The 47,563-nt window shown below is 64.3% G+C and carries 40 protein-coding genes and 1 riboswitch (1 of these 41 cut by a window edge); of the genes, 23 read left to right on the plus strand and 17 right to left on the minus strand.

Annotated features, from left to right (window positions below):
- From ggt to KW845_RS07625, 5 genes are all read left to right on the plus strand, one after another.
- Positions 1-370, plus strand: the final stretch of a protein-coding gene (ggt, locus tag KW845_RS07605) for a gamma-glutamyltransferase (RefSeq protein ID WP_218368520.1). The gene continues 1,259 nt to the left of window position 1, outside the view; 370 of the gene's 1,629 nt are visible here — the last part of the coding sequence; its start codon lies off the left edge, out of view; it ends in the stop codon at positions 368-370.
- Positions 371-453: 83 nt separating this feature from the next.
- Positions 454-1,968 (plus strand): ABC transporter substrate-binding protein, encoded by a 1,515-nt coding sequence (locus KW845_RS07610; protein WP_218368521.1) that lies wholly within the window; start codon positions 454-456, stop codon positions 1,966-1,968.
- A 103-nt stretch (positions 1,969-2,071) separates the two neighbouring features.
- Positions 2,072-3,016, plus strand: coding sequence for an ABC transporter permease (locus KW845_RS07615; RefSeq protein WP_218368522.1), 945 nt, complete (start codon positions 2,072-2,074; stop codon positions 3,014-3,016).
- On the plus strand, positions 3,013-3,897 hold the full coding sequence (locus KW845_RS07620) for an ABC transporter permease (RefSeq protein ID WP_218368523.1): 885 nt from the start codon (positions 3,013-3,015) through the stop codon (positions 3,895-3,897). Before KW845_RS07615 ends, KW845_RS07620 begins: the two co-directional genes overlap by 4 nt.
- Before the next feature lie 14 nt (positions 3,898-3,911).
- Complete coding sequence (locus tag KW845_RS07625; protein ID WP_218368524.1) at positions 3,912-5,783, plus strand: dipeptide ABC transporter ATP-binding protein; 1,872 nt, start codon at positions 3,912-3,914, stop codon at positions 5,781-5,783.
- A gap of 42 nt (positions 5,784-5,825) precedes the next feature.
- Here KW845_RS07625 and KW845_RS07630 read toward each other — a convergent pair whose 3' ends face one another.
- Positions 5,826-6,476, minus strand: a complete 651-nt coding sequence (locus tag KW845_RS07630) for a LysE family translocator (protein WP_218368525.1) — start codon at positions 6,474-6,476, stop codon at positions 5,826-5,828.
- 88 nt (positions 6,477-6,564) lie between these two features.
- On the opposite strand from KW845_RS07630, the gene KW845_RS07635 reads away from it, so the two are divergent.
- Positions 6,565-7,101 carry a YaeQ family protein gene (locus KW845_RS07635; RefSeq protein WP_218368526.1) on the plus strand — a complete coding sequence of 179 codons (537 nt, stop codon included), beginning with the start codon at positions 6,565-6,567 and terminating at the stop codon, positions 7,099-7,101.
- Between the two features lie 21 nt (positions 7,102-7,122).
- Here KW845_RS07635 and KW845_RS07640 read toward each other — a convergent pair whose 3' ends face one another.
- The 3 genes from KW845_RS07640 to mntP form a co-directional block, all read right to left on the minus strand.
- Positions 7,123-8,325 carry an MFS transporter gene (locus KW845_RS07640; protein ID WP_218368527.1) on the minus strand — a complete coding sequence of 401 codons (1,203 nt, stop codon included), beginning with the start codon at positions 8,323-8,325 and terminating at the stop codon, positions 7,123-7,125.
- An 83-nt stretch (positions 8,326-8,408) separates the two neighbouring features.
- On the minus strand, positions 8,409-8,975 hold the full coding sequence (locus tag KW845_RS07645; RefSeq protein ID WP_218368528.1) for a chorismate lyase: 567 nt from the start codon (positions 8,973-8,975) through the stop codon (positions 8,409-8,411).
- Between the two features lie 83 nt (positions 8,976-9,058).
- A complete protein-coding gene (gene mntP / locus KW845_RS07650; protein WP_218368657.1) occupies positions 9,059-9,625 on the minus strand; it encodes a manganese efflux pump MntP in 567 nt (188 codons plus the stop codon).
- A riboswitch (yybP-ykoY riboswitch) is annotated at positions 9,613-9,797 on the minus strand. It overlaps the preceding gene by 13 nt.
- A 137-nt stretch (positions 9,798-9,934) precedes the next feature.
- On the opposite strand from mntP, the gene KW845_RS07655 reads away from it, so the two are divergent.
- Together KW845_RS07655 and KW845_RS07660 are read left to right on the plus strand one after the other, a co-directional pair.
- Positions 9,935-10,666 carry a pseudouridine synthase gene (locus tag KW845_RS07655; protein ID WP_218368529.1) on the plus strand — a complete coding sequence of 244 codons (732 nt, stop codon included), beginning with the start codon at positions 9,935-9,937 and terminating at the stop codon, positions 10,664-10,666.
- 97 nt (positions 10,667-10,763) lie between these two features.
- Complete coding sequence (locus tag KW845_RS07660; RefSeq protein ID WP_255592426.1) at positions 10,764-11,669, plus strand: LysR family transcriptional regulator; 906 nt, start codon at positions 10,764-10,766, stop codon at positions 11,667-11,669.
- Here KW845_RS07660 and KW845_RS07665 read toward each other — a convergent pair.
- From KW845_RS07665 to KW845_RS07675, 3 genes are all read right to left on the minus strand, one after another.
- Positions 11,666-12,466, minus strand: a complete 801-nt coding sequence (locus tag KW845_RS07665) for an SDR family NAD(P)-dependent oxidoreductase (protein ID WP_370628189.1) — start codon at positions 12,464-12,466, stop codon at positions 11,666-11,668. The genes KW845_RS07660 and KW845_RS07665 overlap by 4 nt on opposite strands.
- A gap of 44 nt (positions 12,467-12,510) precedes the next feature.
- The gene (locus tag KW845_RS07670) at positions 12,511-13,500 is read right to left on the minus strand and encodes a tripartite tricarboxylate transporter substrate binding protein (protein ID WP_255592427.1); all 990 of its coding nucleotides are present in this window, start codon (positions 13,498-13,500) and stop codon (positions 12,511-12,513) included.
- 204 nt (positions 13,501-13,704) lie between these two features.
- Positions 13,705-14,634 carry a LysR family transcriptional regulator gene (locus KW845_RS07675; RefSeq protein ID WP_255592428.1) on the minus strand — a complete coding sequence of 310 codons (930 nt, stop codon included), beginning with the start codon at positions 14,632-14,634 and terminating at the stop codon, positions 13,705-13,707.
- A gap of 215 nt (positions 14,635-14,849) precedes the next feature.
- On the opposite strand from KW845_RS07675, the gene KW845_RS07680 reads away from it, so the two are divergent.
- Genes KW845_RS07680 through adeC form a run of 3 tightly spaced genes read left to right on the plus strand, consistent with a single transcriptional unit; the run spans position 14,850 to position 20,710 of the window.
- Complete coding sequence (locus tag KW845_RS07680; protein ID WP_218368530.1) at positions 14,850-16,037, plus strand: efflux RND transporter periplasmic adaptor subunit; 1,188 nt, start codon at positions 14,850-14,852, stop codon at positions 16,035-16,037.
- Between the two features lie 9 nt (positions 16,038-16,046).
- A complete protein-coding gene (locus KW845_RS07685; RefSeq protein WP_218368531.1) occupies positions 16,047-19,256 on the plus strand; it encodes an efflux RND transporter permease subunit in 3,210 nt (1,069 codons plus the stop codon).
- Complete coding sequence (gene adeC, locus KW845_RS07690) at positions 19,253-20,710, plus strand: AdeC/AdeK/OprM family multidrug efflux complex outer membrane factor (protein WP_304502398.1); 1,458 nt, start codon at positions 19,253-19,255, stop codon at positions 20,708-20,710. The genes KW845_RS07685 and adeC overlap by 4 nt, the downstream gene beginning before the upstream one ends.
- Before the next feature lie 89 nt (positions 20,711-20,799).
- On the opposite strand, the gene KW845_RS07695 is transcribed toward adeC, so the two are convergent.
- The 6 genes from KW845_RS07695 to KW845_RS07720 form a co-directional block, all read right to left on the minus strand.
- Positions 20,800-21,051 (minus strand): GlsB/YeaQ/YmgE family stress response membrane protein, encoded by a 252-nt coding sequence (locus KW845_RS07695; RefSeq protein WP_218368533.1) that lies wholly within the window; start codon positions 21,049-21,051, stop codon positions 20,800-20,802.
- 161 nt (positions 21,052-21,212) lie between these two features.
- Positions 21,213-21,827, minus strand: a complete 615-nt coding sequence (locus KW845_RS07700) for an SCO family protein (protein ID WP_218368534.1) — start codon at positions 21,825-21,827, stop codon at positions 21,213-21,215.
- Between the two features lie 443 nt (positions 21,828-22,270).
- The gene (locus KW845_RS07705; RefSeq protein WP_218368535.1) at positions 22,271-24,331 is read right to left on the minus strand and encodes a M3 family metallopeptidase; all 2,061 of its coding nucleotides are present in this window, start codon (positions 24,329-24,331) and stop codon (positions 22,271-22,273) included.
- 114 nt (positions 24,332-24,445) lie between these two features.
- On the minus strand, positions 24,446-25,330 hold the full coding sequence (gene folD, locus KW845_RS07710; protein WP_218368536.1) for a bifunctional methylenetetrahydrofolate dehydrogenase/methenyltetrahydrofolate cyclohydrolase FolD: 885 nt from the start codon (positions 25,328-25,330) through the stop codon (positions 24,446-24,448).
- Positions 25,327-25,953, minus strand: coding sequence for a response regulator transcription factor (locus KW845_RS07715; RefSeq protein WP_207404664.1), 627 nt, complete (start codon positions 25,951-25,953; stop codon positions 25,327-25,329). Before KW845_RS07715 ends, folD begins: the two co-directional genes overlap by 4 nt.
- Positions 25,950-27,704: a PAS domain S-box protein gene (locus KW845_RS07720; protein ID WP_218368537.1), complete on the minus strand. Its 1,755-nt coding sequence runs from the start codon at positions 27,702-27,704 to the stop codon at positions 25,950-25,952. Before KW845_RS07720 ends, KW845_RS07715 begins: the two co-directional genes overlap by 4 nt.
- A 313-nt stretch (positions 27,705-28,017) precedes the next feature.
- Between KW845_RS07720 and aceE the strand changes: the two genes are divergently transcribed.
- Genes aceE through lpdA form a run of 3 tightly spaced genes read left to right on the plus strand, consistent with a single transcriptional unit; the run spans position 28,018 to position 34,262 of the window.
- Entirely contained in the window at positions 28,018-30,726 is a 2,709-nt protein-coding gene (gene aceE / locus KW845_RS07725; RefSeq protein WP_218368538.1) for a pyruvate dehydrogenase (acetyl-transferring), homodimeric type, read from the plus strand.
- A 12-nt stretch (positions 30,727-30,738) separates the two neighbouring features.
- Positions 30,739-32,445, plus strand: a complete 1,707-nt coding sequence (gene aceF / locus KW845_RS07730) for a dihydrolipoyllysine-residue acetyltransferase (RefSeq protein ID WP_218368539.1) — start codon at positions 30,739-30,741, stop codon at positions 32,443-32,445.
- Positions 32,446-32,456: 11 nt separating this feature from the next.
- The gene (gene lpdA, locus KW845_RS07735) at positions 32,457-34,262 is read left to right on the plus strand and encodes a dihydrolipoyl dehydrogenase (protein ID WP_218368540.1); all 1,806 of its coding nucleotides are present in this window, start codon (positions 32,457-32,459) and stop codon (positions 34,260-34,262) included.
- 63 nt (positions 34,263-34,325) lie between these two features.
- Here lpdA and KW845_RS07740 read toward each other — a convergent pair whose 3' ends face one another.
- Positions 34,326-34,547 carry a BrnA antitoxin family protein gene (locus tag KW845_RS07740; RefSeq protein ID WP_218368662.1) on the minus strand — a complete coding sequence of 74 codons (222 nt, stop codon included), beginning with the start codon at positions 34,545-34,547 and terminating at the stop codon, positions 34,326-34,328.
- A 175-nt stretch (positions 34,548-34,722) separates the two neighbouring features.
- Positions 34,723-37,455 carry a hypothetical protein gene (locus tag KW845_RS07745; RefSeq protein WP_218368541.1) on the minus strand — a complete coding sequence of 911 codons (2,733 nt, stop codon included), beginning with the start codon at positions 37,453-37,455 and terminating at the stop codon, positions 34,723-34,725.
- 153 nt (positions 37,456-37,608) lie between these two features.
- Between KW845_RS07745 and KW845_RS07750 the strand changes: the two genes are divergently transcribed.
- Entirely contained in the window at positions 37,609-38,064 is a 456-nt protein-coding gene (locus KW845_RS07750) for a hypothetical protein (RefSeq protein WP_218368542.1), read from the plus strand.
- A 334-nt stretch (positions 38,065-38,398) separates the two neighbouring features.
- Here KW845_RS07750 and KW845_RS07755 read toward each other — a convergent pair whose 3' ends face one another.
- Together KW845_RS07755 and KW845_RS07760 are read right to left on the minus strand one after the other, a co-directional pair.
- On the minus strand, positions 38,399-39,532 hold the full coding sequence (locus KW845_RS07755) for a FliC/FljB family flagellin (RefSeq protein WP_218368543.1): 1,134 nt from the start codon (positions 39,530-39,532) through the stop codon (positions 38,399-38,401).
- Positions 39,533-39,686: 154 nt separating this feature from the next.
- Positions 39,687-40,427, minus strand: a complete 741-nt coding sequence (locus KW845_RS07760) for an RNA polymerase sigma factor FliA (protein ID WP_218368544.1) — start codon at positions 40,425-40,427, stop codon at positions 39,687-39,689.
- A 336-nt stretch (positions 40,428-40,763) separates the two neighbouring features.
- On the opposite strand from KW845_RS07760, the gene flhD reads away from it, so the two are divergent.
- From flhD to KW845_RS07800, 8 genes are all read left to right on the plus strand, one after another.
- Complete coding sequence (gene flhD, locus KW845_RS07765) at positions 40,764-41,087, plus strand: flagellar transcriptional regulator FlhD (protein WP_041862855.1); 324 nt, start codon at positions 40,764-40,766, stop codon at positions 41,085-41,087.
- Positions 41,088-41,101: 14 nt separating this feature from the next.
- Positions 41,102-41,689 carry a flagellar transcriptional regulator FlhC gene (gene flhC / locus KW845_RS07770; RefSeq protein WP_218368663.1) on the plus strand — a complete coding sequence of 196 codons (588 nt, stop codon included), beginning with the start codon at positions 41,102-41,104 and terminating at the stop codon, positions 41,687-41,689.
- Positions 41,690-41,805: 116 nt separating this feature from the next.
- Positions 41,806-42,681, plus strand: coding sequence for a flagellar motor stator protein MotA (motA, locus tag KW845_RS07775; protein ID WP_218368545.1), 876 nt, complete (start codon positions 41,806-41,808; stop codon positions 42,679-42,681).
- A gap of 11 nt (positions 42,682-42,692) precedes the next feature.
- Positions 42,693-43,631, plus strand: a complete 939-nt coding sequence (gene motB, locus KW845_RS07780; RefSeq protein WP_218368546.1) for a flagellar motor protein MotB — start codon at positions 42,693-42,695, stop codon at positions 43,629-43,631.
- A gap of 2 nt (positions 43,632-43,633) precedes the next feature.
- Positions 43,634-44,014: a response regulator gene (locus KW845_RS07785; RefSeq protein WP_218368547.1), complete on the plus strand. Its 381-nt coding sequence runs from the start codon at positions 43,634-43,636 to the stop codon at positions 44,012-44,014.
- A gap of 28 nt (positions 44,015-44,042) precedes the next feature.
- Complete coding sequence (gene cheA, locus KW845_RS07790; RefSeq protein WP_218368548.1) at positions 44,043-46,118, plus strand: chemotaxis protein CheA; 2,076 nt, start codon at positions 44,043-44,045, stop codon at positions 46,116-46,118.
- Between the two features lie 13 nt (positions 46,119-46,131).
- Positions 46,132-46,632 (plus strand): chemotaxis protein CheW, encoded by a 501-nt coding sequence (cheW, locus tag KW845_RS07795; RefSeq protein WP_218368549.1) that lies wholly within the window; start codon positions 46,132-46,134, stop codon positions 46,630-46,632.
- 63 nt (positions 46,633-46,695) lie between these two features.
- The coding region (locus KW845_RS07800; protein ID WP_218368550.1) for a Tar ligand binding domain-containing protein at positions 46,696-47,563 on the plus strand (868 nt) is incomplete at its 3' end.

Genomic DNA, 47,563 nt, shown 5'->3' on the forward strand with positions numbered 1-47,563 from the left:
CATTCCGGGCTTCCTGACGCGCGGCGGCAAGCCCGTCATGAGCTTCGGCGTCATGGGGGGCGACATGCAGCCGCAGGGCCATCTGCAAACTGTCGTGCGCATGCTCGACTACAACCAGCAGCCCCAGGCGGCTTGCTGCGCGCCGCGCTGGAAGGTCAACCGCGACTTCACGCTGGATATCGAATCCACCATGAGCCGCGCCACGGTAGACGGCCTGCGCGCGCTCGGGCATTCCATGAAGTCGGTGGACGACCCCTATATGGACTTCGGCGCCGGGCAGTTCATCTGGCGCTTGCATGAAAGCGACAACGAACACGGCTATGTCGCCGCCAGCGACGGCCGCCGCGACGGCCAGGCAGTTGGTTTCTAGGCCGAACCATGGCATGCTGGACCGGCGCCAGGGCTCCTGGCGCCGGTTCGATGCCCACAACACTAATACAAGGGAAAACACCTATGAAGCTCACGCACTTCAAGCTGGGGTTGTGCGCCGCGCTGCTGGCGGCGGCCTCGGGGGCGGCGGTGGCGCAGGAATTGCGCATCGGCCTGCAAGAAGACCCCGACGTCCTCGACCCGCATCGTGCCCGCACTTATGTCGGCCGCATTGTCTTCACCTCGCTGTGCGACAAGCTGGTCGACGTCAACGAGAAACTTCAGTTCGTGCCGCAGCTGGCCCAGTCGTGGTCGTGGAACGACGACAATACCGTGCTGACCTTCAAGCTGCGCACCGATGCCATGTTCCATGATGGCAGCAAGTTCGACGCGGCGGCCGCCAAGGCCAACCTCGAACGCGCCATGACGCTGCAAGACAGCATGCGCAAGGGTGAGCTCGCCTCGGTGGCCAAGATCGACGCGCCGGATGCGCAAACCCTGGTGCTGACCCTGAAACAGCCCGACGCCACCTTGCTGGCTGCGCTGTCCGACCGCGCCGGCATGATGCTGTCGCCCAAGATCTTCGGCGACGACACTGCCGCGGTGGGGCGCAACCCCGTGTGTTCCGGCCCCTACAAGTTCGTGCAGCGGGTGCAGAACGACCGCATCGTGCTCGACAAGTTCGACCAGTACTACGACGCCAAGAATTATGCCTTCAAGCGCGTGACCTTCCTGCCGATCCCCGACACCACGGTGCGCTTGTCGAACCTGCGCGCCGGCGGCCTGGATATCCTCGAGCGCATGAACCCGTCCGATGCCCAGCAGGTCAAGAGCGACGCCAGCCTGCAATTCGCCACGGTCTCGGGCCTGGGCTACCAGCAGTTCTACTTCAACCTGGCCAACGGCAAGCGCGCCGAGACCAACCCGTTCAAAGACGAGCGCGTGCGCCGGGCGTTCGAGCTGACCCTGGACCGCAACATCATCAACGAAGTGGTCGGCGGCGGTATCTTCGATCCGGCCAACCAGCCGTTCCCGCCCGCGAGCCCCTACCACAGCGACAAGTTCCCCATGCCCGCGCGCGATATCGCCAAGGCCAAGGCGCTGCTGAAAGAAGCCGGCATGGAGCAGGTCAAGGCCGAACTGGCCTTCGGCAACAACACCACGACCTCGGCCATTGCCGAGATGGTGCAGGCCATGTCGGCCGAAGCCGGATTCCAGCTCAGCCTGCGGCCCACCGAATATGCCGCACTGCTCAATGAAGCGCAAAGCGGCAATTTCGAGTTGCTGATGCGCGGGTGGTCGGGCCGGGTCGACCCGGACGGCAATATCTACCAGTTCGTCACCTGCAAGGGCGCCCTCAACGACGGCCGCTACTGCAACCCCGAAGTCGACAAGCTGCTGGCCGAGGCCCGTACCGTGCCCGACGAGGCCAAGCGCAAGGCCATCTACGACAAGGCGCAGGCAATCCTGCAAGAAGATGCCCAGGCGGTGTATATCTATTACCAACCCTGGCCTTTCGTGCTGGCCAAGAAGGTCACGGGCTTCAAGCCCTATCCCGACGGCATGATCCGCCTCAAGGGCGTGGCATTCGCCCAATAGCGGGCAGGGGTTGACGCGCGCCTGACCGCCGGGCCGTGCCGCAATGCACGGCCCGCGCACTTGGCGCCTTGTCGTCTGCAACCCAGCGTTTCAGGTTCCACCTATGTTCAAAATTATCTTGCGCCGCGTGCTGGTGGCGATCCCGACCCTGATCCTGGTGTCGCTGATCGTCTTCATGCTGCAGAAAATCCTGCCCGGAGACCCGGTGCTGACGATGGCAGGAGAAGAGCGCGACCCCGCCGTGCTCGATTACCTGCGCGACAAGTACCACTTGAACGATCCCTTGCCCGTGCAGTACGGCGCCTGGGTGATGCAGGTGCTGCAGGGCGACCTGGGCAAATCCCTGCGCACCGACGTGCCGGTCACCCAGCTGATCGCCCAGAAACTGCCCGTGACGCTGCAACTGGCCGCCATGGCCATGTTCTTCGCCCTGATCGTGGGGGTGCCCATGGGCATCGTGGCGGCGGTGCGCAAGGGCACCGCCACCGAAATGGGTGCCAACGTGGCGGCCCTGTCGGGCATGTCCATCCCCAACTTCTGGCTGGGCATCCTGCTCATCATGCTGGTGTCGGTGAAATGGCGGCTGCTGCCGGCCTCCGGCTATGTGTCGCCATTCGACGATTTCTGGCTGTCGATGAAAACCATGCTGATGCCGGCGCTGGTGCTATCCACCGCCATCGCGGCCTACCTGATGCGGCATACGCGTTCGGCCATGCTCGAGGCCCTTAGCGCCGACTACGTGCGCACCGCCCGTGCCAAGGGCGTGTCGCCTCGTCGCGTGGTGTTGCGCCATGCGCTGCGCAACGCGCTGATGCCCATCGTGACCCTGGTCACGCTGCTGTTCGGCGAATTGCTGGCTGGCGCCGTCCTGACCGAGCAGGTGTTCACCATTCCGGGCTTTGGCAAGCTGATCGTCGATGCGGTCTTCACGCGCGACTACGCCGTGGTGCAGGGCGTGGTGCTGTGCGTGGCCGTCGGCTTCATCATCATGAACCTGCTGGCCGATATCCTGTATATCCTGGTCAATCCTCGCTTGAGGCACGCATGAGCGCACATACTGCCACGGCCGCCGCCGCCGCCGTCACGCCGCCCCGCAGCCGCAACCGCGCCTGGGGAAAATTCAAACGCAACCGCGTCGCGCTGCTGGGTGCCTTCATTGTGCTGGCGGTCGTGCTGCTGGCGCTGCTCGCGCCATTGCTGGCCACGCACGACCCGCTGCAAACCAGCTTCATGTCCATCCGCAAAGCGCCGTCGGCCACCTTCTGGCTTGGCTCGGACGAACTGGGCCGCGACATCTACAGCCGCATGCTGTATGGCGCCCGCGCCTCGCTGATGGCCGGCCTGGTGTCGGTGCTGATCGCACTGATCGTCGGCGTGCCGTTCGGCCTGGTGTCGGGCTATTTCGGCGGCTGGATCGACAGCGTGGTGTCGCGCTGCACCGAGGCGCTGCTGGCCATTCCGTTCCTGATCCTGGCCATCGCGCTGGCCGCCTTCCTGGGCCCCAGCCTGACCAACGCCATGATTGCCATCGGCGTATCGGCCGCGCCCAAGTTCATCCGGCTGGCGCGCGGGCAGGTGCTGGCGGTAAAGAACGAAGACTACGTGCAAAGCTCGCGCGCGCTGGGGGCCTCGGATACCCGCATCATCGCGCGCCATATCCTGCCCAACATCATGCCGCCGCTGATCGTGCAGGCCACCATCACGATTGCCACCGCCATCATTGCCGAGGCCAGCCTGTCGTTCCTGGGCCTGGGCCTGCAGCCGCCCAATCCGTCTTGGGGTTCGATGCTGAACACTGCCAAGAATTTCATGACGCAAGCGCCCTGGATGTCGATCTTCCCGGGCTCGGCGATCTTCCTGGCGGTGCTGGGCTTCAACCTGCTGGGCGACGGCCTGCGCGACGCGCTCGACCCGAGGCAAGAGAAGTGAACACGATGACAAGCATGGATGCCAAAAGGGTGGTGCAGGTCGAAGGCCTGACCGTCAATTTCAAGACGCCCGACCGAGTGGTCGAGGCAGTGCGCGACGTATCGTTCCACGTCGACCGCGGCGAGACGCTGGCCATCGTGGGCGAGTCCGGCTCGGGCAAGTCGGTCACGTCGCTGGCGCTGATGCGGCTGGTCGAGTATGGCGGCGGCCGCATCGTGGGCGGCGACATGCGGCTGCGGCGGCGCAACGGCGATGTCCTGGACCTGGGCCGGGCAGGTGAGTCGGTGCTGCAGCGCGTGCGGGGCGCCGACGTGGCCATGATCTTCCAAGAGCCCATGACCTCGCTCAACCCCAGCTTCACGGCGGGTTCGCAGATTGCCGAGGCGCTGCAACTGCACCAGGGGCTGGACGCGTCGGCGGCACGCGCGGAAACCCTGCGCATGCTCGAGCGCGTGCGCATTCCCGAGGCGGGCGCCATCCTGGACCGCTACCCGCACCAGTTGTCGGGCGGCATGCGCCAGCGCGTCATGATCGCCATGGCGCTGTCGTGCAAGCCGCAACTGCTGATCGCCGACGAGCCCACCACCGCGCTGGATGTCACCATCCAGGCGCAGATCCTGCAGCTGATCCGCCAGTTGCAGGAAGAAATGGACATGGGCGTGATCTTCATCACGCACGACATGGGCGTGGTGGCCGAAGTGGCCGACCGGGTGCTGGTCATGTACCGTGGCGACAAGGTCGAAGAGGGCGGTTCCGACGATATCTTCGCCTCGCCGCGGCATGCCTATACCCAAGCGCTGCTGTCGGCAGTGCCGCGCCTGGGCGCCATGCGTGGCACCGACGAGCCTGCGCCGTTCCCGCTGCTGCGCGTGGACGAGGCCGCGGCCGGTGCCCGGCCCGACCCCGTGCCGGCCGGTCCCGCCAGCACGGTGCGCCGCGAGGGCGGGCCGGTGCTGCGCGTCAAAGACCTGGTCACCCGTTTCGATATCTCGGGCGGCATCCTGGGCCGCGTGCACAGGCGCGTGCATGCGGTCGAGCGGGTCAGCTTCGATCTTTATCCCGGCGAGACTCTGGCCCTGGTGGGCGAATCGGGCTGCGGCAAGACCACGACCGGCCGTTCGCTGCTGCAGCTGGTCAAGAGCCAGGGCGGTCGCATCGAATTCGACGGCCAGGACATCGGCACGCTGCGCGGCTCGGCCATGCAGTCGCTGCGGCGCCATATCCAGTTCATTTTCCAGGATCCGTTCGCTTCGCTCGACCCTCGCATGACGGTCGGCTATTCCATCATGGAGCCGCTGCTGATCCACGGCGTGGCCAAGGGCAAGGCTGCCCAGGAACGCGTGCGGTGGCTGATGGACAAGTGCGGCCTGGTTCCCGACATGATCGACCGCTATCCGCACGAATTCTCGGGCGGACAGCGCCAGCGCATCTGCATCGCGCGGGCATTGGCACTCAACCCCAAGGTCATCGTGGCCGACGAATCGGTCTCGGCGCTGGATGTCTCTATCCAGGCGCAGATCGTGAACCTGCTGCTCGACCTGCAGCGCGAGCTGGGCGTGTCGCTGCTGTTCATCTCGCACGACATGGCGGTGGTCGAACGTATCAGCCACCGGGTGGCGGTGATGTACCTGGGGCAGATCGTCGAAATCGGCCCGCGCCGCGCCATCTTCGAAAACCCCCAGCATCCGTACACGCGCAAGCTGATGGACGCCGTACCGATCGCCGACCCCCAGCGCCGCCACCGCAAGCGTTCGCTATTGGTCGACGAAATTCCCAGCCCGGTGCGCAACGTGGGCGACGAGCCAGTGGTGGCGCCCTTGGTGGAAGTGGCGGACGGCCATTATGTGGCGCGCCATGCCGTGGGGGTTTATGCGCAGGCGGCGTGAATCCGGCATGTCCCGGCGGTGCAGCGTATTGCTCTCTGGCTTTCAGCGCCGTTCCAGCGCCAGTTTCAATCCGAACGCCAGGAACACGGTGCCGGTCAAGCCGTCCAGCGAACGCAATACGGTCGGGTGTTGCAGCCAGCGTGACAGGGGCCGGGTGGCCGCGACCAGCATGGCGAACCACAGCACCCCCATCAGGGCATGCAGGCCGGCCAGCAGCAGGCTGAAGCCCAGCACGCTGACGCCGGCCGGGATGAATTGCGGCAGGAATGTCACGTAGAACACGCCCACCTTGGGGTTCAGGACATTGGTCAGGCAGCCGCGCGCAAACCATTGGGCGCCCGTGCCTGATACGGGGGCCGCGAGTCCGGCGGCACGGGCCCGCACGTCGCCGCCGCCATGGCGGCGCAGGGTGCGCCACAGCAGCTTGATACCCAGGTAGAACAAATACGCCGCACCGCAGATGCGCAGGACATCGTAGGCCGTCTGCGAGGCCGCCAGCAGCGACCCCAGCCCCAGGGCCACCACCACGCCCCAGACTAGGCAGCCGGCACAGATGCCCAGCCCGGCCAGCAAGGCGCGCCGGCCGCCTTCCACTGCCGAGGTGCGCAGCACCAGCGCGGTATCCAGGCCCGGGGTCAGGGTAAGAATGCCTGCGGCAACGCAGAAGGCGAGCAGGGCGGCGGTGGGCGTCATGGCGGTCTCCGGCGGCAAGATGCCAGCATAACGCCTGCCGAGTATCATTACCGCTTTTTGCGGCTTCCCGCCGCCGGATCCTGCCCTCATGGCCTTGCGCGCAACCATTTACAAAGCCGATCTGCATGTTGCCGATACCGATCGCCACTACTACGGCAGCCATGCGCTGACGGTGGCCCGGCATCCGTCGGAAACCGACGAACGCATGATGGTGCGCCTGCTTGCGTACGCCCTGCACGCGCAAGAGGGCCTGGCGTTCACCAAGGGCCTGAGCGACACCGATGAGCCCGACCTGTGGCTCAAGGACCTGACCGGCGCCATCGAGCTCTGGATCGAGGTCGGCCAGCCTGACGAACGCCGTATCCTGAAGGCATGCGGCCGCGCCGGGCAAGTGGTGGTGTATTGCTACGGCGGCCATGCCAGCACGATCTGGTGGGAAAGCGTGCGCGGCAAGCTGGCGCGCGCGCGCAACCTGCGGGTGGTGAACCTGCCTACCGGACAGGCGCGCGAACTGGGCCTGCTGGCCGAGCGCACCATGGACATGCACGTCAACGTACAGGACGGCACGGCCTTTGTGTCGGCTGCCCTGGGCCAGGTGACGCTGGAACCCGAGGCCTGGCGCTGAGCCGGCCGCGGCAGGCCCGGTTCAGGCCTTGGCCTTGGCCTTGTGCCAGGCAAGGCGCTGCCACAGCAGCAGCGCCAGCACCACGGCCACGATGGGGTACACCAACTGGTTGATGGTGTCCCAGCCGCTGACTGTCAGCAGGCGGCCCGACGAGAACGACGCCACGGCCACCGAACCGAACACCAGGAAATCATTCAATGCCTGGGCGCGGGTACGCTCTTCGGCACGATAGCAGTCGGTCAGCAAGGCGGTGGCGCCGATGAAACCGAAATTCCAGCCCAGGCCCAGCAATACCAGCATGCCCCAGAAATGGGCAATGCTCAGGCCCGACAGCGCCACGGCCGCCGCGCTGGCTGTCAGCAGCAGGCCCAGCCCCGTGATGCGTGCCTTGCCGAAGCGCTCGATCAGCCGGCCGGTGAAGAAGCTGGGCATGTACATGGCCAGCACATGCCACTGGATGCCCAGCGCTGCTTCGCCCACGGTGTGCCCGCATCCCACCATGGCAATGGGCGCGGCCGTCATCACCAGGCTCATCAGCCCGTACGACACCATGCCGGCCACCACGGCCACGATGAAACGCGGCTGGCGCGCGATCTGGCCCAGCGGCCGGCCGCTGCCATGCTGTGGGTCGGCCACCGCCACGGGCATCGGGCGCAGGCGGCTCAGCACGGCGATTGCCAGCAGCGCCAATACGGCCTGCGACAGGAAACTGCCGGCGAAAGGCGCCGCGGGCAGGGCATCGCGGGTCCAGATGACGGCTTGCGTGCCGATCACCGCGGCGAACAGGCCTGCGGTCATGATCCAGGATATGGCGCGCGCACGCCGCTCGGGCGCCACGCCATCGATGACGGCAAAGCGGTAGCTTTGCACATAAGAAGCGTAAAGCCCGGCCAGCGCGGTGCCCGCGCAGAACAGCAGGAACGAACTGACCCAGATGCCATAGGCGGCCACCACCCCGCCCAGCAGGCCCAATGTGGCACCCAGCAGGTAGCCGGCGCGGCGCCCGTGGCGCCGCATCAGCATGGCGGCCGGTATGGTGCCCAGCGCCAGCCCCAGGTGGAAGAGGCTGATGGGTACCGTGGTCAGCGCAGGTCGCGAGGCCAGCGCCTGGCCCACCAGGCCGCCCAGCGAAATAATGATGGCCGGGCTGGCCCCGCCCAGGGCCTGGGCAACGCTCAGTATCTGGGCGTTGCGGCGGACGTGCGAGGCTTCGGTGGACGTCATGGCGAGCGGCGGGCGGCAAGGGAAGCGAGGATTATGCCCCGATTCCTGGGTTCTGGCCTGCTCACGCCGCCCGGGTGAGTGGTTCAGCGCGCCGGATGGCGTTCGATATGGGTCCAGAAGGCGGGCAGGAAGCATTCGGCCACCAGCAGCGGCTGCCCCAGGCGCCAGAAGGCCGAGCGGCGCGCCCACAATGCACCGGCGGCCGGTTGGGCTTGCACGGCACGCGCCGTGGCATGAAAGGGCACGGGCCAGGCCAGGCGGCGGCAGGCAAAGGCCGAGCGTTCGATGCTGCGGTCGTGGTACAGCATGTCCGCCAGCGGGCGCGTGCGCAGCCGCCGCATCCCTTGCCAGGTGCCATGCGAGGCCGTCAGCGGCGTCAGGCTGCGTGCCACCACGCTGTCCACGCCATCGACCGACATCAGGATCTCGCGTACCCACACCGGACTGGCCGGCGCGATTCCCATGCCGCGGGCCTCGTCGGCCAGCGCGCCCTGGGCATATTCACGCAGCACGCGCAGTTGCACCTTGCCCAGCTTGCGCAGGCCGGCAGTCAGGGCGCCGGGGCGCATCAGCCAATACTTGTGAGCGGTCGATAACGAAGGCGGAACGGCAGGCAGCCAGCCGGGCGCCAGGGGAGCAGGGACTTTCATGGGTGCTTATTATGCCAAGGCTTGTACATCGTGCACGAGCCGGAGCCTGACATCGGTGGAAGATTGGAATTGTGCAGGTCGCGTCAGGCGCCAAGGTGTTCATACAGGATGGCCGAGCCGACACTCATCAGCGCCAATCCGCCCAATACTTCTGCCCATTTGCCGGCAATTCTGCCGATCAGCCGGCCAACCATGACGCCCAGCGTCACCATGACGAGCGTGGCCAGGCCGATGGCCGCCGCCGTTATCAGAATGTTGTTGTCGATGAAGGCGAGGCTTACACCCACCGCCATGGCGTCGATGCTGGTGGCAAAGCCCGTCGCTGCAAGAAGCCAGAAAGAATGGCGAACGACGGGAGTGGCCTCGGGCCGGTCTTCGCCCCGCAGGCCGTTGCGTATCATGACGGCACCCAGGATACAGAGCAGACAGAACGCGATCCAGTGGTCCCAGTCTGCAACGAACCCGGCAGCGATCGATCCCAGCGCCCAGCCCACCAGCGGCGTAATGGCCTCGATCACACCAAAAATAAGGCCAGTTCTCAAGGCGTCCGATAGCTTGGGCTTGCGAAGCGCAGTGCCCTTGCCGACGGCAGCGGCAAATGCGTCGGTCGACATCGCCAACGCAAGAATCATCGTAGAGACGAAATTCATAGGGAAGCAATTCCAGCCGGGCGACACATAAACGTTCTCATACGGCCCGGCGGCGTATGAGTACGTCTATGGTCTCGCCATGCCTTTCGGCCGTTTGCGCCATGGCTTACAGCCAAGAATGTTGACGCAACCCTTTCGCTCGACGACGAAAGTAGGCTACTCCCCAAAGAGGAAGCCGCATTATAGCCGGCCTTATCGATGCCGCGGCCCCCAAAATCCCGGCCCGGCGCGGCCCGCTCGTCGCCTGGGCCTAAAATGCGGGATTGCCGCCCGGTTGCCAAGCCGCCGGGCGGCTGGCAGATACCGCATATGGAAAAAATACGAATCTCGAAACTGATGGCCGAACGCGGCCTGTGTTCGCGCCGCGAGGCTGACAGCTACATCGAACGCGGATGGGTCAAGGTCGATGGCATGGTGGTGGCCGAACTGGGCGCACGCGCCTTTCCGGACCAGCTCATCACGCTCGAGCGTGCCGCCCAGGCGCAACAGACGGCGCGCGTCACCATCCTGATCAACAAGCCCATAGGCTATGTGTCCGGCCAGGCCGAAAAGGGCTATACGCCGGCGGTCGCGCTGGTCGATGCGCGTACCCGCCATGCCCACGACCGCTCGCCATTGCGTTTCACGCGCGCGCACTTGCAGGGGCTGGCCGTGGCCGGGCGGCTGGACATCGATTCGCAGGGCCTGCTGGTGCTGACGCAAGACGGCCGCATCGCCCGCCAATTGATCGGCGAGGATTCCGATGTCGACAAGGAATACCTGGTGCGCGTGCAGGGCCGGCTCGACGCCGCCGGCCTGGCATTGCTGAACCACGGCCTGTCCCTCGATGGCAAGCCGCTGCGCCCGGCCCAGGTGCGCTGGCAGAATGCCGATCAATTGTGTTTCGTGCTGCGCGAAGGCAAGAAACGGCAGATCCGCCGCATGTGCGAACTGGTGGGCCTGAAGGTGATGGGCCTGAAGCGGGTGCGCATCGGCCGGGTCACGCTGGGCGACCTGCCGCGGGGCCAATGGCGCTACCTGCGCGGCAACGAAAGCTTCTAGGGCATCTTTCGCGACGCGAGCGGTGCCCGTCATTGCCCGCCAGTCTCGACAAGCGCACACGCGTCGAACCGGCGGGCATGGATTCCGGGAATCTTCCATGGCCAAGCACGTTCTGGAAATGTCGCTGCTGCGCGCCTATGTTGCCGCGGTAGAAGAGAAAACCCTCTCCAGGGCGGCGTTGCGCGAAGACCTCGTGATATCGGCGGTCAGCAAGAGAATCACCGAGCTCGAGCGCCAGGTCGGCGTATCGCTGCTGTTGCGCCACGGCCGGGGTGTCGCGCCCACGGCGGCGGGTGCCACTTTCTATCAGCGCGCCAAGGCCATCCTGCGCAGTCTCAGCCTTGCGCAAGACGAGCTGTGCTCATATTCGGCCGACGGCACGCCCAAAGTGCGCCTGGCGGCCAATCCGTCGACCACCGTGCAGTTCTTCCCGCGGGATATCAGCCAGTTCCTGCGCGCCAATGCCGGGTTCCGCCTGAACCTGGTCGAGGCCTCCAGCGTCGATGTCCCCCGGATGATCGTGGACGGCGAGGCCGACATCGGCATCTATCACGCCGCCGCGCCGACCCCCGGCTTGCATTCGCGGCCCTACAGGAAAGACAAGGTGTGCCTGGTCGTGCCCGCCGGCCATCCGCTGGCCGGCCGCAAGGCGATCCGCATGGAAGATGCGCTGGATTATGAATTCCTGGGCTACTTCCCGCGGCACAGCCTGGAAGGGTTCCTGGAATTGGCGGGGCCCAGCATTTCACGGCCCCCGTTGGTGCGCAGCGAAGTCTCGAACTACGAAGCGCGCTGCCGGATGGTGGCCGAAGGGCTGGGAATCGCCATCATCCCCGCGATCATCGCCAGGAACTACCTGGCGATGATGCAGTTCTCGATCGTCGACCTGCTCGATGACTGGGCGCTGCGGCAAATGCATATTTGCGTGCGCGACAGGCACAGCCTGCCGGCCATGGTCGAGCAGCTGTTTTCGCATCTGCTGGCCTGCGCCACCGATGCCTAGCCCCGCTTGAGCAGCAACCCTCCATCCACCGGCAGCAACACGCCCGTGATATACCGTGCTTCATCCGAGGCCAGGAACAGCGCGGCATTGGCCACGTCCCAGGCCGTGCCCATGCAGCCCATGGGAACCAGCGCATCACGTTCCTGGCGAACCGTCTCGCGGCTGATATTGCGCTCGCGTGCCCGCCGCTCAATCGCCATGGGCGTGTCGATCAGGCCGGGCAAGATGACATTGGCCCGGATTCCGTGCCTGGCGTTTTCGGAGGCGATGTGCTGGGTTAGCGTATTGACGGCACCCTTGCTTGTTTTATAGGCAACGGTCGGGCGCGCCGACAGCGACGAGGTCGACGAAGTGTTGATGATGCAGCCGCTGCCTTGCGCCACGAATTGCCGCAATGCGTGCTTGCAGGTCATGAACATTCCTTTGATGTTCATGTCCATGATGGCATCCCAGGCGTCAATGGGCATTTCCATGGTCGGGCGGTCGCCGAGCGAGCGGCCGACGTTGTTATGCAGGATGTCGATTTTCCCGAAGCGTTCCACGCAGGCCTGGATGATTTGCCGGCAGTCTTCTTCATGGGTAATGTCCGCCCGCAAGACCGCGGCTTGCGCCCCGCAATCCTGGACTGCGCGCAAGGTTTCGCGGGCGGCTTCCTCATTGATGTCCACCAGCAGCAGGCTGGCGCCTTCCTGGGCAAACCGCACGGCCACGGCCTTGCCATTGCCCACGGTTTCTCCCGCCTGCTGGCCTGCGCCCACGATCACGGCGATCTTGCCGGCCAATCTCTTCTCGCTCACCGTCGAGCTCCTTTTCAGTAGAGTGAATATGCGGCTGCCGCCATTCAGCCGCCACGAATGCCGGCATCGCGCACGACATGGCCCCAGCGTTCGACTTCTTCGTCGACATACGACTCGAGTTCGGTGGGCGACATCGCGGGGCTGGCAAGGCCTTCCGATTCCGTGCGCTTCTTGAATTGCGCGGATTGCACGGTCGCGATGACGGCCTTGTTGAGTTTTTCGACGATAGGGCCGGGCGTGCCGCCGGCAGCAAAAATGGCGTACCAGACGTCGGCCTGGTAGTTGGGCAGGCCCGATTCGGCGACAGTGGGTACGCCGGGCCAGGCCGGCGAGCGTTGCGCGGGCGTGATGGCCAGGGCTCTCAGCTGCCCGCGCTGCACGGCGGGGGCCACCGCGGTCGCCGTGGCAAAGAGCATGTCGATCTGGCCGCCATACAAGTCATTCAATGCGGGGCCGGCACCGCGGTAAGGCACGTGCGTGATATCGATGGAGGCCTCGCGCTTGAGCAGTTCGGCCGCCAGATGCACGGCCGTGCCATTGCCCGAAGAGCCGTAGGTCAGTTCCCCAGGGTGCGCCTTGGCCTTGGCCAGCATGTCGGGCAGCGTCTTCAGGGGACTGTCCGGACGCACCGCGATCACGTTCGGTGCCTTGCCCACCAGGGCGATCGCTGCGAAATCCTTCTCGGTGTCGTAGGGCAATTCGGGGATCAGCGTCGCGTTGATGGCATGCGCGGTGGTGGCGATCAATAGCGTGTAGCCGTCCGGCTCGCTGCGCGCAACAACATCGCTGCCTATCATGGATCCGGCCCCGGGGCGGTTCTCGACCACTACCGTGGTTCCCAGCTTTGCCCCCAGCCCTTCGGCCAGGCTGCGCGCCAGGGTATCGGTGCCTCCGCCCGGCGTGAAGGGAACCACCAGCCGGATCGGCCTGGACGGCCAGGATTCGGCGGCGGCGGCAGGCGCCAGCCACAGGGGCCAGGCAGCCACGGCGGCCAGCACGCCGCTACACAAGCGGCGCATTACACACATCGACATCGGTGTCTCCAGATATTGTCAGAATAGGGCCGGATGCGGCCCGATCCCTGGCATCTCCGCCAGTGATGCCCGATCCTGGCAGATAGCGCTGCGCCGGAGTTGACCAAAAAGAAAGGCTTTGTTCTTGTCGTGCCTGCCGCGATTGAACGGCGCCCCTGCCTGAGCGTGGACGCACATCTGTTTCAATCCATTTCCGCTGCCGGATCAGATAAACAACGAGGCGTTATCCTGTGGCGCCAGCTTGCTGTCGCGCAGCCGCTCCATCAGGAACTCGATGAATATCCGGGTCTTGGCGGGCAGCAGCCGCGTATCGGTCACGGCGTACACCGGAAACGGCCCTGCCTGCCATTCGGGCAGTACGCGCTGCAGGCGCTGTTGTTCGACGTCCTGGCGCACGCTTTGCACCGGTGCCAGGACGGCAATGCCGGCTCCCAGCGATGCCAGGCTGCGCACCATGGCCACGCTGTTGACCGAAAAGCGGTTGCCGGGCGTGATCTCCATGCGCTCATCGCCGCGCGACAACGGCCAACGCGTGACGCGGCCATTATCGGCGCGGAACTCCAGGCATTCGTGGCGGGTCAGGTCACTGGGGTGTTGCGGCATGCCGTGGCGCTTCAGGTAGTCGGGCGAGGCATACAGGTAAGCCGACAGCCGGCCCAGCAAGCGCGCGATCTGGGTCGAGTCGGGCAGGGCGCCGATCTCGATCGAAATATCGCAGCTCTGGAATACGCGCCCGGCATGTTCGGGGCTGGCCAGGTCCAGGTAGAACGTCACTTCGGGATAGCGTTGAGAAAACTCCATAAAGGCTTCGGCCAGGAAATCCGTGCCAAAGTCGGCCGGCATGTTGACCCGCAGCGGCCCCGAGGGCGTTTCCACCAGCTTCTGCAGTTCTTCATGGGCCACCTGCGCCTCGGCGACGATGCGCTGGCAGCGCTCGAAATAAAGCTTGCCGGCCTCGGTCAACTCGACCTTGCGGGTAGTGCGGCTAAGCAGTTGCAGCCCCAGCGAACGCTCCAGCTCGGCCACCTGTCGCGACACGGTCGACTTCGGCATGCCCAGGTTGTTGGCGGCGCGGCTGAAATTGCACGTCTTGGCCACTTCGACGAAAAACTCCATGCCCTGCAGGCGTTTCATGGCGGACATCCAATAAACACGATAAGCAATTATCCCGTATTTGGGATGATGTTTTCGGCTTTGGCTACTTTGTTTCTGAATTGGGATAAAGCAAAATGGCGGATTCCGCGGTGCAACATATGGGGCGGCCGCGGAATACCTGTATCACTGAACAGAGCCGTCGGCGTGGCGTCGCACAGGGCGTGGCCGGCATCGCACAGCTCGGAAAGGATCGTATGAAGAACAACAACGGACTGCGGCGTGGCGCCGCCGTATTGACCATCATGGCGGCTGCGCTGGCGGTAGCCGGCTGCGGCAAGGGTTCGGAAGCGCCTGCCGGGGGCAAGCCGCAAGTGGGCGTGGTGACGCTGTCCACGCGTCCCGTATCGCTTACTACCGAATTGCCCGGCCGCACGGCGGCGTATCGGGTGGCCGAAGTCCGCCCGCAGGTCAATGGCATCGTCAAGAAGCGCCTGTTCACCGAGGGCGGCGAAGTCCAGGCCGAACAGCAGCTCTACCAGATCGATCCCGCCCTGTACCAGGCCAGCTACGACAGCCAGAAGGCTGCCCTGGCGCGTGCCCAGGCACAGCTGAAGACCGCCGGGCTGCTGGTGCAGCGCTACAAGCCGCTGGCCGAGAGCCGCGCGGTCAGCCGCCAGGCGTATGACGACGCCGTGGCTGTCCGCGACCAGGCCGCCGCCGATGTGCAGTCGGCCAAGGCGGCGCTCGAGACCGCGCGCATCAACCTGGTCTACACCAAGGTGCTGTCGCCCATCGAGGGCATCATCGGCCGCTCATCGGTCACCGAAGGCGCCCTGGTCACTGCCAATCAGGCGGGGGCGCTGGCGGCCGTCCAGCAGATCGACCCCATTTATGTCGACGTGACCCAATCCAGCGTTGAATTGCTGCGCCTGAAAAGCGCACTGGACAGCGGCCTGCTGCAGCGCGAAGCTGGCAAGGACGCCGCCCGGGTGTCTCTGACCCTGGCCGACGGCTCGCAGTACGGCCCCGAGGGCATCCTGCAGTTCTCCGAAGTCACCGTCGATGAAGGAACCGGCTCGGTCACGCTGCGGGCGGTATTTCCCAACCCCGACCACAAATTGCTGCCCGGCATGTTCGTGCGCGCCCGCGTGATCGAAGGCGTGGCGCCGCAAGGCTTGCTGGCGCCGCAGCGCGGCATTACCCGCGATCAGCGCGGCCAACCCACCGCGCTGGTGGTCAATGCCGAGAACAAGGTCGAACTGCGCGTGCTGAAGGTCGATCGCGCCATTGGCGATCAATGGCTGGTCACCGGCGGGCTCAAGGCCGGCGACAAGGTCATCGTGCAAGGCCTGCAGAACGTGCAGCCCGGCGTCGAGGTGACCGCCACCGAGTTTGCGGCCCCGGCCGCGGCGCCCGCCGCCGCAGCCAGCGTGGCCAAGTAAGGAGCCCGCATGGCCAAGTTTTTCATCGACCGGCCGGTTTTCGCCTGGGTGATCGCCATCGTATTGATGATGGCGGGCGTCCTGGCGATTCTGCAATTGCCGGTGGCGCAGTATCCCAACATTGCCTCGCCGGCCATCAGCATCCGGGTCAACTATCCCGGCGCATCGGCCCAGACGGTACAGGACAGCGTGGTGCAGGTCATCGAACAGCAGATGAACGGCATCGACAACCTGAACTACATCTCGTCTGAGAGCAATTCCGACGGCAGCATGGCCATCACCCTGACCTTTGCCCAGGGAACCGACCCTGACACGGCGCAGGTGCAGGTACAGAACAAGCTTGCCGTGGCGCAGCCGCTATTGCCGCTCGAGGTGCAGCAGCAGGGGATCCGGGTCAGCAAGGCCACCAAGAACTTCCTGATCGTGGCCGGCTTCATTTCCACCGATGGCAGCATGGCCAAGGAAGACTTGGCCAACTACGTGGCGGCCAACGTGCAAGATCCGGTCAGCCGTACCACGGGGGTCGGCGATTTCCAGTTGTTCGGCTCGCAGTACGCCATGCGCATCTGGCTGGATCCCGACAAACTGCTGGCCTACGACCTGACCACGGTCGATGTCATGAACGCGGTCAAAGAGCAGAACGTCCAGGTGTCGTCGGGCGAGCTGGGCGGCTTGCCCGCGATGCGCGGCCAGCAGCTCAATGCCACCATCATCGGCCCGTCGCGCCTGCAGACTCCCGAAGAGTTCGGCGACATCCTGCTCAAGGTGAACGCCAACGGCTCGCAAGTGCGGCTGGCCGACGTGGCGCGTGTCTCGCTGGGCGCGCAGAACTATTCCATCGACAGCTATTTCAACGGCAAGCCCGCCTCGGGCCTGGCCATCAAGCTGGCACCGGGCGCCAACGCGCTGGATACGGTCGACGCGGTGCGCGACACGATCAACAGCCTCAAGCCGTTCTTCCCACCCGGCATGGATGTGGTCTATCCCTACGACACCTCGCCGTTCGTGTCGCTGTCGATCGAAAGCGTGATCCACACCCTGATCGAGGCCATCATCCTGGTGTTCCTGGTGATGTATCTGTTCCTGCAGAACTTCCGGGCCACGCTGATTCCCACCCTGGCCGTGCCGGTGGTGCTGTTGGGTACTTTCGGCGTGCTCGCCGCATTCGGTTATTCCATCAACACGCTGACCATGTTCGGCATGGTGCTGGCCATCGGCCTGTTGGTCGACGACGCCATCGTGGTGGTCGAAAACGTCGAGCGCGTCATGGCCGAAGAGGGCCTGTCGCCCCGGCAGGCCACACGCAAATCCATGGGCCAGATTACCGGTGCGCTGGTTGGCATCGCGCTGGTGCTGTCGGCCGTGTTCGTGCCCATGGCATTCTTCGGCGGGTCCACGGGCGTGATCTACCGGCAATTCTCGATCACCATCGTATCGTCGATGGTGCTGTCGGTGCTGGTGGCCATCATCTTCACGCCGGCCCTGTGCGCGACGCTGCTCAAGCGTATTCCCAAGGGGCACCACGCCACCAAGACGGGCTTCTTCGGCTGGTTCAACCGGTTCTTCGACCGCTCGACCCACGGCTATGCCAATTCAGTGGCGCGCGGCCTGAGCCGCACCAAGCGCCTGATGCTGATCTATCTGGTTTTGCTGCTGGTCATGGGCTGGATGTTCACGCGCATTCCCACGTCGTTCCTGCCCAACGAAGACCAGGGCATCCTGTTTGCGCAGGTGCAGGCGCCGGCGGGTGCCACCGCCGAGCGCACCAGCCAGACGGTGGCAGCCGCTACCCGCTACTTGCTCGAAGACGAGAAGGACGCGGTGGCATCGGTGTTCGCGGTGCACGGCTTCAGCTTCGGCGGCCGCGGCCAGAACTCGGCCATCATGTTCATCAAGCTGCGCGACTGGAGCGAACGCGGCGATGCCGCGCTGAAGGTAGACGCGTTGGCTGCGCGCGCCAATGCCTATTTTTCCAAGAATCTGCATGATGCGCGTGTCACCGCCTTCGCGCCGCCCGCAGTCATGGAACTGGGCAACGCGCTGGGCTTCGATTTCCAGTTGCTGGACCAGGCCGGCCTGGGGCACGAGCGCCTGGCCGAGGCGCGCGACCACTTCCTGGCCGAGGCCTCCAAGAGTCCCAAGCTGGTGGGCGTGCGGCTCAACGGCATGGAAGATGCGCCGCAATACCAGCTGGATATCGACCGCGAGAAGGCACGGGCGCTGGGCGTGGCCATTGCCGACATCAACAACACGCTGTCCACGGCCTGGGGCGGGTCGTACGCCAACGACTTCCTCGACCGCGGCCGCGTGAAGAAGGTGTACGTGCAGGGCGAAGCGGCGGCGCGCATGCTGCCCGAAGACCTGAACAAATGGTATGTGCGCAACACGTCGGGCGACATGGTGCCTTTCTCGGCCTTTGCCTCGGCCCACTGGACCTACGGACCGCAGCGCCTGGACCGCTATAACGGCGTGCCCTCGTTCAACATCCAGGGCCAGGCGGCGCCGGGCTACAGCTCGGGCGAGGCCATGGCCGAAATGGAACGCATCGCGGCCACCATGCCCACGGGCGTGGGCTACGACTGGACCGGCCTGTCGTACGAAGAGCGCCTGTCCGGTTCGCAGGCCCCGGCCTTGTACCTGATTTCGCTGATCGTGGTGTTCCTGTGCCTGGCCGCCTTGTACGAAAGCTGGGCGATCCCGACATCGGTCATGCTGGTGGTACCCCTGGGCGTCATCGGGGTGCTGGCGGCGACGCTGTTGCGGGGGCTGTCGAACGACGTGTACTTCCAGGTCGGCCTGTTGACCACGGTGGGGCTGAGCGCCAAGAACGCCATCCTGATCGTGGAATTCGCCAAGGCCCATTACGAGGAAGGCGCCAGCCTGGTCGAGTCCGCCGTCCATGCGGCGCGGCAGCGCCTGCGCCCCATCCTGATGACGTCCATGGCATTCATCCTGGGCGTGGTCCCGCTGGCCATTTCCTCCGGCGCGGGCTCGGGCAGCCAGCACGCCATCGGTACCGGCGTGATCGGCGGCATGCTGGCCGGCACGTTCCTGGCCATCTTCTTCGTGCCTGCTTTCTTTGTGGTGATGCTGCGCCTGTTCAAGGTCAAGCGCCACACCGAACGCCACGAGGCAGACGATGAAAACGACGATGATTCGCAAGACGACGGTGCCTTGCCGACCGCGCCTTCGGCGCAGCCTGGGGAGCAACCGCAATGAACCCGACCATGCAACGATCTTTCCTGACACTGGCGCTGGCCGCGGCCCTGGCGGGCTGCTCCCTGGCGCCTACCTACGAACGCCCCGCGGCGCCGGTCGGCGCGGCCTTTCCCTCCGGCCCGGCTTACGAGGCGGCCGGGCAGGGCGGCGCGACGGATGCCGTGGCAGCCGATATCGGCTGGCGCGACTTCTTTGCCGATCCGCTGTTGCAGAACTTGATCTCGATGGCATTGGATGCCAACCGCGACCTGCGCGTGGCCGCCCTGAATGTCGAAGAGGCGCGGGCGCAGTACCGCATTCAGCGGGCCGACCTGTTGCCTGGCGTCGGCGTTGGCGGCGAAGGTTCGGTACAACGCCTGCCGGGCGACCTGACGCAAAGCGGCGAGTCAGGCATCAGCCGCAGCTACCAAGTGGGCGGCGCCATCTCGGCCTGGGAACTGGACCTGTTCGGGCGCATACGCAGCCTGAGCGAGCAGGCCCTGGAAACCTATCTGGCGCAAGACGAGACGCGTACCGCCACGCAATTGGCCCTGATCGCGGAAACCGCCAGTGCCTACCTGACGCTGCGCGCCGACCAGGAATTGCTGAGCCTGACCCAGTCCACGCTGGCGGCACAGCAAGATTCGTACAAACTCACCAAGCAAAGCTACGACCTGGGCGTTGCCACCGAACTTGATCTGAGCCAGGCCGAGATTGCGCTGCGTACCGCCCAGCGCAACCAGTCGCAGTACACGCGCCTGGCCGCGCAGGATCGCAATGCGCTGGTATTGCTGGTGGGGCAGCCGCTGCCGGCCGATGTGGTGGCGCAGCTGGACCAGGCCACCACGCTGCCCGATGGCATCATGCCGCGCGCACTGCCTGCGGGCCTGCCGTCCGACCTGCTGGCGCGTCGCCCGGATATTCGTGCGGCCGAACACCAGCTGAAGGCTGCCAATGCGAACATCGGTGCCGCGCGCGCTGCCTTCTTTCCCACCATCAGCCTGACGGGTAGCGCCGGTACTGCCAGTGCCAGCCTGGGCGGGTTGTTCGATGCCGGTTCGGGGGCCTGGAGCTTCGCACCCAGCATCACCATGCCCATCTTCGCGGGCGGTGCCTTGCGAGCCAGCCTGGATGCCTCCAAGGTCCGCAAGAACATCCAGGTGGCGCAATACGAGAAATCCATCCAGACGGCGTTTCGCGAAGTCTCGGATGCGCTGGCCGGCCGAGGTACGCTGCAGACACAGATCGAGGCGCAGCGCTTGCTGGTCGATGCCAGCCAGCGCGCCTACAACCTGTCGCAGCAGCGTTTCGAGCAGGGGGTCGACAACTACCTTAGCGTGCTGGATGCGCAGCGTTCGCTGTATTCGTCGCAGCAGGTGCTGGTGGAAACCCGCCTGGCGCGCTTGTCCAACCTGGTCACGCTGTATCGCACCCTGGGAGGCGGCTGGACCGAGCAGACCATGGCCGGGCTCTGATCCACCCCCGAAGCGTTACGCGCTTCTTCCTCGAGGGGGCAAACAAAAGGGGCGGCCATGAGGCCGCCCCTTGTCTTTCAGCTGGTGCGCTATGCGCGTTTCTTGGTGATCAGGCCCACCACGAACAGCACCACGATGGCGCCGACAACCGAGCCGATCCAGCCCGCCGGCTCGCCTGCCGCATACCAGCCCAGGGACTGGCCCAGGAAGCCTGCCACGACTGCGCCGACGATACCCAGCAGGGATGTCATGATGATCCCCATATTCTGGTCGCCAGGCATGATGGCGCGGGCGATGAGGCCGACGACAAAGCCGACGATGATCATGATGATAATGCTCATGCGCGTGCTCCTCTTTCAGGGTGTAGGGGTAAGCGTTTGGATCATACTCATCGCGCGCGGACCCAGGCTAGTAACAACTAGTATGTGGGGCATCCGCGCAACACCCTGGCCAGGATTGCCGCCTGGCGGCATGCGCCGCCCAAGGCTCCAATGACGGCAATTTAGCCGGTGATGTCGATCAATTGGTGCAGATCCTTGACGATCACGTCGATACTGTCGGTGTCCGATGCCAGCAGGCGTGCTTTTCCTGTGTTGTCGAAGATATATACGCCGCGGCTGTGCGTGACGTCGTAGACGTCGGCCGCGTCGCCGGGCCGGGGGCGTTCGATCTGGTAGGCCACGCGGTAGCGGCGCGCCAGGTCGGCGATCTGCTTTTCGCTGCCCGTGACGCCGATGGCGTTGTTATTGAACGCATCGACATACGCCTGCAAGATATCGGGCGTATCGCGGTGCGGGTCGACACTGACGAACAGGATGCGTACGTCGCCGGCCTGGTCGCCCAACTGCTGCAGCACCGCGGTCAACTGGGCCATGGTGGTGGGGCAGATATCGGGGCAGCTTGCGTAGCCGAAAAACAGCAGCACGGTCTTGCCCTTGAGATCGTCGCTGGAAATCGTCTTGCCGCCGGCGCCATTCAATTGGAACTTCAGGTCGGGCAGGTGGCCCTTGACGTCATAAAGTGTCCAGTCAGCGGCTTTGTCGCCACAGGCCGCCAGCAGCGTGCAGGTGGCCAGCAACAGGGCGCGCCAGAGGCGGCCAGAGAAAAAAGCAGGCATGTCGGTGTTGGGTGTTCAGGCAGTCAAGATAGCAATAGGCACGATTCTAGCGCGTTGGTATCGGTGGGGTTGGCGGGTGCGGTTTTGTTTGTGTTTTCCCTGTTTGAGTTCTTGGGGCGCCTCGTCGTCCTGCGCTTGGGGCTGGGCGAAGCCCGTCATGCATGTGATTACCCAGACTGGGGAAGAAGCCGGTACAGCTTTTGCACGTTTGATGCGATGGCTCGAATTGACGCAGACGCAGTCCCGTGGCGTCCGGGCAGGCGGTGGCGGCGACGTGCGCCGGGCTCGGGCGCATGCAGGCGCCCTCGGCCTGCTGCGCAGGCCACCCCGGCGCCCAACTCGCCGCCACCGCCTGCCCGGACGCCACGGGACTGGGCCAGAACTCATTGCCGCGCTACACGCAGCTCATCATCCTGTGCAGCGCGCGATAGCCCGGGGAACCGTCAGTCCGCCACCATGCCGCTGTGCCGCAGCAGCGCATCGATGCGTGGCGCGCGGCCGCGGAACGCCTGGAACGATTCGGCAGCCGGCCGCGCGCCGCCCACCGCCAGGACTTCCTTGCGGAAGCGTGCACCGGTGACGGCGTCCAGCGTGCCATGCTCGCCCGCCTGGGTTGCCGCCTCTTCGAAAGCTTCGTAGGCGTCGGCCGACAGCACTTCGGCCCACTTGTAGCTGTAGTAGCCGGCGCCATAGCCACCGGCGAACAGGTGCGAGAAAGCATGCGGCAGGCGATGCCAGGCCGGCGGGAACAGTACCGCCACTTCATTGCGCACTTGCTGCAGCAGCGCCAATGCGTCGGCAATCGAGGTGCCCTGGGCACGGTCGTGCAGCAGCATGTCGAACAGGGCGAATTCGATTTGCCGCACGGTCTGCATGCCGCTCTGGAAGTTGCGCGCCGCCACCAGCTTGTCGAACAAGGCGCGAGGCAGCGGCTGGCCATGCTCGACATGCGCCGACAAGCGTTGCACCACCGGCCATTCCCAGCAGAAATTCTCCATGAACTGCGAGGGCAGTTCGATGGCATCCCATTCGACGCTGGCAAAGGCCGATGCCGCAGGCTCGTCTACTTCCGACAGCAAGGCGTGCAGCGCGTGGCCGGTTTCGTGGAACAGCGTGATGACGTCGTCGTGCGTCAGCAGGGCTGGCTTGCCGTCGCCGGGGCGCGCGAAATTGCAGGTCAGGTACACCACGGGTGTCTGCACCCGGCTGCCCAGGCGGCGGCGGTTGCGTTCGCTGTCGACCCAGGCGCCGCTTTGCTTGCCCGCACGCGCGTACAGGTCCAGGTACAGATGGCCGATCAGGGCGCCATCGGGCGCTTCCACACGTACGCCGCGCACATCGGCCTGCCAGCGCGAGACCTCGGTTTCGTGCAAGCGTACGTTGAACAGCGTTTCAATGACCTGGAACAGCCCTTCGAGCACGCGGGGTTCGGTGAAATACTGCTTGATCTCGTCTTCGGAATACGCATAGCGCGTTTCCCGCAGGCGTTCGGACGCATAGGCGACGTCCCAGGGCTGCAAGATGTCCAGGCCCAGTTCGGCGGCCGCATAGGCCGTCAGTTCCGCCAGGTCGCGCTCGGCATAAGGGCGTGCGCGCGTGGCCAGGTCGCGCAGGAATGCGACGACTTCACCGGCATCGCGGGCCATGCGGGTCTGCAGGCGCAGTGCGGCAAAGGTGCCATAGCCGAGCAGGGCCGATTCTTCGGCGCGCAGTGCCAGCAGTTCTTCGATCAGGGACGAGTTGTCGAAACGCGCATCGCCCTGTTCGGATGCCACCGTGCCATAGGCGCGGTACATCTGCTCGCGCAGGGTGCGGTCGCGCGCGTATTGCATCACCGGCAGGTAGCAGGGCATTTTCAGCGTCAGCTTCCACCCCGGCTTGCCGTCTTCCTGGGCGGCCTGGCGGGTGGCTTGCAGCACGTCGGCGGGCAGGCCGGCCAGGCGGGTTTCGTCGTCGATGAGCAGCGACCAGGCGTCGATGGCGTCGAGCACGTTCTCGGAGAACTTCTGCGCAACCTGTGCCTCGCGGTCGGAAATAGCGGCATAGCGCTCGCGCGCCTCGCCCTGCAGCTCGACGCCGCTCAATCTGAAGTCGCGCAGCGCCAGTTCCACGATGCGGCGGCGCACCGGATCCCAGCCTTCGAAACCGGGCACGGCGCGCAGGCGCTGATACTGGCGGTACAAGCCTTCGTGCAGGCCTGCCCAGGTGGAAAACTCGGTTACCAGCGGCAGCGCGGCGTTATAGGCCTCGCGCAGTTCGGGCGTATTGACCACCGCATTCAGGTGCCCCGCTACCGACCAGGCCCGCCACAGCTGTTCGCTGGCGGTGTCCAGCGGCTGCACCACGGCTTCCCATTCGGCCGGCAGGGTGGGGTCGGCGGCCGCTTCCACCGCCTGGCGAGCCGTGCCCAGTAATTCCTGGATGGCGGGCACGATGTGCGCAGGTTGGACGGCGGCGTAGTCGATCAAGCCGGATACCGGGGCGAGCAGGGGGTTCTGGGTCATGGGGTGTCGCTGGGGGAAATAAGAATCTGTACTGATTGCAGATGAGGGCGGGGCGCCGGAAAACAAGCCGGGGGCGGGCAGGTGCCGGGCGCCTGCGCAAGGCAGAGGCTGGCGTCAGGCTGCAGCCCGTTCGGCGGCCTCAACCGTATTGACCAGCAGCATGGCGATGGTCATGGGCCCCACGCCGCCCGGCACGGGGGTGATGGCCCCGGCGACTTCCCGCGCCGAGGCGAAATCCACGTCGCCGCACAGTTTGCCGTCGGCACCGCGATTGATGCCCACGTCGATCACCACCGCGCCCGGTTTGATCATGCTGCCATCGATCATGCCCGGCTTGCCCGTGGCCACCACCAGCACGTCGGCGCGGCGGGTCTGGGCCGCCAGGTCGCGGGTCTTGGAGTTGCAGATCGTGATGGTGGCACCGGCCTGCAGCAGCAGCATGGCCATGGGTTTGCCGACAATATTGCTGGCCCCCACGATCACCGCCTCGGCACCGCGCAGCGCCACGCCCTCGGCTTCCAGCATCTTCATCACGCCATAAGGCGTGCAGGGCCGGAACAGCGGCTGGCCGGTCATCAGCAGGCCGGCATTGCTGATATGAAAGCCGTCCACGTCTTTCTCGGCCGCGATGGCCTCGATGACCTTGTGGCTGTTCATGTGTGACGGCAGGGGCAACTGCACCAGGATGCCGTGGATGGCGGGGTCGCGGTTCAGGGCATCGATGCGGGCCAGCAGTTCGGCTTCGGTCATGTCGGCCGGGTACTGCTCTTTGATGGAGTACAGCCCGGCCTTTTCGCAGGCCGCCACCTTGTTGCGCACATACACTTGCGAGGCGGGGTCATCGCCCACCAGCACCACGGCCAGGCCGGGCCGCACGCCCTTGGGGGACAGTGCCTGCACCCGTCGGGCGACGTCTTCACGAATACGTTGCGCCAGGGCGGCGCCGTCGATGATGCGCGCACCCGCGTGCACCGTGGCGGAAGCGGACTGCTGGGTCATGCATGTGCCTCGGGTTTGGCCAGCGCGACTTTCATCAAGTCGGCGACCGTGGTGACTTCAAGCTTTTCCATGATGTTGGCGCGATGGGCTTCGACGGTCTTGATGCTGATGCCCAGGTCGTCGGCAATCTGCTTGTTCAGCCGGCCCGCCACGATGCGTTCCAGCACTTGCTGCTCGCGCGCCGTCAGCCGCGCCAGCATGGCTTCGTGGTCTTTCTGGGCCTGGAACTGGCTGATGCGCTGGGTTGCCTGCTCGAGCATGCGCGCGACGATCTCGCGCAGGTCGGATTCATTGAAAGGCTTCTCGAGAAAATCGACCGCACCCTTCTTCATGGTGGACACGGCCATGGGCACGTCGCCGTGGCCCGTGATGAACACGATCGGCAGCGGCGCGTTGCGCGCCAGGATCTGTTCTTGCAGTTCCAGGCCGCTCATGCCGGGCATGCGCACGTCGGCGATCAGTACGCCAACCTGCGAGGCATCGTATTCCTCGAGAAACGTCTCGCCGCTGGCGAACGCGCGGACGCGGTAGCCGTTGGCCTCTAGCAGCCAGCGCAGTGAATCGCGTACCGCTTCGTCGTCATCGACAATGAATACCGTGCTCGACTGGGGGGGGGTGTTCATGCGTGCAACTCCTCGGGCTGATCACTCTGCGCACGCTTATCGGGCGTGGCGCAGGGCAGGGTAAAGCGGAAAATAGTACCGCCAGCGGGGTTCGGGTCCGCCCACAGGCGGCCGTGGTGCGACTCGATAATGGTACGGCAGATATTCAGCCCCATGCCCAGGCCTTGCGACTTGGTGCTGAAGAAGGGCTCGAACAGGCGTTCGGGCTCGGCCAGGCCATGGCCCCGGTCGACCACGGCGACTTCGATCTGCTGTTCGTGCGGGATCACGGCGACCTTGAGTTCGTCGGATTCGCTTTTTTCCATGGCCTCCAGGCCGTTTTTCAGCAGATTCAGCAGTACCTGTTCGATCAGGATGGGGTCGGCCAGCACATCGGGCGCATTGGACGGCACGAAGGGCTCGATGCGGATACGGCGCTTGCGCGCGTCGATCTCGGCGAAACCGATGGCATTGTCCACGATGCGACTGATAGGCACGCGCTGGCGGCGCGGCTCGCTGCGTTTGACGAACTCGCGGATGCGGCTGATGATCTTGCCCGCGCGTTCGGCCTGCGAGGCGGCTTTTTCCAGGGCGGGCAGCAGCATGTTGGGGCTGGTGTGCCCGGCTTTCACCAGGGCCACGGCGCCCATGCTGTAGTTGGCGATGGCGGTCAGCGGCTGGTTCAGCTCGTGGGCCAGCGACGATGCCATTTCGCCCATGGTGGTCAGGCGGCTGGTGAGCTGGATCTTTTCTTGCTGCACGCGCGAGGCTTCTTCGTGATTTCGGCGCTCGGTGATGTCGCGCGCCACTTGCATGCGCACGCGACGGCCGTCGGTCCAGGCCAGCATGCGATGGTGCACTTCGAACCAACGTTGCACCGACGGGGCGAATACTTCTACCGACTCGTCGGTAAAGCGGCCGCGCCGCCCGGCCAGCAGTTCGTCGTGGCCGCCCGTCTGGGCGCCGAACACCCGGCGATAAGTGCGATTGGCGAACAGCAGTTCCAGCCCGTCGTGGGTGTCGGCGGTGACCGAGATGGCGTCGTCCAGGCCCTCGAGCACGGTCATGAAGCGCTCGTGCGCCGCGGTCAGGGCTTCGCGGATGCGCTTGGGCTCTGTGATGTCCGTCATCGAGGTCATCCAGCCGATCTGGGTGCCGTTGGGGTCGAGCAGCGGCGATACATACATGCGCGCGGTAAAGCGCGACCCGTCGCGGCGCTGCGCCTCGACTTCGAGCCCGCTGCTGGGCGTCTTGCCCGAGGTGAGCACATCCAGGGTGTGCTGGTGCTGTTCGTGGCGGCCCGGCACCCAGTAAGGGAAGGGCGGGCTGCGGCCGATCAGGTCGGCCTCGTTCCAGCCGATCATGCGGCAGAACGCCGGGTTCACATAGGCGATGCGGCCTTCCATGTCGAGCACGCGCATGCCGGTGGACATGGAGTTTTCCATGGCGCGGCGAAATCCCGTCTCGGCGATCAGGGCGGCTTCGGCGGTGGAACGAAAGCGGGTGTAGCGCCACAGCATCAACAGGCTGATGATGATGACGCAGGACAGGGCCAGCACCACCCAGATCAGGCGCTGCTGGCGCACTTCCTGGTCGATGGTCACGAACATGACGCTGTCGTCGTGCAGGCGCTGCAGCCAGAAGAAGGCACCCATCACGCACAGATACAGAATCAGCACCACGGCCGGCGTGAGCCAGTACACGCCACGCCGGCGCTTGCGGGCATGGTCGTGGAACGAGTTCGGAATGTTCGACTTGTGCTGGCTGGACATGACGTTCGGGCCGTATAGAGCGGGCATTTTAGAGCGTGTTGCGTACGCCTGCGCGGCCAGTGGCCGTATGGGTTGGTAGACTGGCCCAGTTTATTCAGTTTTTTGTCAATTTTTCATATTATGAAATGCCGTACCGCAACATGAAATTTTCTGTGGGACGGGTTACTCTTCGCGTTCAGCGTCCCTGCCGTACGCTACCGGATCGATTGCCAAGGCAGCGGATAATCAATCCCGGCACGTGCCGGAACCATTGGTCTGCCCGACCCGCTACCCCGGGGGCGGGCATGTTCAGAACTCCCACAGGAGACACACGATGTCCTCTAACGCCCAGGCTCGCGCGCTATCTGCCGCCAATGATGAAGACACCCTGGAAACCCAGGAGTGGCTCGAAGCCCTGGCCGCCGTGCTTGACCGCGAAGGCCCCGAGCGTGCCCATTACCTGCTGGAACGCCTGATCGACGAGGCCCGCCGTTCCGGTGCGCACATCCCATTTTCGCCCAATACTGCCTACGTCAACACCATCCCGCCCGGGCTCGAGCCCGCGCACCCCGGCAATCTCGAGCTGGAATCGCGTATTCGCTCGTATGTGCGCTGGAACGCCATGGCAATGGTGGTCAAGGCCAACAAGCATAATCCGCCCGATGGCGGCGACCTGGGCGGCCATATTGCCTCGTTCGCCTCGCTGGCCACCATGATAGGCTGCGGCCAGAACCACTTCTGGCACGCCGAAGACGCCGACCATGGCGGCGACCTGGTGTACTTCCAGGGCCATACCTCGCCCGGCATGTACGGCCGCGCCTATCTTGAAGGGCGCCTGACCGCCGAGCAACTGGATCATTTTCGCCAAGAGGTCGACGGCAAGGGCCTGTCATCGTATCCGCATCCCAAGCTGATGCCGGAATTCTGGCAGTTCCCCACGGTGTCGATGGGCCTGGGCCCGCTGATGGCGATCTACCAGGCGCGCTTCCTGAAGTACCTGCATGCCCGCGGCATTGCCGACACCAGCAAGCGCAAGGTATGGGTATTCTGCGGCGACGGCGAAATGGACGAGCCCGAATCGTTGGGGGCCATCACCCTGGCCGCGCGCGAAAAGCTCGACAACCTGATCTTCGTCATCAACTGCAACCTGCAGCGCCTGGACGGCCCGGTGCGCGGCAATGGCAAGATCATCCAGGAACTCGAAGGCGATTTCCGCGGTTCGGGCTGGAATGTCATCAAGCTGATCTGGGGCGGCTACTGGGACCCGTTGCTGGCGCACGACAAAGAAGGCATCCTGCGCAAGATCATGGAAGACACGGTCGACGGCGAATACCAGGCGTACAAGGCCAACGACGGCAAGTTCGTGCGCGACCACTTCTTCGGCAAGCACCCCAAGCTGCTGGAAGCCGTGTCGCGCATGAGCGACGAAGATATCTGGCGCCTGAATCGCGGCGGCCACGACCCCCACAAGGTGTACGCGGCTTTCAAGTCGGCCGCCACGCACGAGGGCCAGCCCACCGTCATCCTGGCCAAGACCATCAAGGGTTATGGCATGGGCCATGTGGGCCAGGCCAAGAACCCCACCCACCAGCAGAAAAAGCTGGAGCTGGAATCGATCCGCGAGTTCCGCGACCGCTTTGCCATTCCGATTCCCGACGACCAGCTCGAGAAGCTGCCGTACTTCAAGCCGGCCGAAGATTCGGCCGAGATGAAGTACCTGCACGAGCGCCGCAAGGCGCTGGGCGGCTACCTGCCCAAGCGCCGTCCCAAGGCCGACGAGCAGCTCAAGGCGCCGGCGCTGGACGCCTTCAAGGCCGTGCTCGAGCCGACCTCGGAAGGCCGCGAGATCTCGACCACCCAGGCGTTCGTGAGGGTGCTGAACCAGATCCTGCGCGACAAAGACCTGGGCCCGCGCGTGGTGCCCATTCTGGCCGACGAGTCGCGTACCTTCGGCATGGAAGGCCTGTTCCGCCAGATCGGCATCTACGCGCCCGAAGGGCAGAAGTACACCCCGGTCGATAAAGACCAGGTCATGTACTACAAAGAAGCGGCCGACGGCCAACTGCTGCAGGAAGGCATCAACGAAGCGGGCGCCATGAGCTCGTGGATGGCGGCGGCGACGTCGTATTCCACGAATAACCGCATCATGATCCCGTTCTTCATCTACTACTCGATGTTCGGGTTCCAGCGCATCGGCGACCTGGCCTGGGCGGCCGGCGACATGCAGGCGCGCGGCTTCCTGCTGGGCGGCACCGCCGGGCGCACCACGCTCAATGGCGAAGGCCTGCAGCACGAAGACGGCCACAGCCACATCCTGGCCTCGACCATCCCGAACTGCGTGTCCTACGATCCCACGTTCGGCCACGAGCTGGCTGTCATCATCCAGCACGGCCTGAAGCGCATGGTCGAAGACCAGGAGAACGTGTATTACTACCTGACCGTGATGAACGAGAACTACCCGCAGCCCGGACTGACCAAGGGCGACGAGGAGGGCATCATCAAGGGCATGTACAAGCTGAAGTCGCATGGCAAGGGCAAGCAGCGCGTGCAACTGATGGGTTCGGGCACCATCCTGCGCGAAGTCATGGCCGCCCAGGAACTGCTGGAAGCCGACTGGGGCGTGGCCTCGGACCTGTGGAGCGTCACCAGCTTCACCGAACTGCGCCGCGACGGCCTGGACGCCGACCGCCACAACCTGCTGAATCCCGAGCAGAAGAAGCCGCAGGTGCCGTACGTGACGACGCAGCTTGAAAAGACCGAGGGCCCGATCATCGCGTCCACCGACTACATGAAGCTGTTCGCCGACCAGATCCGTCCGTTCGTGCCCAAGGACCGCAGCTACCGCGTGCTGGGCACCGACGGCTTCGGCCGTTCCGACTTCCGCTACAAGCTGCGCGAGCACTTTGAAGTCGACCGCCATTTCGTGGTGCTGGCCGCCTTGCGCGCCCTGGCCGACGAGGGCAAGATACCCGTGGCCAAGGTGGCCGAGGCCATCAAGAAGTACGGCATCAACCCTGAAAAAGCCAACCCGCACCACGCCTGAAGGTAAACAGACATGAGCAAACTCGTGGAAATCAAGGTTCCGGACATAGGCGACTTCAAGGAAGTGGAAGTCATCGAGGTGCTGGTGTCCGAGGGCGACACGATCAAGGCGGAACAAAGCCTGATCACGGTCGAGTCGGACAAGGCGTCGATGGAAATTCCTGCCTCGGCCGGCGGCGTGGTGAAGTCGGTGAAAGTGAAGGTTGGCGACAAGGTCGCCGAAGGCAAGGTGATCCTGGAGATCGAGGCGGCCGAAGCGGAATCTAAGGGCGGCTCCAAGGACGAGCCCAAGGCGGCTGCCAGCCAAGAGAAACCGGCAGCCGGGGCCGCCGAGAAAACCCAAGGCCAGACCGCAGAAGCTCCGGACGTCAAACCGGCAGCCAACGCGGGCCAGGGCCAGTCCGGTGGCGGCACCTCCGAGATCGCCGTGCCCGACATAGGCGACTTCAAGGAAGTGGAAGTCATCGAAGTCATGGTTGCGGTGGGCGACACCATCAAGGCCGAGCAAAGCCTGATCACGGTCGAATCCGACAAGGCCTCGATGGAAATCCCGGCTTCGGCCGGCGGGGTGGTCAAGGAAGTAAAGGTCAAGGTGGGCGACAAGGTCGCCAAGGGTACGGCTATTGTCGTGGTGGAAGGGGGCGGGGGCGCTGCCGCCGCCAAGGCCGACGCGCCCGCGCAAGACAAGGCACCCCGGCAGGCCGCTGACCAGAAGGCGTCGGATCGCCAGGATGACGCCAAGGCTGCGCCGGCGCCTGCCGACAAGCCGGCGCCTGCCGCCGCGCTGGAAGATCCCGGCCTGAAGCCCGGCCAATTGCCCCATGCTTCGCCTTCGGTGCGCAAGTTCGCCCGCGAGCTGGGTGTGAACCTGAGCAAGGTCAAGGGCTCGGGGCTCAAAGACCGCATCACCGCCGACGACGTGCGCGCCTTCGTGAAGCAGGCGCTGGCCGCTCCGGCTGCCGCGGCGGGCGGTGCCGACGGCGCCGCGCTGGGCTTGCTGCCATGGCCGAAGATCGACTTCACCAAGTTCGGCCCGATCGAAGCCAAGCCGCTGTCGCGCATCAAGAAGATTTCCGGCGCCAACCTGCACCGCAACTGGGTCATGATCCCGCACGTCACCAATAACGACGAAGCGGACATCACCGACCTGGAAGCGCTGCGGGTCACGCTGAACAAAGAAAACGAGAAGTCCGGCGTCAAGGTCACCATGCTGGCCTTCCTGATCAAGGCAGTGGTGGCGGGGCTGAAGAAGTTCCCTGAGTTCAATGCGTCGCTGGATGGCGACCAGTTGGTCTACAAGCAGTACTACCACATCGGTTTCGCCGCCGACACGCCCAATGGCTTGGTGGTGCCGGTGATCCGCGATGCCGACAAGAAGGGCATCCTGGACATCGCCAAGGAAATGGGCGAATTGTCCAAGAAGGCTCGCGACGGCAAGATCTCGCCGGCCGAGATGCAGGGTGGCTGCTTCTCGATCTCTTCGCTGGGCGGCATCGGCGGCACGCATTTCACGCCCATCATCAATGCGCCCGAAGTGGCCATCCTGGGCGTGTCGCGCTCGGCCCAGAAACCGGTATGGGATGGCAAGCAGTTCGTGCCGCGCCTGATCGTGCCGCTGTCGCTGTCGTACGACCACCGGGTCATCGACGGCGCCGCCGCTGCGCGCTTCAACGCGTACCTGGGCCAGTTGCTGGCCGACTTCCGTCGCATTGCGCTGTAACCGGGGGCCTTATGAGCAAACTCGTGGAAATCAAGGTTCCGGACATAGGCGACTTCAAGGAAGTGGAAGTCATCGAGGTGCTGGTGTCCGAAGGCGACACGATCAAGGCGGAACAAAGCCTGATCACGGTCGAGTCGGACAAGGCGTCGATGGAAATTCCTGCCTCGGCCAGCGGCGTGGTGAAGTCGGTGAAAGTGAAGGTTGGCGACAAGGTCGCCGAAGGCAAGGTGATCCTGGAGATCGAGGCGGCCGAAGCGGAATCTAAGGGCGATTCCAAGGACGAGCCCAAAAAGGCCGCTGCCGACACTGCCAGCAAAGCGCAAGCCCCTCAAGAAGACCCGCGGCCAGCCGCTGGGCAAGACAAGGCCGCGGCGCCCGCGGCCGCTTCCTACAGCGGCTCTGCCGACCTGGAATGCGACGTGCTGGTGCTGGGCGCCGGCCCCGGCGGCTATTCGGCCGCCTTCCGCGCCGCCGACCTGGGCCTGTCCACCGTGCTGGTCGAGCGCTACGAAACCCTGGGCGGCGTGTGCCTGAACGTGGGCTGCATTCCGTCCAAGGCTTTGCTGCACAACGCGGCCGTCATCGACGAGGCGCGTGCGCTGGCCGCGCACGGCATCAGCTTCGGCGAACCCAGGATCGACCTGGACAAGCTGCGTGGCTACAAGGACAGCGTGGTCGCCAAGCTGACCGGCGGCCTGGCCGGCATGGCGAAGGCCCGCAAGGTCAAGGTGGTGACCGGCGTGGGCGAATTCGCCGACCCGCATCACCTGGCGGTCAAGGGCGCCGACGGCAAGAGCCAGACCATCCGCTTCAAGAACGCCGTCATCGCCGCCGGCAGCCAGTCGGTGAAGCTGCCGTTCCTGCCCGATGATGAGCGCATCGTCGATTCCACCGGTGCGCTGCAGTTGCGCGAGATCCCCAAGAAAATGCTGATCGTCGGTGGTGGCATCATCGGCCTGGAAATGGGTACCGTGTATTCCACCCTGGGCGCGCGCCTGGACGTGGTGGAAATGCTGGACGGCCTGATGCAGGGCGCCGACCGCGACCTGGTCAAGGTATGGCAGAAGATGAATGCGCCGCGCTTTGACAACATCATGCTCAAGACCAAGACGGTGGGCGCCGAGGCCAGGAAGGACGGCATCTACGTCAGCTTCGAGGGCGAGGGCGCACCGAAAGAGCCGCAACGCTACGACCTGGTGCTGCAGGCCGTGGGACGCAGCCCGAACGGCAAGAAGATCGGTGCCGACAAGGCAGGCATCGCCGTCACCGAGCGCGGCTTCATCGAAGTCGACAAGCAGATGCGCACCAACGTGCCGCATATCTTTGCCATCGGCGACATCGTGGGCCAACCCATGCTGGCGCACAAGGCGGTGCATGAAGGCCATGTGGCGGCCGAGGCCGCGGCCGGCCAGAAGTCGTTCTTCGACGCGCGCGTCATCCCGTCGGTGGCCTACACCGATCCCGAAGTGGCCTGGGTAGGCCTGACCGAAGACGAAGCCGGGAAGCAGGGCATCAAGATCGAGAAGGGCCTGTTCCCCTGGGCAGCTTCCGGCCGCGCCATTGCCAATGGCCGCGACGAAGGCTTCACCAAGCTGCTGTTCGACGCCGAAAGCCACCGCATCCTGGGTGGCGGCATCGTGGGTACCCACGCTGGCGACTTGATCAGCGAGATCGCGCTGGCGATCGAGATGGGGGCCGACATGGTGGACATCGGCAAGACCATCCACCCGCATCCCACCCTGGGGGAATCGGTGGGGATGGCGGCGGAAGTGGCCGAAGGCGTTTGCACGGACCTGCCGCCGGTGCGGAAGAAGTAGTAGCTTGTGCTGCAAAAGTATCGAAGCCGTCCATGGACGGCTTCGATACTTTGTGCGGGCATGTTATGCGCGACGGCGTAGCCAGTCGCGTAGTGCATCGTTCATGCGTGTCTGCCAACCCGGACCACCGGTTTTGAAGGCCTCGACAACGTCCTGGTCATAACGCACGGTGAGTTGTACTTTAGCGCGTTCAGCCGGCGGCCTGCCCAGCTTTCGGGCCGGCGCGAGATCGGCGGCGGTAGCTTCGGGCGCGTCAGGGTCGGCAGCAATGCCCCGATCGATGATTCTGTCTTCTTCGGGGTCGGGATGATGGTCCCCGGCTTAAGCTTGGCCATCTCAAGGATGTCTGGCTGAGACAAGCAATGAGGTGCAAAGCTTATCGACCAAAGCAGGGCTGCGCCAGGTCAGCCTGCCCATCGGGTTGCGTGTCGCGGCCTGGCATGGGCGGCAGGCGTGCCCGTCAGGCGGGATTCGTGCAATACCTGAGCAGTTCTTGGACCAGCCCCTGCGGCCGTTCCGCTTCGACGACGAACTGAGCCATGCGGCCCGCTGCGCGAACGGGTTTCAGGTATTTCTCGACGACGTGATAGGCCGGCCGGTCGAAATAGTCGTCGAACAGGATAATGCAGCCGGCAGGGGCGAACAGGGCTGAAATAAGGAACGACGCCACGCGGAAGCGCCCATCGATCAGTACCAGATCAGGCGCCTCTCCATGGTTTTTCATAGTGGTCCACGGTTCGTTGACGTAGGCCGGCCACAGCGCCGCGCTGCCATGATCGGACGGCCGGCCCCATGCGCCTGTCGGCCCGATGTCGATATAGATCGGTACATACTTCGAGCTATCGCCGCCGGTTTGCGCGATGCGAGCCTGTACCGCTTGCAAAAACGGCTGGTCCGAATCCACTGAATAGATCTTGCGCACCGCGCTGCCAGAAGCCATGACCGAACTGCCGCCGGATCCGTACTCCAGAAAGACCTCGGCTTTGGACAGGCATTCGGCCAGCAAGGCCTGGCCTTCCAGCTCCATATGAGGAACCCGTGGAACTGCCTCGGTCAGCTTGGCAATATCCGCCGGTACGCGTACGGTGGTCATATGCGCGACTGGCGGCGTTATGGCGGTCGATGGCGGCACGCCGGGCCTGTGGTGACCGGCGAGCCCGCCCAGCGTGTCCAGGAAGCGCTGGGCTGTTTCCGGGGCGAGGCGTTCGAGCACGTCGAAAGCAAAGTCGGTCAGTCCATAGCCTGCATGGGCAATGAAGGCGAGTTTCAAGCGGCTGTTGCCATCCAGCGTGTTGAGTCGCGCCTCGCCGGGCACGAAGATCGCGTCGGCGCTGAGCAATTGAGAACCCCCATAGCCGGCGCCGGCCAGCGTTTCGGAAGGCGAATACAGGCTGTACCGTGCGTTGTCCAGGCGCAGCAAGTGCATGCCATGCCCGGTCAGCAGCGACACCAGTTCGTCCAGGCCCGGCTGGGCCCGATACGTCGGCGCGAAGTGGACGCTTGCCTGGATCACCAGCGTGCCGGGCAGCAAGCGGGAGGCACCACGCAGCAGCTTCAGGTTGTCATGCGCGTCATCCAGCACCAGCCATTCCAGTTTGTTCATGCCTTCGACATCATCGAGGCGGATGGTGGAAATGGGTAGCCTGGCCAGTACTTTGGCGTCGGTGCGCCTGACGGGCAATTGCAGCTCGGCCGGCAGCGGTTCCAGGGTGCCGCTGAGCGAGGCGTTCAAGCAGGCGTGCAAGACTGCCGGTTCCCCGTCGCCCAGGGCGATATGCGCCTGGTAGTGTTCGATGGCATTTTCTTGCTTGAGCCGATCGCCATGCCGCACGGCGCTGGCGGGGTCGATGAGCACCACGGACAGCGCATGCAGCTTGTGCAACGCCGCGAACTTGTGGCCGCGTACCAGTGTCCCACCATGATCCAGAGTCACGATCCTGCCTTCGAACGCGAAGCGGAACGCATCCGGTTCGCTTGATTCGCCAGGGTCGGGGTCGGGTTGTGTCAGCACCATGGGGGCGTCTTCGTCCTCGAACCAGGGCTGCCCGGCCGGGGTGAACGCCAGTGCGGCGGGTGGCTTGCCTTCGCAATATCGCTGCCAAATGGCCCGCAGCGCATCGGCCAGATGGCGCGCGAACGTGGGCGCGTTGCATACCGGCGAATCCAGCAGAATCTGGCGCAAGTGGCCGCGGATAGTGGCCAGGCTCTGCAGGTCGCTCACCAATTCCAGGGCGCGAGCGTGGTACTGATCCCAATCGTCGGTAACCAGTTCTGGCATGCCTGCGTTGATCAAGTGCGTTGCCGAATGGCGGCCGGCGAAAGTCGGGCCGGGCAGTGTGACCACGGGCACTCCCATCAGCATGGCTTCGCAGGTGGTCAGGCCGCCAGAGTAAGGCCAGGGATCCAGGGCGACGTCGACCTCGTTGTAGCGTGCGAAAAGTTCGTAGTGCGCAGAGTGGCCTTCCAGGCGGATACGGCTTCGGTCTATGCCGTGGCTTTCCAGGATACCCAGCGTGCGCTCGCACAATTCGTCGCTGCCGAATGGCCCGCCTTTGAGAAACAGCCGGGATTGCGGTACAGCATGAAGCAGCCGGGCCCATTGCCCCAGAATGACCTCGTTGATTTTGGTGGGATTGTTGAAGCAGCCAAACGTGACATGGCCATGTCTCAGCGCGGGTAGAGGTGCGACATCCGGTACCCGCGTGGGCGGCATGTAGCAAATATAGTCATCCGGCATGCGAATGAGTTTTTCCGTATAGAAGGCATCGCTGCCCGGCGGAGATTCGATCCCGTCGCTCAATAGGTAGTCGATAGATTCCACACCGGTGGTGTTGATCAGGCCGCCCACCCATTTCACCAGTACCGGGGCTGGCTCCAAGGTCATGGTACGCATGCGGTTGCCCGCGTTGTACCCGGAAAGATCGATCAGGATGTCGATCCGGTCGTCGCGGATCAATTGGGCAAACGGTTCGTCGCCAACGGTTGCGATAGGCGTCCATTTGGCGGCGATCGCCATCAGCCGGCGCGTCACGCTGTCGACCATGTTGCTGGTGGTATAGGCATAGATCTCGATGCCTAATTTGACAAGCTGCTCCAGCGCCGGGGTGGTCATGGCGCCAACAGGATGCTGGCGGAATCCGTCGGAGTACATCCCGATACGCAGTTTGCGGCTGGGTGTGCGGTCGGTAGGCACAGGTCGCCGCACAGTCTGGCCCGGTGCAAACATTGCCGCCCATTTCCGGCACAGTTCCAGAATGTCCGAGGGGGATTTATGCGGCAGATAATGAGAAAGCGTCAGCCAGTTCGAAAGCGGGATCGGGTCCTCTGATGTAAAAGAGGCCGCCTTTTGATAGCAGGCTTCGGCATCTTCAAGCAGGCCCAGATCACGCTTGATATTGCCCAGATCATTCCAGTGCACATGCCGGTTCTTGGGGTCGTGCCGAATGAGCTTATCGCACAATGTCACTGCTTCTTCATAGCGGAACTGGCGACTAAGAACTTGCACTTTGCGGGAAAGGGCTGCGATATCGTGGGGTTTACGCGCCAGCACGGCATCGGCGCGAGCCATTGCCTCTTTGAGATCGTTCTTTCGGTATGCGATATCCGACAGCCCTTGATGGGCCTCGAGTGCCGCCGCATTCAGGCCCAGCGCATGCCGGAAATGCTTGCTGGCCAAGTCATCGCCGCCAGCCTTGGCCTCGATCTTGGCCAGTATTACCCAGGATTCGGCATCGTTCGATTTCAGGTCAATCGCCTTCCCGGCGGCTTGTCTGGCCTGGGCCAGGTCAGCAGATTTGAGTAGGTGGCGAGCAAGATCCTGCCATCCCGCCGGGTCACGGGGAACCCGTGCGGTGTGGTCCCGAGCCTGCTTGAGCGTGAGCTGTTTCCGGATAGCAGTGTTGGGCACCTGCCTGGAACGATGGGACAGAGCGGATTTGGCCATGCGTTTGCCGACAAAGGGAAGTCCGGCAAGCTTAATAGCGTCGGGCGCCCTCCAATTCCCTGGTGAAGACTGCAAAGCCGCCGCTATTCTTGTCGATCATTCTGTGGCCGGCAGCCTGCATGAAAAAGGGCCCTCGGTTTTGCCGGGGCCCTCGAATTTGGGTGGCATGAAGCCACCCTATCGCGTGCGAGACTTAACGCAGCAGCGAAAGCACCGTTTGCGGCACTTGGTTGGCTTGCGCCAGAACCGAGGTACCCGCTTGTTGCAGGATCTGGTTCTTGGTCATGTTCGACACTTCGGTGGCGTAATCGGCATCTTCGATACGCGAACGGGCGGCCGAGAGATTATTGACCGTGTTGTTCAGGTTGGCAATGGTCGACTCGAAGCGGTTCTGGATCGCACCCAGGTCGCTGCGCAGGTTGTCGACGTCTGCCAGGGCCTTGTCGATCGCGGCCAGCGGGTTGGTCGTGGCGGGCGCAGTGCCCATGGCTTCCGTGTCGATGGTCACGACAGCCGAGGGACCGGTGGTTGCGCCTACACCGTCGGTGGTTGTGACAGTGGCAGCGTAATACACGGTTTCACCATCAACCGTAGCTTCGACGTACCAGTTGCCGTCGGCATCTTGCTGCAGGTCGCCGGTCGCGAAAGCAGTGCCGCCAGCCGTCTGAGTGTTGCCCGCGAAGGTGACATCGGCGGCAGCCACGGCCGCAGTGGCGCCAGCGCCGTCTTCGGCAATGATCGCGCCGGCACCGGTCGAGGCGGCTTGGAAGGCCGTGAGGCCGGTGGCGTCGATACCAGGAACCACGTTCAGCGAGTCCAGACCCAGCGTGCCTGCGTCGATCTGCTTCAGATCGATGTCGATGGTCTCGCCGTCGTTGGCACCGACCTGGATGGTCATGGTGTTTTCCTTGGCCAGAACCTTGACGCCGTTGAATTGGGTCTGTTCCGACACGCGGGTGATTTCGCCCAGGCGCTGGGTAATTTCAGCCTGGATCGACTTCAGGTCCGACGTGGAGTTCGTGCCGGTGGAGGCTTGAACAGCCAGTTCGCGGATGCGCTGCAGGTTGTTGTTGACTTCGGTCAGCGCGCCTTCGGTGGTCTGCGCCAGCGAGATGCCGTCGTTCGCGTTGCGAGCAGCCTGGGTCAGGCCACGCACGTTCGCGGTGAAGCGGTTGGCGATGGCCTGGCCGGCGGCGTCGTCCTTGGCGCTGTTGATGCGCAGGCCGGAGGACAGGCGCTCGATGGCGGAGCCCAGAGCGGATTGGGACTTGTTGAGGTTGTTTTGCGCAACCAGCGACAAGTAGTTGGTGTTGATAACAGCAGCCATGGATAGCTCCCAAGAGAGAAAGGCTTCTTCAAACCGGGCAGCCAGGCCGCCCACTTCGCGAGACTCGATGTCCCGCTGCCCTGGGTAACGGCGCGATCATCGTCAACTTAAGTTCAATTGCTGCCGGATTTGGTGATATCCGGGCCCGATGTCGTTACAGCACCTGGGCCAGGTGGGATTCGGCGGGCAGTTCCTGCCAGGCCCCTTCTTTCAGGCGTGCCCGTATGCGCGCCGTGGCCTGGCTGCGCAATTGGCAGACACGCGCCTCGGTCACTTCCAGCACGGCGCCGATTTCCTTCAGGTTCAAGCCCTGTTCGTAACACAGCGACAGCACCAGTTTCTCGCGGTCCGGCAGGGTTTCGATGGCGCCGACCAGGGCGCGCCGCAGGTCGCCCGTCAGCAGGGCGTCCAGCGGGTTGCTCGCGGTATCGGCCGGTGCGTCATGCCAGCCGCGATCGTCGGCGTCGCCCGCGCCCAGGTCGTCGTAGTGCAGGATCTGGATGCCGCGGGCATCGTTGAGCATGGCCTGGTATTCGTCCAGCGGCAGCTCCAGCGCGTCGGCGATTTCCCGCTCGGACGGCGGGCGCATCAGTTCGTGCTCTTTCTTTTGGATGGCGGCTTCGATGCGCTTGCTCTTGCTGCGCACGCTGCGGGGCAGCCAGTCCTGACTGCGCAGCTCGTCCACCATGGCGCCCCGGATACGGGTGGTGGCGTAGGTTTCGAACTGGGCCTCGGGGGTTTCCTGGTACCGGCGGGCGGCATCCAGCAAGCCGATCATGCCGGCCTGGACCAGGTCGTCGAGCTGCACGCTGGCCGGCAGGCGCGCGAGCATCTGCAGCGCCAGCTTGCGGACCAGCGGGGCGTACCGGACCAGGCTGTCATCGGCGTAAGGCATGCGTATCTGTCGACGTCTCGATCAAGTAAAGATTGTCGACAAAACCGGCCATTTCATTCGTATAAAAACGAAAGGTTTTAAGCGTTTGTTTACGAGTTTCGAGCGGCTTGGTTAGTCCAGAATGTAACTGTAATGTATCTTTTATGCCAAATATAAGAAAATAGTCCACATTTGGATATGAATGTCATAAAAATTGACACTATGCATGGTAGATTGCACGCATCTTGGTATTACTAGATACATGTTGTATCTGATGTTTCGCCCGGTTGTGCGGGACCGGGCCGACATTGCCCAGTACTCAAATCCCGGCATTTCCAGCCCTCAGGAGCCATAAGCGTGAATACAGCGGATAGTTCTTTGCTCGCCGATATTCGGGAAGTCAATCTTTCGTATCTGCTGTTGGCCCAGCGGATGTTGCGCGACGACTATGCTGCGTCGATGTTCCGCTTGGGTTTCAGCAACGAAGTGGCCGATATCCTGATGCGCTTGTCGCCAGCCCAGTTGGTCAAGCTGGCCGGGTCGAGCTCGCTGCTGTGCCGCTTCCGCTTCGATGATTACAGCCTGCTGTCGGCGCTGACCCAGGACGTGTTGGGTGGGGCACTGCAACAGGCGCATGCCACGATTCTGCTGGCCAAGCAGCCGGTCGAGCAGTTGGCCTGATGGCCCGCGCTGCCATAGGGGCCAGAAGCGTGTCCCAGGAGGCGGATGATATCCTCCTGGCCAGCACCATGATTTCGCTGGGCGCGCGCCTGCAGGTGCTGGAAGCCGAGACCAGTCTCAGCCACGACCGCCTGTCGCGGCTCTACCGCGAAATCCGCGCGTGCTCGCCTCCCAAGGGCATGCTGCCGTTCTCGGTCGACTGGTTCATGACCTGGTTACCGAATATCCATTCGTCGCTGTTCTATAACGTGTATGCGTTCCTGAACACGCGTACCGCCAGCCGCGGCATTCGCGCCACCATCGATGCGTACCGCCTGTACCTGGAACATGCCGGCGTGGAAAACCACACCGATGAGCCGGTACTGAGCTTCACGAGGGCATGGATGCTGGTCAGGTTCTTCGACAGCGGCATGCTGCAGTTGTCGCCTTGCCGCCAATGCGGCGGGCATTTCATTGCGCATGCGCATGATCCGCAGGGAGACTTCATCTGCGCGATCTGCCGCCCGCCACCCCGCGCCGGCAAGACCCGGGCCGCGGCCAAGGCGCGCGCGGGGCAGCGCGCGGCCGAACCCGCGCCCGCGACGGTTGCCGAGCGATCCTGAGCGACAGCCTCAAACAGTCCAAAAGCCACTGAAAACTCCCCGTAACCCGTGTTTTTACAACCGGGTTCGCGGGAGATCATTGTCGCCAACTCTAGACTCGATGGCAGAGGCCCGATGTGTTGATTGTGATTGGTTATACGGTGGTGCTTGTCGCCGTGATCGGCAGTTTTATCGGCTTGGGCGGGCATCTGGGGGCACTGTACCAGCCGTTCGAACTGACGCTGATCGCAGGCGCCGCGCTGGGCGCTTTCCTGGCGGGCAATAGCCGCAAGTCGCTGGCATTGGTGCGGCAGTCGCTGCCGCAGGCCATCAAGGGTGCCCCGTACAGCAAAGAGGTCTACATGGAGCTGATGGCGCTGCTCTACGTGCTGCTGAACAAGGCGCGGCGCGAAGGGCTGATGGCTATCGAGTCCCATATCGAAGACCCGGAATCCAGCGCCATCTTCAGCGAATACCCGCGCATCACGCAAGATGCCAAGCTGATGGAGTTCATCACCGATTACCTGCGGATCATGATCAGCGGCAACATGAGCTCGTTCGAGATCGAGACGCTGATGGACGAGGAAATCGAGACCTATCGGCACGAGCGCGACGTGCCGTGCCACTCGCTGCAGCAGATGGCCGATGCGCTGCCGGCCTTCGGCATCGTGGCGGCCGTGCTGGGCGTGATCAAGGCGCTGGGGGCGGTGGATCAACCGCCGGCGGTGCTGGGCGATCTGATCTCGAAGGCGATGGTCGGCACCTTCCTGGGGGTGTTGCTGGCTTATGGCTTCGTGGCGCCATTGGCTTCGCGCCTGGAACGCCGCACGTCCGAGTCGGTCAAGGTGCTGGAATGCATCAAGGTGACGCTGCTGGCCAGCATGAACGGCTATCCCCCCCAGTTGGCCGTGGAGTTCGGCCGCAAAGTACTGTTCTCCTCGGTGCGCCCTTCATTCGGTGAGCTTGAAGAACACGTGCGCCAGACCAAATCGGCCGCCACCGGCCGCGCCTGACGGGGCGTCCGATGAGTTCGCTGAACAACCACCGGGTCGTGGTCCGCCGCAAGCGCGTCGTCCGGCGCGCCCATCACGGCGGTAGCTGGAAGATTGCCTACGCGGATTTCATTACCGCCATGATGGCGTTTTTCCTGGTGATGTGGCTGATTGCCATCGTGCCCAAGGAAGAACTGCGCAGTATTGCCGAATACTTTCGCACCCCGCTGCGCGTGGCGCTGACCGGCGGACCGAATTATTCGGCCGAGACCAGTGCCATTCCAGGCGGTGGGCACGACCCCTTGCGGGACGAGGGCGAGGTACGGCAATCCGATGGCAGCCGGGTGCAGTCCCAGGTGCAGGCCGATACGGAGCGGCGCGACCGTCATGCGCTTGAACGGCTGAAGCGCCGGCTGGACGCCATGCTGGAAGAAAACCCGGTGCTGAAGAATTTCCGGCCGCAACTGCTGATCGACATGACCACCGAGGGCCTGCGCATCCAGATCGTGGACAACCAGAACCGGCCGATGTTCGCCACCGGCAGCGCCGAGGTGCAACCGTATATGCGCGACATTCTTCGCGAGCTGGGGCCGGTGCTCAATGAGTTGCCCAACAAGCTCAGTATTGCCGGGCACACCGATGCCACCCAGTACGCCCGTGGCGAGCGTGCCTACAGCAATTGGGAACTGTCGGCCGACCGCGCCAACGCCTCGCGCCAGGAACTGGCGGCCGGCGGCATGGCCGAAGGCAAGCTGATGCGCATACAGGGGCTGTCTTCCAGCATGAGCCTGGTTAAAGATGACCCGTATGCGGCCGTTAACCGTCGTATCAGCCTGGTGGTGCTGAATCGGCGCACGCAGAAGCAGATCGAGCAGGAAAACGCGGCGGCGGCCGATTTGAGCGTGCGCAACGCCAGGGAAATGAGCGAGTCCGTGGCGGAGCAACCGCCGCGGGACGAGACGGCAAGGTAGTCATGACGGCAACGATATTGGTGGCGGACGATTCGGCGACGATGCGCATGATCGTCCAGGCGACGTTGAGCCAGGCAGGCTGGCGTGTGCTGACGGCGGGCAACGGCCAGCAGGCGCTCGAGCTGGCGCGCGGCAATCGCATCGACATGCTGGTCAGCGACTGGAACATGCCCGTCATGGGCGGCCTGGCGTTGATCCAGGGCCTGCGCGGCGAGCCGGGCTACCAGGACCTGCCCGTCCTCGTGCTGACCACGGAAGACGATGGGCAAAGCAAGAGCGCGGCGCGCGATCTGGGGGTGTGCGGTTGGCTGAACAAGCCGCTCGATCCCGGCGTGCTGGTGGAATTGGCATCCGAACTGCTCGGCGAGCAGCCCGGTGCCTGAGCAAGTTCGAAATGAAGGCGTACGGTCTATGAGCGGCGGTCTGGATCTCAGTCAGTTCTACGAGACATTCTTCGACGAAGCGGACGAACTGCTTGCCGAAATGGAGCAGTTGTTGTTGCAGCTCGATGTCGAGGCACCCGATATCGAGCATCTGAATGCCATCTTCCGTGCCGCGCATTCCATCAAGGGCGGCGCGGCCACCTTCGGCTGCTTCCAGCACCTGGCGGGCACGACGCATTTGCTGGAGAACTTGCTAGACGAGATCCGGCGCGGCGAAATGGCGTTGCGCGCCGATATGGTGGATATTTTCCTGGAAACGAAAGACGTGCTGAAAAGCCAATTGGACACTTATCGCGCCGCGCAAGAGCCCGACGAGGCGGTGTACGAACGGATCTGCGCGGCGCTGCGGCAGCTGGCGCAAGAGCATGGCGCGACACCTCCGCCACTGGAACAGCCTGCGGCGCCGGTTGCTGCCGCGCCGGTTGCGCCGGCACCGGTCGCCGCGGCCGACAGCAGCCTGCCGTACCGCGTACGCATTACGCGCGTGGCCGACAAGGATGCGCAATCGCTGCTCGACGAGATGGGCAACCTGGGCACCGTGCTGGCCCGCGACCGTTCCGAGGGCGGGCTGACAGTGTGGGTCGACAGTACCTGCTCGGCCGACGATATCGAGGCGGTGTGCTGCTTTATCGTGGACGCCGACCAACTGGATGTACAGCGAGCCGCCGCACCCGATGCCGCGCCGCGGGCGCCCGTTGCCGCCGTAGATCAATTTGCCCAGGCGGCGGCGGAATTTGCCGCCCAGGTGGCGGCCGATCCGCCCGCTGGCCAGGTTGCGCAGTCGGCCGCCACGGCGGCTGTCACGGCCAAGCCGGCGCGGGCTGCCGCGGCTGCCGCGCCGGCCGATAAAGAATCCACGTCGATTCGCGTCGGCGTCGAGAAAGTCGACCAGGTCATCAACCTGGTGGGCGAGCTGGTCATTACCCAGGCCATGTTGGCGCAGACGGCCGCGGGCCTGGATCCGGTGCTGCACGACCGGCTGCTCAATGGCATGGAGCAGTTGGAACGCAATGCGCGCGACCTGCAGGAAGCGGTGATGTCGATCCGCATGATGCCGATGGACTACGTGTTCAGCCGCTTTCCCCGCCTGGTGCGCGATATCGCCGTCAAGATGGGCAAGCAGATCGAGCTGCAGACCTATGGCCGCGCCACCGAGCTGGACAAGAGCCTGATCGAGCGCATCATCGACCCGCTGACCCACTTGGTACGCAATAGCCTGGACCATGGCATCGAGACGCCGGAAAGACGCATTGCCGAAGGCAAGGACCCGGTCGGCCAGTTGATTCTGTCTGCCGAGCACAACGGCGGCAATATCGTGATCGAAGTCAGCGACGACGGCGGTGGCCTCAATCGCGAGAAGATCATGAAAAAGGCCCTGGCCCAGGGCCTGCCCGTCAACGAGAACACATCCGATGAAGAAGTCTGGCAGCTTATCTTCGCACCGGGCTTCTCGACGGCCGAGCAGGTGACCGATATTTCGGGGCGCGGCGTGGGCATGGACGTGGTACGGCGCAATATCCAGGACATGGGCGGCCACGTGCAGCTTTCCTGCGTGCCGGGCGAGGGCACCACCACCCGCATCGTACTGCCGCTGACGCTGGCGATCCTGGATGGGATGTCGGTACGGGTGGGCGCCGAGACGTTCATTTTGCCGCTGAACCACGTAACCGAATCGCTGCAACCCAGCGAAGACCAGATGTACTCGGTGGCGGGGGATGAGCGGGTAATGCAGGTGCGGGGCGAATACCTGCCCCTGGTCGAGCTGCATCGCGTGTTCGGCGTCGCCGGCGCGCAGGCCGACCCCACGCAGGCCATCGCCGTCATCATGCAGGCGCAGGACCGCCGCTTTGCGCTGCTGGTGGACCATTTGGTGGGCCAGCACCAGGTCGTGGTGAAGAACCTGGAATCCAATTATCGAAAAGTGCCGGGCGTGTCTGCGGCCACCATTCTGGGCGACGGCAGCGTGGCACTGATTGTCGACGTGTTTGCGCTGGCGCGGGCGAACCGCGAGAAATGGGCGCAGCCCGAAGCCACATTGAATTGAGAGAGAACCTTACATGGCAATCAAACCGCAAGCGCAGGCCGCGCGCGTCGAAGACGTCGGCAGCGAGTTCCTGGTGTTCACGCTGGGTGAAGAAGAGTACGGCATCGATATCCTGAAGGTGCAGGAGATCCGCGGTTACGACGCGGCGGCGGTCACGCGCATCGCCAATGTTCCTTCGTTCATCAAGGGTGTCACCAATTTGCGCGGCATCATCGTGCCCATCGTGGATTTGCGCATCAAGTTCAAGCTGGGCAGCGTCGAATACAACGAACAGACCGTTGTGATCATCCTGAACCTGGACCACCGCGTCGTGGGCATTGTGGTCGACGGCGTGTCGGATGTGCTGATGCTCAACGCCGGCCAGGTGCGCGCAGCGCCGGAATTCGGCGCAATGCTGTCCACCGAGTACCTGACCGGCCTGGGCACGATCGACGATCGCATGCTGATCCTGGTGGATATCGAGAAGTTGATGACCAGCGAGGAAATGGCGCTGGTGGAAAAGGCTGCCGCCTAGGGCGTGCGGCCGCGCAGGCCGTCGCGCCGGGGCAACCGTTGGACCGTAGTTGGGGGTTTTATCATGCGCAAGTTCGTGGCCAACATGAAGATACGCACCAGCCTGCTTGGCGTATTGGGTTTTTTCTCGCTGATGCTGGTGATCGGCGCCATGCTGGGGGTGCTGTCGCTGCGCGTCAGCAATGGCACCCTGGCCGGCATACGCCAGACGCAGGATGTGGGCGACGCACTGACGCGCCTGGTCAATAGCTACAAAGATGTGGTCAATGGCCTGGCCCGCACGGCCAATGCCCATTACGGCGATATCGTGCGCAGTGCCGGCCAGTCTGTTGCGCTGGCACCGGGGCTGGCTGCCGAGGCGGCCGGCCTGATGCAGCGCGCCAGCGCGGCCATGAATCGCGCCCAGACCGAGTTCGAGTATTACAAGGGGCTGCCGCGCCCGGACGGCGCGCAGGAAAGCCTGGCCGAAGTCGACGCTGCCTATGCCGCGCTGATGCATCAGGGCATTGCGCCCTTGTTCGGCTTGCTTGAACGAGGCGACATGGCGGCCTACCAGAAGCAGGCGCAGACCCTGCACGATGCTGTCGAAGGGCGCTTTGCGCGGGCGGTCGAGGGCTTCGATTTCTGGCGGGCCAGCCAATTGCAGGATGCTTATGTGCTGGCGACACAGCGTTACCAGGGTGTGCTGGCGGCGGTTGCCGTGGGCGGCGCCATGGCGGCATTGCTGGTATTGGGCACCTACCTGTTCCTGCGGCGCCGCGTACTGCTGCCGCTGCAGGAAGCCGGGCAGCATTTCGATCGCATGGCCGCCGGCGACCTGACGGCGCGTGTGGAGGTTCGCAACAGCAACGAGGTAGGACAGTTGTTCGGGGCGCTCAAGCGCATGCAGGAGAACCTGGCGCGCACGGTATCGCAGGTTCGCCGCGGGGTCG

Origin of the sequence: Bordetella sp. BOR01 (assembly GCF_019218885.1) — a bacterium.
GTDB lineage: Bacteria > Pseudomonadota > Gammaproteobacteria > Burkholderiales > Burkholderiaceae_B > Bordetella_A.

Excerpts from the sequence above, each read along its gene's own strand:
- KW845_RS07610 (WP_218368521.1), top strand. The coding sequence starts at position 454 with ATGAAGCTCACGCACTTCAAGCTGGGGTTGTGCGCCGCGCTGCTGGCG.
- KW845_RS07615 (WP_218368522.1), top strand. The coding sequence starts at position 2,072 with ATGTTCAAAATTATCTTGCGCCGCGTGCTGGTGGCGATCCCGACCCTG.
- KW845_RS07620 (WP_218368523.1), top strand. The coding sequence starts at position 3,013 with ATGAGCGCACATACTGCCACGGCCGCCGCCGCCGCCGTCACGCCGCCC.
- KW845_RS07625 (WP_218368524.1), top strand. The coding sequence starts at position 3,912 with ATGGATGCCAAAAGGGTGGTGCAGGTCGAAGGCCTGACCGTCAATTTC.
- KW845_RS07630 (WP_218368525.1), bottom strand. The coding sequence starts at position 6,476 with ATGACGCCCACCGCCGCCCTGCTCGCCTTCTGCGTTGCCGCAGGCATT.
- KW845_RS07635 (WP_218368526.1), top strand. The coding sequence starts at position 6,565 with ATGGCCTTGCGCGCAACCATTTACAAAGCCGATCTGCATGTTGCCGAT.
- KW845_RS07640 (WP_218368527.1), bottom strand. The coding sequence starts at position 8,325 with ATGACGTCCACCGAAGCCTCGCACGTCCGCCGCAACGCCCAGATACTG.
- KW845_RS07645 (WP_218368528.1), bottom strand. The coding sequence starts at position 8,975 with ATGAAAGTCCCTGCTCCCCTGGCGCCCGGCTGGCTGCCTGCCGTTCCG.
- mntP (WP_218368657.1), bottom strand. The coding sequence starts at position 9,625 with ATGAATTTCGTCTCTACGATGATTCTTGCGTTGGCGATGTCGACCGAC.
- KW845_RS07655 (WP_218368529.1), top strand. The coding sequence starts at position 9,935 with ATGGAAAAAATACGAATCTCGAAACTGATGGCCGAACGCGGCCTGTGT.
- KW845_RS07660 (WP_255592426.1), top strand. The coding sequence starts at position 10,764 with ATGGCCAAGCACGTTCTGGAAATGTCGCTGCTGCGCGCCTATGTTGCC.
- KW845_RS07670 (WP_255592427.1), bottom strand. The coding sequence starts at position 13,500 with ATGTCGATGTGTGTAATGCGCCGCTTGTGTAGCGGCGTGCTGGCCGCC.
- KW845_RS07675 (WP_255592428.1), bottom strand. The coding sequence starts at position 14,634 with ATGAAACGCCTGCAGGGCATGGAGTTTTTCGTCGAAGTGGCCAAGACG.
- KW845_RS07680 (WP_218368530.1), top strand. The coding sequence starts at position 14,850 with ATGAAGAACAACAACGGACTGCGGCGTGGCGCCGCCGTATTGACCATC.
- KW845_RS07685 (WP_218368531.1), top strand. The coding sequence starts at position 16,047 with ATGGCCAAGTTTTTCATCGACCGGCCGGTTTTCGCCTGGGTGATCGCC.
- adeC (WP_304502398.1), top strand. The coding sequence starts at position 19,253 with ATGAACCCGACCATGCAACGATCTTTCCTGACACTGGCGCTGGCCGCG.
- KW845_RS07695 (WP_218368533.1), bottom strand. The coding sequence starts at position 21,051 with ATGAGCATTATCATCATGATCATCGTCGGCTTTGTCGTCGGCCTCATC.
- KW845_RS07700 (WP_218368534.1), bottom strand. The coding sequence starts at position 21,827 with ATGCCTGCTTTTTTCTCTGGCCGCCTCTGGCGCGCCCTGTTGCTGGCC.
- KW845_RS07705 (WP_218368535.1), bottom strand. The coding sequence starts at position 24,331 with ATGACCCAGAACCCCCTGCTCGCCCCGGTATCCGGCTTGATCGACTAC.
- folD (WP_218368536.1), bottom strand. The coding sequence starts at position 25,330 with ATGACCCAGCAGTCCGCTTCCGCCACGGTGCACGCGGGTGCGCGCATC.
- KW845_RS07715 (WP_207404664.1), bottom strand. The coding sequence starts at position 25,953 with ATGAACACCCCCCCCCAGTCGAGCACGGTATTCATTGTCGATGACGAC.
- KW845_RS07720 (WP_218368537.1), bottom strand. The coding sequence starts at position 27,704 with ATGTCCAGCCAGCACAAGTCGAACATTCCGAACTCGTTCCACGACCAT.
- aceE (WP_218368538.1), top strand. The coding sequence starts at position 28,018 with ATGTCCTCTAACGCCCAGGCTCGCGCGCTATCTGCCGCCAATGATGAA.
- aceF (WP_218368539.1), top strand. The coding sequence starts at position 30,739 with ATGAGCAAACTCGTGGAAATCAAGGTTCCGGACATAGGCGACTTCAAG.
- lpdA (WP_218368540.1), top strand. The coding sequence starts at position 32,457 with ATGAGCAAACTCGTGGAAATCAAGGTTCCGGACATAGGCGACTTCAAG.
- KW845_RS07755 (WP_218368543.1), bottom strand. The coding sequence starts at position 39,532 with ATGGCTGCTGTTATCAACACCAACTACTTGTCGCTGGTTGCGCAAAAC.
- KW845_RS07760 (WP_218368544.1), bottom strand. The coding sequence starts at position 40,427 with ATGCCTTACGCCGATGACAGCCTGGTCCGGTACGCCCCGCTGGTCCGC.
- motB (WP_218368546.1), top strand. The coding sequence starts at position 42,693 with ATGAGTTCGCTGAACAACCACCGGGTCGTGGTCCGCCGCAAGCGCGTC.
- KW845_RS07785 (WP_218368547.1), top strand. The coding sequence starts at position 43,634 with ATGACGGCAACGATATTGGTGGCGGACGATTCGGCGACGATGCGCATG.
- cheA (WP_218368548.1), top strand. The coding sequence starts at position 44,043 with ATGAGCGGCGGTCTGGATCTCAGTCAGTTCTACGAGACATTCTTCGAC.
- cheW (WP_218368549.1), top strand. The coding sequence starts at position 46,132 with ATGGCAATCAAACCGCAAGCGCAGGCCGCGCGCGTCGAAGACGTCGGC.